General features: G+C 65.9%; 56 protein-coding genes and 2 pseudogenes (1 of these 58 cut by a window edge). 37 read left to right on the forward strand and 21 right to left on the reverse strand.

What is annotated here, in order from left to right; all coding sequences use genetic code 11:
- From EYB42_RS09565 to EYB42_RS09620, 14 genes and pseudogenes are all read left to right on the forward strand, one after another.
- Positions 1-103: pseudogene (locus EYB42_RS09565) on the forward strand (IS5/IS1182 family transposase); the annotation flags it as partial.
- Positions 104-171: 68 nt separating this feature from the next.
- Positions 172-483, forward strand: coding sequence for a glycosyltransferase family 2 protein (locus EYB42_RS17780; protein WP_346763304.1), 312 nt, complete (start codon positions 172-174; stop codon positions 481-483).
- Between the two features lie 38 nt (positions 484-521).
- The gene (locus tag EYB42_RS17785; protein WP_346763305.1) at positions 522-923 is read left to right on the forward strand and encodes a hypothetical protein; all 402 of its coding nucleotides are present in this window, start codon (positions 522-524) and stop codon (positions 921-923) included.
- Positions 920-1,219, forward strand: a complete 300-nt coding sequence (locus tag EYB42_RS09575; protein WP_135449883.1) for a lipid-A-disaccharide synthase N-terminal domain-containing protein — start codon at positions 920-922, stop codon at positions 1,217-1,219. Before EYB42_RS17785 ends, EYB42_RS09575 begins: the two co-directional genes overlap by 4 nt.
- A gap of 28 nt (positions 1,220-1,247) precedes the next feature.
- Complete coding sequence (locus EYB42_RS09580; protein WP_167850978.1) at positions 1,248-1,955, forward strand: phosphatase PAP2 family protein; 708 nt, start codon at positions 1,248-1,250, stop codon at positions 1,953-1,955.
- 157 nt (positions 1,956-2,112) lie between these two features.
- Entirely contained in the window at positions 2,113-3,540 is a 1,428-nt protein-coding gene (locus EYB42_RS09585) for an ArnT family glycosyltransferase (RefSeq protein ID WP_135449885.1), read from the forward strand.
- A 48-nt stretch (positions 3,541-3,588) separates the two neighbouring features.
- Positions 3,589-3,744: pseudogene (locus EYB42_RS17855) on the forward strand (DUF3883 domain-containing protein); the annotation flags it as partial.
- 184 nt (positions 3,745-3,928) lie between these two features.
- Entirely contained in the window at positions 3,929-5,017 is a 1,089-nt protein-coding gene (locus EYB42_RS09590) for a transporter substrate-binding protein (RefSeq protein WP_135449886.1), read from the forward strand.
- A complete protein-coding gene (locus EYB42_RS09595; protein WP_135449887.1) occupies positions 5,014-5,616 on the forward strand; it encodes an ANTAR domain-containing response regulator in 603 nt (200 codons plus the stop codon). Before EYB42_RS09590 ends, EYB42_RS09595 begins: the two co-directional genes overlap by 4 nt.
- Entirely contained in the window at positions 5,594-6,475 is an 882-nt protein-coding gene (locus EYB42_RS09600; RefSeq protein ID WP_135449888.1) for an ABC transporter permease, read from the forward strand. The genes EYB42_RS09595 and EYB42_RS09600 overlap by 23 nt, the downstream gene beginning before the upstream one ends.
- Positions 6,475-7,395, forward strand: coding sequence for an ABC transporter permease (locus EYB42_RS09605; RefSeq protein ID WP_135449889.1), 921 nt, complete (start codon positions 6,475-6,477; stop codon positions 7,393-7,395). Before EYB42_RS09600 ends, EYB42_RS09605 begins: the two co-directional genes overlap by 1 nt.
- A gap of 23 nt (positions 7,396-7,418) precedes the next feature.
- On the forward strand, positions 7,419-9,032 hold the full coding sequence (locus EYB42_RS09610) for an ABC transporter substrate-binding protein (protein WP_135449890.1): 1,614 nt from the start codon (positions 7,419-7,421) through the stop codon (positions 9,030-9,032).
- Positions 9,032-9,991 (forward strand): acetamidase/formamidase family protein, encoded by a 960-nt coding sequence (locus EYB42_RS09615; protein ID WP_135449891.1) that lies wholly within the window; start codon positions 9,032-9,034, stop codon positions 9,989-9,991. The genes EYB42_RS09610 and EYB42_RS09615 overlap by 1 nt, the downstream gene beginning before the upstream one ends.
- The gene (locus EYB42_RS09620) at positions 9,988-11,799 is read left to right on the forward strand and encodes a dipeptide ABC transporter ATP-binding protein (protein ID WP_135449892.1); all 1,812 of its coding nucleotides are present in this window, start codon (positions 9,988-9,990) and stop codon (positions 11,797-11,799) included. Before EYB42_RS09615 ends, EYB42_RS09620 begins: the two co-directional genes overlap by 4 nt.
- A 230-nt stretch (positions 11,800-12,029) precedes the next feature.
- Here the strand turns inward: EYB42_RS09620 and EYB42_RS09625 are convergent, their stop codons facing one another.
- The 3 genes from EYB42_RS09625 to EYB42_RS09635 all read right to left on the reverse strand — a co-directional run bounded on the left by EYB42_RS09625 (position 12,030) and on the right by EYB42_RS09635 (position 13,962).
- The gene (locus EYB42_RS09625; RefSeq protein ID WP_167850979.1) at positions 12,030-13,076 is read right to left on the reverse strand and encodes a YeeE/YedE family protein; all 1,047 of its coding nucleotides are present in this window, start codon (positions 13,074-13,076) and stop codon (positions 12,030-12,032) included.
- 19 nt (positions 13,077-13,095) lie between these two features.
- Entirely contained in the window at positions 13,096-13,404 is a 309-nt protein-coding gene (locus EYB42_RS09630) for an ArsR/SmtB family transcription factor (RefSeq protein ID WP_371685747.1), read from the reverse strand.
- Between the two features lie 183 nt (positions 13,405-13,587).
- Entirely contained in the window at positions 13,588-13,962 is a 375-nt protein-coding gene (locus EYB42_RS09635; RefSeq protein WP_135449893.1) for a thioredoxin domain-containing protein, read from the reverse strand.
- Positions 13,963-14,046: 84 nt separating this feature from the next.
- Here EYB42_RS09635 and EYB42_RS09640 point away from each other — a divergent pair, with 84 nt between their 5' ends.
- The 13 genes from EYB42_RS09640 to EYB42_RS09700 all read left to right on the forward strand — a co-directional run bounded on the left by EYB42_RS09640 (position 14,047) and on the right by EYB42_RS09700 (position 25,499).
- Entirely contained in the window at positions 14,047-14,784 is a 738-nt protein-coding gene (locus EYB42_RS09640) for a cytochrome c biogenesis CcdA family protein (protein WP_135449894.1), read from the forward strand.
- 11 nt (positions 14,785-14,795) lie between these two features.
- Positions 14,796-15,353 carry a SoxW family protein gene (locus tag EYB42_RS09645; protein ID WP_205909971.1) on the forward strand — a complete coding sequence of 186 codons (558 nt, stop codon included), beginning with the start codon at positions 14,796-14,798 and terminating at the stop codon, positions 15,351-15,353.
- Between the two features lie 113 nt (positions 15,354-15,466).
- Positions 15,467-15,940, forward strand: a complete 474-nt coding sequence (soxX, locus tag EYB42_RS09650; RefSeq protein ID WP_135449895.1) for a sulfur oxidation c-type cytochrome SoxX — start codon at positions 15,467-15,469, stop codon at positions 15,938-15,940.
- A 35-nt stretch (positions 15,941-15,975) separates the two neighbouring features.
- The gene (gene soxY, locus EYB42_RS09655) at positions 15,976-16,395 is read left to right on the forward strand and encodes a thiosulfate oxidation carrier protein SoxY (protein ID WP_240784070.1); all 420 of its coding nucleotides are present in this window, start codon (positions 15,976-15,978) and stop codon (positions 16,393-16,395) included.
- 21 nt (positions 16,396-16,416) lie between these two features.
- Entirely contained in the window at positions 16,417-16,746 is a 330-nt protein-coding gene (gene soxZ, locus EYB42_RS09660; protein ID WP_135449897.1) for a thiosulfate oxidation carrier complex protein SoxZ, read from the forward strand.
- 27 nt (positions 16,747-16,773) lie between these two features.
- Entirely contained in the window at positions 16,774-17,631 is an 858-nt protein-coding gene (soxA, locus tag EYB42_RS09665; protein WP_135449898.1) for a sulfur oxidation c-type cytochrome SoxA, read from the forward strand.
- 127 nt (positions 17,632-17,758) lie between these two features.
- Positions 17,759-19,450 carry a thiosulfohydrolase SoxB gene (soxB, locus tag EYB42_RS09670; protein ID WP_135449899.1) on the forward strand — a complete coding sequence of 564 codons (1,692 nt, stop codon included), beginning with the start codon at positions 17,759-17,761 and terminating at the stop codon, positions 19,448-19,450.
- A 17-nt stretch (positions 19,451-19,467) separates the two neighbouring features.
- Entirely contained in the window at positions 19,468-20,730 is a 1,263-nt protein-coding gene (gene soxC, locus EYB42_RS09675) for a sulfite dehydrogenase (RefSeq protein WP_135449900.1), read from the forward strand.
- Positions 20,714-22,033, forward strand: coding sequence for a c-type cytochrome (locus tag EYB42_RS09680; RefSeq protein WP_135449901.1), 1,320 nt, complete (start codon positions 20,714-20,716; stop codon positions 22,031-22,033). The genes soxC and EYB42_RS09680 overlap by 17 nt, the downstream gene beginning before the upstream one ends.
- A 2-nt stretch (positions 22,034-22,035) precedes the next feature.
- The gene (locus EYB42_RS09685) at positions 22,036-22,740 is read left to right on the forward strand and encodes a c-type cytochrome (protein WP_135449902.1); all 705 of its coding nucleotides are present in this window, start codon (positions 22,036-22,038) and stop codon (positions 22,738-22,740) included.
- 61 nt (positions 22,741-22,801) lie between these two features.
- Positions 22,802-24,064 carry an NAD(P)/FAD-dependent oxidoreductase gene (locus EYB42_RS09690; RefSeq protein ID WP_135449903.1) on the forward strand — a complete coding sequence of 421 codons (1,263 nt, stop codon included), beginning with the start codon at positions 22,802-22,804 and terminating at the stop codon, positions 24,062-24,064.
- A 61-nt stretch (positions 24,065-24,125) separates the two neighbouring features.
- The gene (locus EYB42_RS09695; protein WP_135449904.1) at positions 24,126-25,037 is read left to right on the forward strand and encodes an MBL fold metallo-hydrolase; all 912 of its coding nucleotides are present in this window, start codon (positions 24,126-24,128) and stop codon (positions 25,035-25,037) included.
- A gap of 27 nt (positions 25,038-25,064) precedes the next feature.
- On the forward strand, positions 25,065-25,499 hold the full coding sequence (locus EYB42_RS09700; protein ID WP_135449905.1) for a DUF302 domain-containing protein: 435 nt from the start codon (positions 25,065-25,067) through the stop codon (positions 25,497-25,499).
- An 86-nt stretch (positions 25,500-25,585) separates the two neighbouring features.
- Here the strand turns inward: EYB42_RS09700 and EYB42_RS09705 are convergent, their stop codons facing one another.
- A complete protein-coding gene (locus EYB42_RS09705; RefSeq protein WP_135449906.1) occupies positions 25,586-26,650 on the reverse strand; it encodes a YeeE/YedE family protein in 1,065 nt (354 codons plus the stop codon).
- A gap of 185 nt (positions 26,651-26,835) precedes the next feature.
- On the opposite strand from EYB42_RS09705, the gene EYB42_RS09710 reads away from it, so the two are divergent.
- The 3 genes from EYB42_RS09710 (at position 26,836) to EYB42_RS09720 (ending at position 29,820) form a co-directional block, all read left to right on the forward strand.
- Positions 26,836-27,489: a DUF1007 family protein gene (locus EYB42_RS09710; protein WP_167850980.1), complete on the forward strand. Its 654-nt coding sequence runs from the start codon at positions 26,836-26,838 to the stop codon at positions 27,487-27,489.
- Positions 27,474-28,397 (forward strand): nickel/cobalt transporter, encoded by a 924-nt coding sequence (locus EYB42_RS09715; RefSeq protein ID WP_135449908.1) that lies wholly within the window; start codon positions 27,474-27,476, stop codon positions 28,395-28,397. The genes EYB42_RS09710 and EYB42_RS09715 overlap by 16 nt, the downstream gene beginning before the upstream one ends.
- Before the next feature lie 61 nt (positions 28,398-28,458).
- Positions 28,459-29,820: an MATE family efflux transporter gene (locus EYB42_RS09720; RefSeq protein WP_135449909.1), complete on the forward strand. Its 1,362-nt coding sequence runs from the start codon at positions 28,459-28,461 to the stop codon at positions 29,818-29,820.
- Here the strand turns inward: EYB42_RS09720 and EYB42_RS09725 are convergent.
- The 3 genes from EYB42_RS09725 to EYB42_RS09735 form a co-directional block, all read right to left on the reverse strand.
- Entirely contained in the window at positions 29,817-31,844 is a 2,028-nt protein-coding gene (locus EYB42_RS09725) for a capsular polysaccharide biosynthesis protein (protein ID WP_240784072.1), read from the reverse strand. The genes EYB42_RS09720 and EYB42_RS09725 overlap by 4 nt on opposite strands.
- A gap of 6 nt (positions 31,845-31,850) precedes the next feature.
- Positions 31,851-32,993: a polysaccharide biosynthesis/export family protein gene (locus EYB42_RS09730; protein WP_240784073.1), complete on the reverse strand. Its 1,143-nt coding sequence runs from the start codon at positions 32,991-32,993 to the stop codon at positions 31,851-31,853.
- Positions 32,994-33,077: 84 nt separating this feature from the next.
- Entirely contained in the window at positions 33,078-34,355 is a 1,278-nt protein-coding gene (locus EYB42_RS09735) for a capsule biosynthesis protein (protein ID WP_135449910.1), read from the reverse strand.
- Positions 34,356-34,499: 144 nt separating this feature from the next.
- On the opposite strand from EYB42_RS09735, the gene EYB42_RS09740 reads away from it, so the two are divergent.
- Complete coding sequence (locus EYB42_RS09740) at positions 34,500-35,096, forward strand: riboflavin synthase (protein WP_135449911.1); 597 nt, start codon at positions 34,500-34,502, stop codon at positions 35,094-35,096.
- 173 nt (positions 35,097-35,269) lie between these two features.
- Here EYB42_RS09740 and EYB42_RS09745 read toward each other — a convergent pair whose 3' ends face one another.
- The 5 genes from EYB42_RS09745 to EYB42_RS09765 form a co-directional block, all read right to left on the reverse strand.
- Positions 35,270-35,779 carry a CarD family transcriptional regulator gene (locus EYB42_RS09745; protein ID WP_135449912.1) on the reverse strand — a complete coding sequence of 170 codons (510 nt, stop codon included), beginning with the start codon at positions 35,777-35,779 and terminating at the stop codon, positions 35,270-35,272.
- A gap of 288 nt (positions 35,780-36,067) precedes the next feature.
- On the reverse strand, positions 36,068-36,406 hold the full coding sequence (gene fdxA, locus EYB42_RS09750; protein WP_135449913.1) for a ferredoxin FdxA: 339 nt from the start codon (positions 36,404-36,406) through the stop codon (positions 36,068-36,070).
- 56 nt (positions 36,407-36,462) lie between these two features.
- Positions 36,463-36,768 carry an RNA-binding S4 domain-containing protein gene (locus EYB42_RS09755; protein ID WP_135449914.1) on the reverse strand — a complete coding sequence of 102 codons (306 nt, stop codon included), beginning with the start codon at positions 36,766-36,768 and terminating at the stop codon, positions 36,463-36,465.
- Positions 36,769-39,600: a helicase-related protein gene (locus tag EYB42_RS09760; protein WP_135449915.1), complete on the reverse strand. Its 2,832-nt coding sequence runs from the start codon at positions 39,598-39,600 to the stop codon at positions 36,769-36,771.
- Positions 39,601-39,603: 3 nt separating this feature from the next.
- On the reverse strand, positions 39,604-40,080 hold the full coding sequence (locus EYB42_RS09765) for a tetratricopeptide repeat protein (RefSeq protein WP_167850981.1): 477 nt from the start codon (positions 40,078-40,080) through the stop codon (positions 39,604-39,606).
- Positions 40,081-40,232: 152 nt separating this feature from the next.
- Here EYB42_RS09765 and EYB42_RS09770 point away from each other — a divergent pair, with 152 nt between their 5' ends.
- Positions 40,233-40,520, forward strand: a complete 288-nt coding sequence (locus EYB42_RS09770; RefSeq protein WP_135449917.1) for an SCP2 sterol-binding domain-containing protein — start codon at positions 40,233-40,235, stop codon at positions 40,518-40,520.
- Complete coding sequence (locus EYB42_RS09775; RefSeq protein WP_205909972.1) at positions 40,517-41,449, forward strand: alpha/beta fold hydrolase; 933 nt, start codon at positions 40,517-40,519, stop codon at positions 41,447-41,449. The genes EYB42_RS09770 and EYB42_RS09775 overlap by 4 nt, the downstream gene beginning before the upstream one ends.
- An 86-nt stretch (positions 41,450-41,535) precedes the next feature.
- Here the strand turns inward: EYB42_RS09775 and EYB42_RS09780 are convergent, their stop codons facing one another.
- From EYB42_RS09780 to cobS, 5 genes are all read right to left on the reverse strand, one after another.
- Positions 41,536-42,306: an ion transporter gene (locus EYB42_RS09780; protein WP_135449918.1), complete on the reverse strand. Its 771-nt coding sequence runs from the start codon at positions 42,304-42,306 to the stop codon at positions 41,536-41,538.
- An 86-nt stretch (positions 42,307-42,392) separates the two neighbouring features.
- On the reverse strand, positions 42,393-42,851 hold the full coding sequence (nusB, locus tag EYB42_RS09785; protein WP_240784074.1) for a transcription antitermination factor NusB: 459 nt from the start codon (positions 42,849-42,851) through the stop codon (positions 42,393-42,395).
- Positions 42,848-43,348 (reverse strand): 6,7-dimethyl-8-ribityllumazine synthase, encoded by a 501-nt coding sequence (locus EYB42_RS09790; RefSeq protein ID WP_135449919.1) that lies wholly within the window; start codon positions 43,346-43,348, stop codon positions 42,848-42,850. The genes nusB and EYB42_RS09790 overlap by 4 nt, the downstream gene beginning before the upstream one ends.
- A gap of 3 nt (positions 43,349-43,351) precedes the next feature.
- Positions 43,352-44,434: a 3,4-dihydroxy-2-butanone-4-phosphate synthase gene (gene ribB, locus EYB42_RS09795; protein ID WP_135449920.1), complete on the reverse strand. Its 1,083-nt coding sequence runs from the start codon at positions 44,432-44,434 to the stop codon at positions 43,352-43,354.
- A 70-nt stretch (positions 44,435-44,504) separates the two neighbouring features.
- Positions 44,505-45,254, reverse strand: coding sequence for an adenosylcobinamide-GDP ribazoletransferase (cobS, locus tag EYB42_RS09800; protein WP_240784084.1), 750 nt, complete (start codon positions 45,252-45,254; stop codon positions 44,505-44,507).
- Positions 45,255-45,335: 81 nt separating this feature from the next.
- Here cobS and cobT point away from each other — a divergent pair, with 81 nt between their 5' ends.
- On the forward strand, positions 45,336-46,349 hold the full coding sequence (gene cobT, locus EYB42_RS09805) for a nicotinate-nucleotide--dimethylbenzimidazole phosphoribosyltransferase (protein WP_135449922.1): 1,014 nt from the start codon (positions 45,336-45,338) through the stop codon (positions 46,347-46,349).
- A 78-nt stretch (positions 46,350-46,427) separates the two neighbouring features.
- On the opposite strand, the gene EYB42_RS09810 is transcribed toward cobT, so the two are convergent.
- On the reverse strand, positions 46,428-49,508 hold the full coding sequence (locus tag EYB42_RS09810) for a hypothetical protein (RefSeq protein WP_135449923.1): 3,081 nt from the start codon (positions 49,506-49,508) through the stop codon (positions 46,428-46,430).
- Positions 49,509-49,670: 162 nt separating this feature from the next.
- Here EYB42_RS09810 and EYB42_RS09815 point away from each other — a divergent pair, with 162 nt between their 5' ends.
- From EYB42_RS09815 to EYB42_RS09825, 3 genes are all read left to right on the forward strand, one after another.
- Complete coding sequence (locus EYB42_RS09815; protein WP_135449924.1) at positions 49,671-50,366, forward strand: SIMPL domain-containing protein; 696 nt, start codon at positions 49,671-49,673, stop codon at positions 50,364-50,366.
- 129 nt (positions 50,367-50,495) lie between these two features.
- Positions 50,496-51,620 (forward strand): hypothetical protein, encoded by a 1,125-nt coding sequence (locus EYB42_RS09820; RefSeq protein WP_135449925.1) that lies wholly within the window; start codon positions 50,496-50,498, stop codon positions 51,618-51,620.
- Positions 51,620-52,378 carry a hypothetical protein gene (locus EYB42_RS09825; protein ID WP_135449926.1) on the forward strand — a complete coding sequence of 253 codons (759 nt, stop codon included), beginning with the start codon at positions 51,620-51,622 and terminating at the stop codon, positions 52,376-52,378. Before EYB42_RS09820 ends, EYB42_RS09825 begins: the two co-directional genes overlap by 1 nt.
- 17 nt (positions 52,379-52,395) lie before the next feature.
- On the opposite strand, the gene EYB42_RS09830 is transcribed toward EYB42_RS09825, so the two are convergent.
- The 3 genes from EYB42_RS09830 to EYB42_RS09840 form a co-directional block, all read right to left on the reverse strand.
- Positions 52,396-53,685: an O-acetylhomoserine aminocarboxypropyltransferase/cysteine synthase family protein gene (locus tag EYB42_RS09830; RefSeq protein WP_135449927.1), complete on the reverse strand. Its 1,290-nt coding sequence runs from the start codon at positions 53,683-53,685 to the stop codon at positions 52,396-52,398.
- A gap of 167 nt (positions 53,686-53,852) precedes the next feature.
- Positions 53,853-54,818, reverse strand: coding sequence for a class II fructose-bisphosphatase (glpX, locus tag EYB42_RS09835; protein ID WP_135449928.1), 966 nt, complete (start codon positions 54,816-54,818; stop codon positions 53,853-53,855).
- A gap of 78 nt (positions 54,819-54,896) precedes the next feature.
- Positions 54,897-55,783: the 3' portion of a hypothetical protein gene (locus tag EYB42_RS09840; RefSeq protein WP_135449929.1), read on the reverse strand. 214 nt of this gene lie beyond the right edge of the window; 887 of the gene's 1,101 nt are visible here — the last part of the coding sequence; its start codon lies beyond the right edge, outside the window; its stop codon occupies positions 54,897-54,899.

A 55,783-nucleotide genomic window follows, 5' to 3' on the forward strand; every position in this document is an offset into this window, starting at 1 on the left:
TCGGCTGAAAGACTGGCGCAGGGTTGCCACCCGCTATGACCGCTGCCCAAAGGTCTTCCTCTCAGCCGTCGCACTCGCCGCAACCGTCATGTTCTGGCTATGAATGGAGAACGAGTCCTGACCCTAGACAGGGCACCAGTCTTACATGTCGCGGCCGGGCTCGCAGTCATCATGAAAACGTCGATCGTCGTGCCGTGCCGGAACGAGGCCAGCAACATCGTGCCGCTGATCGACGGGATCGTCGAAAGCATGCAGGGCATCGGCCCTTTCGAGATCATCGTGGTTGACGATGCCTCCGATGACGGGATGGCCCTGCTGCTCGACAAGGCGCTGCCGGAACGGCCGATGCTGCGCGTTCTGCGGCACGACCGGCAAGGGGGGCAGTCGGCGGCGATTCATTCGGGGGGTGTCGCTGCGCGTGGCCGGCTGATCTGTACGCTGGACGGCGACGGGCAGAACCGCCGGAAGAGCTGCCCCATCTGATCGCCCCGTTCCTGGACGCTGGTTCGGAAGGCCTGGGGTTGGTCGCGGGCCAGCGCGTCGGGCGCAAGGACGGATTCGGTCGCCGCCTGGCCTCACGCCTTGCAAATGGGCTGCGGTCGCGTGTCCTGCGGGATGGTACACGCGATACCGGCTGCGGGCTGAAATGCTTTCGGCGCGAGGCATTCCTTGCGCTGCCCTATTTCGATCACATGCACCGCTATCTGCCGGCGCTGTTCGCCCGCGACGGCTGGCAGATCGTGCACGTGGATGTGGGGCACCGCGCACGCCTGGGCGGGCGGTCGCACTATTCGAACCTTCAGCGTGCCGTCGTAGGCATCTTTGACCTGATGGGCGTCGCCTGGCTGATACGCCGGCGCAAGAAGGCCAGGGCCATTGAAATCGGGCGGATCCAGACACCTGAAGCGGAGCGGCAGACATGACGTGGCTGATGGCAACCCTTCACGTCAACAGCGGGACCGAGCTTGCCTGGGTGATCTTCGGTCTGTGCGCCCAGCTGATGTTCACTGTCCGCTTTCTGGTGCAGTGGATTGCGTCGGAGAGCGCACGATCCTCGGTAATGCCGGTGGCTTTCTGGTATTTCGCGCTGACCGGCGGTGTGATGCTGCTGGCCTACGCCATCTATCGCAAGGATCCGGTCTTCGTGCTGGGGCAGACGCTTGGCGTGGTGATCTATTCCCGCAATCTCTGGCTGATCCATGCAAATCGGAAGGCATGACGCTTTCCCTCGCGAATGCGGGCGGCGGTTGGCGGCTCTGGCCGTCCTGACGGCAGGCCTTGCAATCGCATTCCGGCTTTGGCCGTGGCCAGATCTGCTGATCTCGGCGCTTTTTCACGACCCGGCGAAAGGTTTCGCGTTTGCCGGGCGGGTGGTCTGGGATGGTGTGCTTCTGGCCAACAAGGCGGCCTCTGTCACCTTGGTAGCCGTTGGGCTGGTGATGGTACCGGTCGGTCTCTGGCGGCGCAGGGCCGAAGGCAGTTCAGCCGCGCGCTACTGGGGCATGGTCCTCCTGCTTTACCTGATCGGACCCGGCCTTCTGGTGAACGGCTTGCTCAAGCATGTCTTCGGGCGCGCGCGCCCCGAGCAGATCGTGGACTTCGGCGGGCAAGCCCCATTCACCGCGGACTGGGAAATCTCGGGCTACTGTCGGTCGGCCTGTTCCTTTGTCTCGGCCGAAATGGCGGCCGGAACCGCGCTGACGACGGCACTGGCGATCGGTGCGCTCTGGTTCGACGGTAGGCCTGCCGCCGGCCGCTTCAGGGGGCTGGCGCTTCTGTCGCTGGGACTTCTGCTGCTTACGGCGGTGCAGCGCATCGGCAGCGGTCGGCACTTTTTGTCGGATCTGGTATTCGCCGCGCTTCCGACGACGATGCTCGCCTTCGGTCTGGCTTGTCTGCTCTGGCCGCGCACGGCAAGATCATGCACGGTCCAGCCAAGGTTGAACGCACCCTGACGCCTCGCAATTCCGGCCTGCGCGGCCGGCCCAATCTGTCCAGCCGCGCCGTCGGAGGGCTGGCGTTGACGCTGGCTGTCGCCTTCGCTGTCGCCTTGCCGCTGATGCGTCCCGTCCTGCCAGTGGATGAGACGCGCTATCTTTCGGTCGCTGGGAGATGCACCGGGACGGATCCTACATCGTCCCGCATCTGAACGGCGAGATCTATGCCCACAAGCCGCCGCTGCTGTTCTGGCTGATCAATCTGGTCTGGTCCCTGACCGGTGTCAGCGAGGTTGCCGCGCGGCTGGTCGCTCCTGCCTTCGGCGTAGTCTCGGTAGCGCTGACCTGGAGGCTGGGGGACCGCCTGTTCCCTGAAAGGCCCGAACTCGGCGCGATGGCGGCCCTGATCCTGGCCTCGACCGGGCTCTTTGCGCTCTACGGGTCGCTGACGATGTTCGACACCATGCTGACCACGGCCACACTGCTGGGGGTTCTGGCGCTGCTGTCGATGGATACGGGCGGAGGCCGCCTTGCCACGCTGGGCCTTGCTGGGGCGCTTGCCTTCGGCGTGCTGGCGAAGGGCCCGGTCATTCTGGTCCACCTCATGCCGCTAGCCCTGACACGCCCGCTGTGGAGGATGGCAGAGGATCCTGGGCCTCCGGTATCCTGGTATGCGCGCGTGGCTGCAGCCATCGGCGCAGCGGCGGTGATCCTTGCGGTCTGGCTGGTACCCGCGCTTTGGCTTGGTGGGCCGGAGTACAGGGCCGAGGTGCTCTGGCGGCAGAGCGCGGGGCGGATGGTAAATGCGTTCGATCATGCGCGGCCGGTCTGGTTCTTTGTCGCGGTCCTTCCGATCGTGCTCTGGCCCTGGGCGTGGCGACCATCCGCCCTGCGCGGATTGGCATCCGCAACGTTGCGCAGCGACCGGCGCGCGCGCTTCCTCGCGATCTGGGGCCTGTCCACGCTGGTCTTGTTCTCGCTGATTTCGGGCAAGCAGGTGCATTACCTGCTGCCGGCGCTGCCGGCGGCTGCACTGGCGCTGGCCGCCGCGCCCCCGCCGCGACACGCATGGACGGCGGTTGTCGCGTGCCTGGCCGTCGTAGCCCCGGTTCTGGCCTGGTCGGCACTGCTTGCGGCCGGCCGGGCAAGGATTGACGGCGTGGCGGTCGAGACGCTGGGATTGGACACAGTGGCCCTGGCTGCCGCCATCGCGGGGGCCGGCCTGTTGGCCATCGCTTTCGCGGGACGCCATCTGCCTGCCCTGGCCTGGGTGCTTGTCGCCCCGGTGGCGCTCATAGTAGCACATGTCGGGCTGCGCCCCGCTCTCTTCGAGCATTTCGATACCGGACGGTTTGAGGCCGAACTCGGGCGGGCACCGGCGGCCGGTGTGGCGATCCACGGCTATCCCTATCAGGGAGAATTCGGTTTCACGGCGCGCCTGACATCTGCCGTCGAAGTGCTACCCAACGATGAAGTGGACCCCTGGGTTGCCAGCCACCCCGGTGGCCTCATCCTGACCACCGGCGAGCGATCCTTCCCGGTTCCAGCGATCGGCGAGGCCTGGCTGGCTGGCAAACGGCTCCTCCTGTACCGCCTACCCTGAACGGCAAGACATCTGCAGCTGATCGCTCGATCAAGCTACCTAAGCCAGCCCCAGGAGCTGGAGCAGATGTTGCTTGCCGCCCGCGAGTTCGACGTGGCCGGGCGGAACGAGCGTAACCGGGCTTTGGGGCGCGCGGGCGCGGAGCGCGTGCCGGCCCATGAGCGGGTGACCTTGCGGAGGGCGGGCAGGTCACCTGTAGCCCAAGTTCTGGGCAAAACGGATCACTTGCTGGTTTTCGAGGGCGAAGATGCACGATGGGCCTTGACCGCAGATCCGGCTGGCATATCGTCGCAGGCGAACATCGTCATGACGACACTAGGCACTCGGGCCTCGCGCGCAGACCGTCCTTGCGGCTGCGACGGGGCCTTTCGGCTTTTCGGGGGGTCGGTTGAAGCGGCGGATCGAACTGGGGCTTCTTTTCTCGCGCTCCGGCAGCTACTCGCTGATCGCGGAAGCCTGCCGATCCGGCGCGCTGGGCGCGATCGCCAAGATCAACGCGGATCCCGCACTGGATGTCAGCTTCGTGCCGGTCGAGCGCGACCCGGCAGGCAATATCGATGCCTACGGCCCGCTTTGCGAAGAGATCCTGCGGGACACCGGGGCGCGGCATGTGGTGGGCTGCATCACCAGCTGGAGCCGCAAGGAAGTGATCCCGACGGTCGAGAAGTTCGGTGGCACGCTATGGTATGCGGTGCCATACGAGGGGTTCGAGGCCTCTGATCATGTGGTCTACACCCATGCCTGCCCAAACCAGCACCTGCTGCCCCTGCTCGACTGGGTGATGCCTGCGCATGGGCGTCGGGCATGGCTGGCGGGGTCGAACTACATCTGGGGCTGGGAGATGAACCGCCTTGCGCGTGAACGCGTGACCGCGGCGGGCGGCGAGGTTCTGGGCGAACGCTATCTGCCCATCGGCTCGCGCGAGGTCGGACGGATGATCGACGAGCTGCGCTATGCCCGCCCCGACTTCATCCTGAACTCGCTGATCGGACCGTCGTCCTACGAATTCATGGCGGCCTACCGGGCGCTCGGGCAGGAGGATCCGGCCTTCCGTCCCGACCGCTGCCCGGTTCTGTCCTGCAACATGACCGAATGTGAACTGCCGGCGCTGGGGCCGGCGGCCGAGGGCCTAGTCGCGGCGGGCCCCTATTTCCGCGGGGTGCCGGGTTGGCCGGGCGAAGGCAACTTCGGTTCCTCGCACGAGGCCGCGGCCTATTCCGCGGTGATGGAGCTGGCGCGTCTCCTGAACGGGCGGTCGGGGGCCGAAAACTGGCCCTTGTCCCGGCTTCTGGCAGGCGAGCGGAGCCGCGGGATCGTCGATCCCGATACGCATCACACCGTTCTGCCGGTGATCATCGCACGGGTCGAGGGCGGCGCCTTCCGCGTGCTGAAAAGGATGGAGGCCGTGCCGGGCGATCCCTACCTGACGCGCAGCCGGCAGGCGCCGGTGGCGCCGGTCCTGAAGGTGGTGTCATGAAGCGCCGGCCGATCCGCATTCCCAACCTTGGCGGCGCGCAGGCGATCATCCTGCACCGCCCCCATGCCACGGTGCAGGCCCTGACCCGACAGCTGACGGCCATCGGGTTGCAGGTCACGCAGTCCTGGCCGGACCTGGGGCCCGAGGCGCTGGCGGCGGATTACATCTTCTTCGACGCCGACATGGGCAATGACGGCATGTTCCCCTGGGAGCCGGGCCAGCCGCCGATCCCGATGATCGCGCTCATCGGCTCCGAGGCGCCGGGCCGGATCGAATGGTCGCTGAAGGCGGGGGCGCACGCGCAGCTTCTGAAGCCCGTGGGCGACAGCGGGGCCTATTCGGCGCTTCTGATCGCGCGCGACGCCTTCGACGCGCAGAAGGCCCTGTCGGCCGAGATCGCCGATCTGCGGCGCAGGCTGGAGGAGCGGCAGACGGTGGTCCGCGCGGTGACGCTTCTCGCCGCGCGGGGCAAGTCCGACGCCGAGGCCTATGTGCAACTCCGCCGGATGGCGATGGCCTGGCGGATCAGCTTCGAGGACGCGGCCGCGCGGATCGTTGCGGCGCAGGGGGGGCCGGATGACCGATCTGAGCGCGGCTGAACCGGTTCCCCAGGGCGCCCTTGCCCGGCTGATGCGGCGCAAGCTGGCGGTTCTGGGGCTGGTCATCATCGCCGTCGTGGTCGCGGGCGCGGTCCTTGCGCCCTGGATCGCCCCCTTCGACCCCAACGACCAGATGTTCGACGGCCTGACCCTGGAGGGCGCGCCGATGCCGCCGGGTGGCAAGTTCCTGATGGGCACCGACCTTCTGGGCCGCGACCTTTTCAGCCGGCTGCTTTACGGCGCACAGACCTCGCTGGTGATCGGCGTGGTGGCCAACGGGCTGGCACTGGTGATCGGAACGCTGGTCGGGATCACCGCCGGTTTCTTCCGCGGCTGGATCGGCGGCATCCTGATGCGCTTCACCGACCTGATGATGGCCTTCCCGGCGCTTCTTCTGGCGATCTGCCTGGCTGCGATCTTCCAGCCTTCGCTCTGGATCGTGGCGATGGTCATCGCGCTGGTGAACTGGGTGCAGACCGCACGGGTGATCTATACCGAGACCTCGTCGCTGGCCACGCGCGACTTCATCGCGGCCGAGCGGACGCTGGGGGCCAGCACCAGCCGCATCCTCTTCCGCCACATCCTGCCGCACCTTCTGCCCACGATCATCGTCTGGGGCACGCTGGGGATCTCGACCACCGTCCTTCTGGAGGCGACCCTGTCATTCCTCGGCATCGGTGTGCAGCCGCCGACCCCCAGCTGGGGCAACATCATCTTCGAGAACCAGACCTACTTCCAGTCCGCGCCCTGGCTGGTGTTCATCCCCGGTGCCGCAATCATTCTTCTGGCACTGGCCTTCAATCTGGTGGGCGACGCGCTGCGCGACGTGCTGGACCCCACGCAACGGGGACGCGACTGATGGCCGCCTATCTGATCCGCCGTCTGATCCAGGCTGCCCTGATCCTGCTGGGCGTAAGTTTCGTAACCTTCCTTCTGCTGTATGTCCTGCCCGCCGACCCGGTGCGCCAGATCGCCGGACGTTCGGCCACGGCAGAAACGGTCGAAAACATCCGCCAGCAGCTTGGCCTCGACAAGCCCTTTTTCGTGCAATACGCCCGCTACCTCGGCGCGCTGCTTCAGGGCGACATGGGGCGCAGCTATCTGCAGAAGACGGAAGTCGCCGAGCTGATCCTGTCACGTCTGCCGGCGACGCTGCTTCTGATGCTGGGAGCCATCATCTGCGAGCTGATACTGGGCTTGACAATGGGCATCGTTGCCGCGCTATGGCGCGGCAGGGCGCTGGACCAGACGCTCATGGTGACTTCTTTCGTCAACGTCTCGGCCCCGCAGTTCGTGGTCAGCCTGCTCTTGCTTTATGTGTTTGCGGTCAAGCTGGGCTGGTTCCCGATCGGTGGCTACGGCACCTTCGCCCATCTGGTGCTGCCGGCAGTGACCCTGGGGATACTGGGGTCAGGCTGGTACAGCCGCATGATGCGGTCCTCGATGATCGACGTCTTGCGCGCCGACTACATTCGCACGGCGCGTGCCAAGGGACTGACGCGGGCGCGGATTGTCCTGCGCCATGCCTTGCCGAACGCGATCCTGCCGGTGATCGCGATGATCGGCATCGACATCGGTATATTCATGGGCGGGATCGTGGTGGTGGAGTCGGTTTTCGGCTGGCCCGGCATCGGGCAACTGGCCTGGCAGGCGATCCAGCGCGTGGACATCCCGATCATCATGGGCGTCACGCTGGTCTCGGCCTGCGCGATTGTGCTGGGCAACCTGCTGGCCGACCTGATCGCCCCCCTGATCGACCCCCGGATCAAACTTCGCTGAAACCCCAACAGGAGAGAGAGACAATGAAAAGACTGCTCGCCTCGACCGCCGTGATGCTGGCGCTTGTGCTGCCCGCGGCCGCCCAGGACTATATCCCCGATCCGGCCGCCAAGCCCGGCGGAACCATCACCATCACCTACAAGGACGATGTGGCGACGCTCGATCCCGCCATCGGCTACGACTGGCAGAACTGGTCGATGATCAAGTCGCTGTTCGACGGGCTGATGGACTATGTCCCCGGCACCACCACGCTGAGACCGGGCCTCGCCGAAAGCTACGAGATTTCCGAGGACGGCCTCGTCTACACCTTCAAGCTGCGTCCCGGCGTCAAGTTCCACAACGGCCGCGAGATGACGGCGGAGGATGTGAAATACTCGCTGGACCGCGTGACCAACCCGGAAACCCAGTCTCCGGGCGCGGGCTTCTTCGGCGCCATTGCCGGGTTCGAGACTGCCGGGCCGGGTGGCCTGTCGGGGGTCGAGGTGGTGGACCCGCTGACCGTGAAGATCACGCTGTCGCGGCCGGATGCGACCTTTCTGCACGTCATGGCGCTGAACTTCGCCAGTGTGGTGCCGAAAGAAGCAGTTGAGGAAGCCGGCGCTGATTTCGGCAAGAAACCGGTCGGCACAGGGGCTTTCAAGCTGGCGGAATGGACGCTGGGCCAGCGGCTGGTGTTCGAGAAGAACGCCGACTACTGGCGCCCGGGTGTGCCCTTCCTCGACTCCATCGTGTTCGAGGTCGGGCAAGAGCCTGTCGTGGCGCTTCTGCGGTTGCAGAAGGGCGAGGTTGACGTGCCCGGCGATGGCATCCCGCCCGCGAAGTTCACCGAGGTGATGGGCGACCCGGCCCAGGCCGCACGGGTCGTGGTCGGCGGCCAGTTGCACACCGGCTACATCACGCTGAACGTCACCATCCCGCCTTTCGACAAGCTCGAAGTGCGCAAGGCGGTGAACATGGCGATCAACAAGGAGCGGATCACCCAGATCATCAACGGCCGCGCCGTCCCCGCGAACCAGCCACTGCCGCCCTCGATGCCTGGCTATACCGAGGGCTACGCTGGCTATCCTTATGACCCGGAAGGCGCCAAGAAGCTGCTGGCGGATGCGGGCCTCGCCGAGGGGTTCGAAACCGAGCTTTACGTCATGAACACCGACCCGAACCCGCGTATCGCGCAGGCGATCCAGCAGGACCTCGCGGCCATCGGCATCAAGGCCAACATCCAGAACCTCGCCCAGGCCAACGTGATCGAGGCCGGCGGCGCGGGCACCGCCCCGATGATCTGGTCGGGCGGCATGGCCTGGATCGCCGACTTCCCCGATCCGTCCAACTTCTACGGCCCGATCCTCGGCTGCGCTGGCGCGGTCGAGGGCGGCTGGAACTGGTCGAAGTTCTGCGATCCTGCCCTTGATGCCAAGGCGGTCGAGGCCGACAGCATGTTCGATCCGGCCAAATCGGCTGAACGTCTCAAGCTCTGGTCCGACATCTACATGGGCGTGATGGAACAGGCCCCCTGGGTGCCCGTGTTCAACGAGGAACGCTACACGATGAAGTCGGAACGCATGGGCGGCGAGGACGCGCTTTACGTCGATCCGGTCTCGATCCCGGTCAATTACGACTACGTCTGGGTCAAACAGTAATGTGCAAGGCCTGCGACTACACGATCCACGGCGCGCAGCATCATTTCGGCTGGGACAATTCCTTGCCGCCGGCGCTGCGCGTCGCGCCGGGCTCGACCATCGAGTTCCATTGTCATGATTCCTCGGCGGGCCAGCTTGGTCCGTCGTCCACGCTGCAAAGCGTGATCGACCTCGACTTCGGCAAGATCAACCCGGTCTCGGGGCCGATCTGGGTGGATGGGGCCAAACCGGGCGACGTGCTGAAGGTGACGCTGGAGGGCTTCGCCCCGAAGGTGTTCGACGGCAAGGGCTTCGGCTGGACGGCGAACATCCCCGGCTTCGGCCTTCTGGCCGACCAGTTCACCGACCCTGCGCTCTGCCTGTGGTCCTATGACCCGGCCAGCATGGACCCGGCGATGTGGGGCAAATCCGCGCGTGTGCCGTTGAAGCCCTTCTCGGGCACCATCGGCTGCGCGCCTGCCGAGGCCGGGTTGCACTCGGTCGTCCCGCCCCGGCGGGTGGGCGGCAACCTCGACATCCGCGACCTGACGGCGGGCGTGACGCTCTACCTGCCGGTCGAGGTCGAGGGGGCCCTCTTCAGCGTCGGCGACACCCATGCGGCGCAGGGCGATGGCGAGGTCTGCGGCACGGCGATCGAAAGCCCGATGAACGTGGTCCTGACGCTGGACCTGGTGAAGGACCAGCCGCTGAAGTTCCCGCGCTTCACCACGCCGGGGCCGGTGACGCGGCATCTGGACGCCAAGGGCTACGAGGCGACGACGGGCGTCGGGCCGGACCTGATGACGGCGGCCCGCGACGCGGTGTCGGGGATGATCGACCTTCTGACCCGGCAACAGGGCATCTCGGCGGTGGACGCCTACATGCTCTGTTCCGTCTGCGGCGACCTGCGCATCTCGGAAATTGTGGACATGCCGAACTGGGTCGTCAGCTTCTACTTCCCCCGGGTCGTCTTCGAATGACCCTTGCGGAAGCCATGCCACCGACCGGGGCGGTCACCGCCCCGGACATCGTGCTGCGGGTCGAGGGGCTGTGCGTCTCTGCCCGCACCGAAGCGGGGTTGAAACCCTTGGTGCAGGACCTGTCCTTCGACCTGAGGAAGGGCGAGACGCTGGCCATCGCCGGGGAAAGCGGATCGGGCAAGTCGATCACGTCGCTCGCCATCATGGGCCTTCTGCCGCAACCCGCCGTCCGCGTAACCGGCGGCAGCATCCGCTTTGGCGGGCAGGACCTGACCCGTCTGTCCGAACCCGCCCTGCGCGCCGTGCGTGGCGACCGGATCGCGATGATCTTCCAGGAACCGATGACGTCGCTTAACCCGGTGATGACCGTGGGGGCGCAGCTGGCCGAGGCGATCCGCGCGCATGAGACGGTGGGCCGGGCCGAGGCGCGCCGCCGCGCGGTCGAGGCCCTGCGCGCGGTGCGCCTGTCCGAACCCGAACGGCGGATGACGCAATACCCGCACGAACTTTCCGGCGGCATGCGTCAACGGGTGATGATAGCCATGGCGCTGGCGCTCCGCCCCGAGGTGCTGATTGCCGACGAACCCACCACAGCACTGGACGTGACCGTGCAGCGCGAGGTGCTGGACCTCCTCCGCGACCTGCAGCGCGATCTGGGCACGGCGATCATCCTGATCACCCACGACATGGGCGTGGTGGCCGAGATGGCCGACCGGGTCATCGTCATGCGCCAGGGCCGCCAGGTAGAGACCGCCGCCACAGCCGATCTTTTCGTGCGTCCGCAGGCGGACTATACCCGCGCGCTGCTAGCCGCCGTGCCGCGGATGGGGCAGGGGGCGCCACGTCCGCCCGTGACCTCGGAACCGATCGCGCGGCTCAGCGATGTCATCGTCCGTTATCCGCTGCGTGGCGGGCTGCTGGGACGGGTGACGCAGAACGTGCATGCCGTCGAACATGTCAGCTTCGACATCCGCAAGGGCGAGACCTTTGCGCTGGTCGGCGAGTCCGGCTGCGGCAAGTCCACCATCGCGAAGGCTCTGGTCGGCCTGACCCCGCATCAGGGTCGGATCGAGATCGCCGGCCAGGCGATGGAGGGGCTGGACAAGGCAGGTCTGAAGGCCATGCGGCGGCGGGTGCAGATGGTGTTCCAGGACCCGATGGCCGCGCTGAACCCGCGGATGCGGGTGGGCGAGCTGATCGCCGAGCCGCTGTTGATCCACGGCATCGGCGACGCGGCGCAGCGGCGCGATCGGGCCGCCGACCTGATGACCCGCGTCGGGCTGGAGACAGCCCAGCTTGACCGCTACCCGCACGAATTTTCCGGCGGCCAGCGCCAGCGCATCTGCATCGCCCGCGCTCTGGCGTTGCAACCGGACCTCATCATCGCGGACGAAAGCGTCAGCGCGCTCGATGTTTCTGTGCAGGCGCGCGTGCTGGAACTGCTCAAGGCTTTGCAGGCCGATTTCGGCATCTCCTACCTGTTCATCAGCCACGACATGGCTGTGGTCGACAACATCTCGGACCGGGTGGCAGTGATGTATCTGGGCCAGATCGTCGAGATGGGGACGCATCACCAGGTATTCGGCAATCCCCAGCATCCCTATACCCGCCGCCTGATCGACGCGGTGCCGGTTCCTGATCCTGCGCACCGGCGCAAGCCGAGTCCGCGCCTTTCCGCCGAAACCCCAAGCCCGCTGCACCTTCCAGGCCGTGAACCGCCGCGCGTCGTCCTGAAGGACATCGGCGGGGGGCATCTGGTCGGCGATCTGGCACAGGCTGAGGACAGGAACACGATTGCGCGCCTTTAATGACGCCTTTCTACACTGTTGCACCGATCGGCTGACCGAAAATCCGCGCATCGCTGGTTGATGCCGGCTTCGGCACCAATTCCGGCTGTTCCACGCCTCCGCTGCGTGCTGGTTCGGCTCCGTGACAGTTCGTGCTTTCGCATGTTGCGAGGGTGGGGTACCGGCCCTTTGCCGCCGAAAAGGGCGGGGAAGCGATGACCGTGGGGCAGGGGGCCTGGGCGGCCTTCGGGCTATTGCGGCTGGTATCCCGCAATCAGCTGGCGCAGTCCGACCATTGCACCTGCAGCGATTGCGGCCAAGGTCACCGGACCCGACCACGCCAAGGTGGCAAAGCCGGTCACGCCCTGACCGACAGAGCAGCCCATCGCAACGACCCCGCCGATACCCATCAGGGCCGCGCCTCCCACCTGGCGGCCAAGTTCGCGCGGGTCTTCGCAGGCTTCCCAGCGAAAAAGGCCACGCAGCATCGAGCCGATCAGCGATCCTGCCATCACGCCCACGACCGAGCCGACCGAGAAGTTGATCCCCCCCGCGGTCGAAGTCATCAGGAAGATCAGCGTCCGGCCTACGGGCGCGGTGTAGGACGGACCCTCGACTGCCACCTCGCCCAGGCTTTCGGCGGCCAGCCACGAGGTTGCAATGAAGCACCAGGCTACCGCCAGCCCTGCGGCGACGCCCCAGGCAATCTGGCGCGGGGACTGGCGCAGTCCGGTATGCGAAAGTCCCCAGATCAGGAATGCGCCGGCGATTGCCACGATCACGACAGCGGGTGGAAGCCCCAGCTGGCCGAGATCATGGATGATCCCCTGCGGTTCCGTTGCATCCGGTTGGGGAAACAGCATTACCCGCAGCGGCGCAAGCGGGCCGGACAGGGCAACGAAGCCGAAGATACCCATCACCACCACCACGACCAGCGACCGCAGGTCGCCGCCGCCGAACCTGACCAGGGCGCCGAAGCCGCAGTTGCCCGCCAGCGCCATGCCATAGCCGAACACCAGCCCGCCGATGATGGAGCCGAGCGCATTCCACTCGATGGCGTGATAGAAGGTGGCCTGAAGATCGACGAGACCCGCCATCGCGCCGAACTGCGTCGTCAGGATGGCGACGGCCAGCACCACCCCCCACAGCCGCAGACGGGTCTGGTCGCGGCCATAGACGGCCGATTCCAGCGCTCCGAGGGTGCAGAAATCGCCCAGCCGCGCGGCAAGGCCCAGCACGATCCCGCCGACAAGCCCGACAAGCGCCGCCAGCAATCCGATCGGGACCAAATCCAGCATCCGTGCCTCCCTCTGCCTCTCAGTCGCGTCCTGGTCCGAACAGTCGAGCGAGGACTTCAAGCACCTCGGCAACCCTTGGGTCGAGGAGCGAATAGAAGATCGCCTGCCCCTCGCGCCGGGCGCTGACCAGACCTTCCAGTCGCAGTCGTGCCAGTTGTTGACTGACGATAGCCTGACGCGCGGACAGAAGGTTTTCAAGTTCGGTGACGCTTTTCGGCCCGGTGCGCAGATGGCACAGGATCGTGAGCCGCCCGTCATGCCCCATGGCCTTCAGAAGCGTCGCGGCCTTTTCGGCGCGGTCGATCAGCCCGGTGAGGTCGGGGACCACCGGGGCGGAAGCGGCGAGGTCCGAAGCCGCGTCCACCTGCCATCTGCCCGGTTGAAGATCGTCATCCGCCACAGCGTCTGCCCTGGTGCCTTTCCCGACCCGTTCATGCGCGCTGCCTGGCCAAACGGCAACCCGTCTTGCGCGCCACAACCGCAATTCCCTGGGCAGCGCGGCATCCCTGCCTCAGTCGGCCGCGGACCCTGCGATCAACCCGGCCAGAAGCGGCCAGAAGAAGTCTGCACCCGGATAGCCTTCGATGCGTCCCGCCTCGATACCGTCCTCGACCAGGACGAAGGTCGGCGTGAAGACCGGCGGCGCAACCAGCGAAAGGCCATCCGGCAGGGGTTCGCGCAGTTGCAGGCGCATGAGCGGTGCTGCCTTGCCCTCGTCCGTCAGCGGATATTGGGGCGCGATCTCTGCATTCCATTGCGCGCAATAGATGCAGCCCGCCTGCTCGAACATCAGAAGCTGAAGTTCGCCCGCCGAGGCCGCGCCCGCCGAGGCCGCGCCCGCCGAGACCGCGAGAAGGGCAGATGCCAGAAGGGCGGGGACAGCCACGTTGACAGCCTCATAGAAACATAGAACTATTGTAATCTACGTTTGCCTCTCCGGCAAGGCAGCACTTCCCCGGGAGGAGGGGCGATGCTCGACATATCATTCGGTGGCGCGGCGCTTGCGGGGCTTCTGTCCTTCCTGTCGCCCTGCATCCTGCCGATGGTGCCCTTCTACCTGTCCTACATGGCAGGTCTTTCGGTGAAGGAACTGCGCGACGGCGGAACGGTGGCGCCCGGCGCACGGGTGCGGCTTGTGGTGCAGGCATTGGCCTTTGCCATAGGGGTCACGACGATCTTTGTCCTGCTCGGGCTGGGCGCGACTGCACTGGGCCGCAGCTTCGCCCAATGGAAGGAGCCCCTGTCTTATGTTGCCGCTGCAGTGCTGATCCTGTTCGGCTTCCACTTTCTGGGCATCTTCCGTATCGGCTTTCTCTATCGTGAGGCGCGGGTCGAATCGACCGCCAATCCGCGCACGCTGGCTGGCTCGTATGTGATGGGCCTGGCCTTCGGCTTCGGCTGGACGCCCTGCGTCGGCCCGGCGCTTGCCGCGATCCTGATGGTCGCCAGCGGCATGGGCGACCTGTGGCGAGGGGGCGCGCTGCTGCTGGTCTATGGCCTGTCGATGACGCTGCCCTTCGTGCTGGCCGCTTTCTTCGCCGGGCCGTTCCTGGCATGGGTTGCCCGGCACCGTGCCCTGATGGGGCATGTCGAAAAGGCGATGGGCATCATGCTGATCATCTTCGGCATCCTGATCGCCACCAACACCGTGAACCTGATCGCCGACTGGATGATCCGGCATTTCGACTGGTCCGCGACCCTGATCTGAAAGGAGCCACCATGCTGCGCCGTCTTGCCCTTGCCGCCGGCCTTGCCCTGTCCAGCCCGGCACTTGCCGTCGAACTGGGGGATGACGGGCTGCACAAGCCCACCTGGCTGCGCGAGACCTTCAAGGATCTGCGCGAGGATCTGGCCGAGGCCAACGCCGAGGACAAGCGGCTGATGCTGATCTACGAACAGCGCGGCTGCATCTACTGCACCGAAATGCACGAGAAGGTGTTTACCGACCCCGCGATCGAGAAGCTGATCCGCGACCACTATTTCGTCGTGCAGCTGAACCTGTTCGGCGACGTCGAAGTGACCGATTTCGACGGCACGACGCTTTCGGAAAAGCAGATGGCGTTGCGCTGGGGGGTGATGTTCACGCCGACCCTGATCTTCCTGCCTGAGGAAGTGCCCCAAGGCGTGTCGGCGCCGGATGCCGCCGTGGCGATGATGCCGGGATCCTTCGGGAAGGGAATGACCGAAGCGTTGCTGATCTGGGTGCGCGACCATGGTTACGATTCGGGCGAGAACTTCCAGAAATTCGTTGCGGAACGCATGGCTACGGGGAACTGATCATTCCGGGGAAACCTGAAAACATATGTATATAGGCTTCCTGCTATATTTCGCTTGCCCGAATCCTGATCTCCCAGCATAGTGGTATACGGAGGAATACTGGGAGGATGAGGATGAAACGCCAGCTCTGTCTGGTGGCGGCGGTCACCCTGTCGCATGCAACACCAGCCTTGCCCGAGGTCGCGCCGACCGAGGTCGTCTTCGTCGATGGCCGGATCGAAACGTCCCTGTCCGGCACGCCCGGCGACCCGGCGAACGGCATCAAGGTGATGACCACGAACGTGCTTGGCAACTGCGTGGCCTGCCACACGATCTCGGCTCTGCCGGACGTGCAGTTCCCGGGCAATATCGCTCCGCCGCTTGACGGCGTGGCCGACCGCTGGAGCGAAGCCGAACTGCGCGGGATCGTCGCAAACGCCAAGATGACCTTCGAGGGCAGCTTCATGCCTGCATTCTACAAGACCGAAGGCTTCATCCGCCCCGGCAACGGCTATACCGGCAAAGCACCCGAGGGTGACCTTCCGCCGATCCTGACGGCCCAGCAGATCGAGGATGTGGTGGCCTTCCTTCTCACGCTCAAGGAATGACGGGCGCGACGCCCCAGACAGACAGGAGAAACCCCGTGACACTCAACAGACGCAAGGCACTTTCCCTTGGCCTCGGCGGCATCGCCTTTGCCTCCATCCCAGGCCTTTCTGCCGCAGCGACCATTGAAGAGCTGACGAACGCCTTCACCGGTGGTGTTGCGCCCGGAACGGGCGGCATCACCCTGACCACCCCCGAGATCGCCGAGAACGGCAATACGGTTCCGGTGTCGGTCGATGCGCCTGGCGCGGTGGCGATCATGCTGCTGGCCTCGGGCAACCCCGAGCCTGCCGTTGCCACCTTCACCTTCGGCCCGGCCGCCGGCCGGCAGTTCGCCGCAACCCGGATCCGCCTGGCAAAGACCCAGGACGTCATCGCAATAGCCAAGATGGCGGATGGTTCCGTCGTGCAGACCCAGGCCACCGTGAAAGTCACAATCGGCGGCTGCGGCGGCTGAAGTCAGAGACAGGAGAATACCATGGTCGAAGAAGTCAAACCCCGGGTCAAGACCCCCAAGACCGCCGCCGTCGGCGAGGTCGTGACGATCAAGGCCCTGATCTCGCACAGCATGGAGTCCGGGCAGCGCAAGGGCCCGGACGGCAACCTGATCCCGCGCAAGATCATCAACCGTTTCACCTGCGACCTGAACGGGGTGAACGTGATCGATGTCGCCATCGAGCCGGCAGTGTCCACCAACCCTTATTTCGAATTCGATGCCAGGGTCGATGCGGCGGGCGAATTCAAGTTCACCTGGTACGATGATGACGGCTCGGTCTACGAGGACGTGAAGCCGATAGAGATCGGCTAGCGGTCGGGCAATAGGGAGGAGAAAGCCATGCACCGCAAAGCCATGCTGTTCGCGGCCTTCGGGCTTGCCTTCGCCGGCGCCGCTTCGGCCGATCCGGTCGAGGACACGCTGGTGATCGATACCGAGGATGGCCCCATCGAGATGGTGACCAAAGCCCCGGCGCCCGACCATCTGAAGGACGTGATGGACTGGGTATATTCCGGCTGGCACTACCGCGAGGACGAGACGCGCGATCTGGAACGCGATGATTTCGACAATCCGGGAATGGTTTATGTCGATCGGGGGCTTGACCTGTGGAATTCGGCGATCGGCAAGAACGGCGAAAGCTGCGCCGGCTGCCACCAGGGGCCCGAGTCGATGGCAGGCCTGCGCGCCGTCACCCCGCGGGTCGATGAAAAGACCGGCGTGCTGATGACGGTCGAAAACTACATCGACAAGTGTGTGACCGAACGCATGGGTCTGGAGTCCTGGAACTGGACGGGCAGCGAGATGAAGGACATGTTGGCGCTGATCTCGATGCAGTCGCGCGGCATGCCGGTGAATGTCGCCATCGACGGCCCCGCAGCCCCCTACTGGGAAAAGGGAAAGGAGATCTACTACACCCGTTTCGGGCAGCTGGAGATGTCCTGTGCGAACTGCCATGAGGACAATCAGGGTCGCTACATTCGCGCCGACCACCTGAGCCAGGGCCAGATCAACGGCTTCCCGGTCTACCGGCTGAAGGACGCGGGCATCCTGTCGGCGCAGCAGCGCTTTGTCGGTTGCGTGCGCGACACGAGGGCCGAAACCTTCAAGCCCAACTCGGACGAGTTCAAGGCACTCGAACTGTATGTCGCGTCGCGCGGCAACGGTCTTTCGGTCGAAGGCGTCTCGGTGCGCCACTAGACCCGGGGCGTGCGGCCGCCAACCTCCCTGGCGGCCGCCGCCTGGAAACGAACCGACGACCGGGACGACCAGGCCCCCGCGCACTTGCGGGTTCCGTTCTGGTATCCCTGACGACAAGGAGAACGGGATGATTACCCGGCGCGAGTTTCTTCAGGCATCCCTCGCCGCCTCGGCGATCTACGGGTCGTCGGGCTTCGGCAACTGGTCGCGGCTGGCCGCCCAGCAGGCGCTTAGCCAGGACCAGCTTCTGCAGTTCGACGATTTCGGCAACCTGACGCTGATCCACATCACCGACATCCACGCCCAGCTCAAGCCGGTCTGGTTCCGCGAGCCGGAATGGAACATCGGCGTGGGCGAGGCCAAGGGCCAGCCGCCGCATGTGGTGGGCAAGGCCTTCCTCGACATGTTCGGCATCCTGCCCGGCAGTCCCGAGGCCTATGCGCTCACTTACGAGGACTTCGCCGCGCTCGGCCGCGCCTATGGCCGGATGGGCGGCATGGACCGGGTGGCGACCGTGGTCAAGGCGATCCGCGCCGCGCGGCCCGACAGCCTGCTTCTGGATGGCGGCGACACCTGGCACGGTTCGATGACCAGCTACCTGACCAAGGGGCAGGATGTGGTCAACGTGATGAACGCGCTGGGCGTCGAGGCGATGACCAGCCACTGGGAATGGACCTTCGGCACCGCCCGGGTGCAGGAGATCGTGGAAAGCCTGCCCTTCCCCTTCCTCGGTGCGAACATCTTCGATGCCGAATGGGACGAACCCGCCTTCGAGCCCTACCGGATCTTCGACAAGGCGGGCCTGCGCGTCGCGGTGATCGGACAGGCCTTCCCCTACATGCCGATTGCCAACCCGCGCTGGATGTTCCCCGAATACAGCTTCGGCATCCGCGAGGAACGGATGCAGCAGGTGGTGGACGAGGCCCGCGCCGAGGGCGTGGATCTGGTCGTCGTCCTGTCGCACAACGGCTTCGACGTGGACAGGAAGATGGCGTCCCGCGTCCAGGGCATCGACGTGATCCTGACCGGCCACACCCACGACGCGATCCCCGAACCCGTGCTGATGGGCCAGACGATCCTGATCGCCTCCGGCAGCCACGGCAAGTTCGTCTCCCGCGTCGATCTGGACGTGCGGGACGGCAAGATGATGGGCTTCCGCCACAAGCTGATCCCGATCTTCTCGGATGTCATCACCCCCGACCCGGAGATGGCCGCCCTGATCGAGACCGAGCGCGCGCCCTTCAAGGCCGATCTGGAAGAGGTCGTCGGCCAGACCGAAAGCCTGCTTTACCGGCGCGGCAATTTCCAGGGCACCTGGGACGACCTGATCTGCAACGCCGTCCGGGCCGAGCGCGACGTGCAGATCGCGCTGTCGCCCGGCGTGCGCTGGGGCGCCTCGCTTCTGCCGGGCGATGCGATCACCCGCGAGGACATCCACAACGTCACCAGCATGACCTACGGCCAGGTCTACCGGACCGAGATGACGGGCGAAATGCTCAAGACCGTGCTCGAGGACGTGGCCGACAACATCTTCAACCCCGATCCCTACTATCAGCAGGGTGGCGACATGGTGCGCGTGGGCGGCATGGGCTTTGCCTGCGACGTGTCGAAACCCATCGGCGAACGGATCAGCGACATGGTGCTGCTGGACACGGGCGAGGCCATCGACCCCGCCAAGTCCTACACCGTGGGCGGCTGGGCCAGCGTCAACGAGGGCACCGAAGGGCCGCAGATCTGGGACGTGGTGGAATCGCATATCCGCAAGCTGGGCACCGTCCGGCTTGAGCCCAACCCCTCGGTCTCCGTGACCGGAATCTGAACAGGAGCGTTCGCCAGATGACCGACGAACCCGTAACCAGCCGCCGCGCCTTCCTCGCCGGCACCGCCGCCGCCGGGGCGGGGCTTGTGGCCACCGCCGCCACCGCCCAGACCGCGCCCGACCCGCTGATCACCGAGGTCCAGCCCTGGGCCTCGGCCTTCGGCGATCCGGTGGACGCCACGCCCTATGGCATGCCGATCCGGTTTGAAAGCCATGTGGTGCGGCGCAACGTGGAATGGCTGACCGAAAGCCCGGTCAGTTCGATCAACTTCACGCCGATCCATGCGCTGGAAGGCACGATCACGCCGCAGGGCTGCGCCTTCGAGCGCCACCATTCCGGCGCGATCGAGCTGTCGAAGCAGGACTACCGGCTGATGATCAACGGGCTGGTGGAACGTGAACTGGTTTTCACCTGGGACGACCTGATGCGCTTTCCGCGCCACATCGCCATCGCCTTCTGCGAATGCGCGGCGAACGGCGGCATGGAATGGGGGGGCGCGCAGCTTGAAGGCTGCCAGTTCACCCAGGGCATGATCCACAACATGGAATACACCGGGGTGATGCTGCGCGACCTTCTTGCCGAGGCGGGCGTCAAGCCCGAGGGCAAGTGGGTCTATGTCGAAGGCGCCGACGCCTCGTCCAACGGCCGCTCGATCCCGATGGAAAAGGCGCTGGACGACGTGATGGTCGCCTTTTTCGCCAATGGCGAGGCGCTGCGCAAGGAACACGGCTATCCCGTCCGGCTGGTGGTGCCCGGCTGGGAAGGCAACATGTGGGTCAAGTGGCTGCGCCGGATCGGGGTCTATGACCAGGCGGTGGAAAGCCGCGAGGAGACCTCGAAATACACCGACCTGATGCCGGACGGCCGGGCGCGGAAATGGACCTGGGTGATGGATGCGAAATCGGTCATCACCTCGCCCTCGCCGCAGGCGCCGATCCGGCATGGCAAGGGGCCGCTGGTCATCACCGGGCTGGCCTGGTCGGGGCATGGCAAGATCGCACGGGTCGATGTCTCGGTGGACGGCGGCAATACCTGGGTGCCGGCCCGCATCTCGGGCGAGGTGCGGCCCAAGGCACTGACGCGCTTCCACTACGACATGAACTGGGACGGGCAGGAGATGTTCATCATGTCCCGCGCCATCGACGAGACGGGCTATGTCCAGCCCACCAAGCAGGCCCTGCGCGAGATCCGCGGCCTGAACAATGTCTATCACAACAATGGCATCCAGGTCTGGTGGGTGCGCGCCGACGGAGAGGTCGAGAATGTCGAAATCGCCTGAGTTCCCGACAATCCTTCTGGTCACCGGCTGGGCCACGGCCGCGACCGTCGCCGCTTTCGTATTCGCCTCGACCGGCCCAAAGGTGCAAGAGGCCGCCCCGGCCCCAGCACCAGCCGTGACAGCAACCCCCGCACCTGAACCGGCAGCAGCGCCCGCCGCAGAACCGGCGCCGACCCAGGTGGCCGAGGCCGCTCCCCCCTCACCGGTGGAGGCCGCGGAACCGGCCCCTGCGGCTGTGACCCCGGCCCTGGCCAACCCGCTTGGTCTTGGCCGTCCGGCCCTTCCCGAAGAGGTTGAGGCATGGGATGTGGCCGTTCTGCCTGATGGCACTGGTCTGCCTGTGGGGTCGGGCGATGTGGAAACGGGCGACGCGATCTTCGGTGAACACTGTGCCGCCTGCCACGGCGACTTTGCCGAAGGGCTGGACGCCTGGCCGGTGCTGGCCGGCGGTGCGGGCAGCCTCAGGGATCCGCGTCCTGTCAAGACGATCGGCAGCTACTGGCCTTATCTGTCCACCGTCTTCGATTACGTCCACCGCTCGATGCCTTTCGGCAACGCACAGACGCTTTCGGTTGACGACACCTACGCGATCACGGCGTTCCTTCTCTACTCGAACGGCATCGTCGAGGATGACTTCGTGCTGTCGAACGAGAACTTCACCTCGATCGTGATGCCCAATGCCGAGGGCTTCTATGTGGACGATCGGGCAACCACGGAATACCCGCTGTTCTCGGCCGAACCTTGCATGGAAAACTGCCGCGAAAGCGCGCCCCAGGTCACCAAGCGCGCTGTGGAACTGAACGTGACGCCGACAGATCCGGACGGCAAGCCTGCCGGAACCCTGCCGGTGATCACCGTGGCTTCGACCGGCGAGGCCGCCGCACCGGCCGCCGAGGCGACAGCAGGGATGACGGAGGCTCCGGTCGAGACGGCCGAGGCGGCGGCGACGGAGGTCGACGCAGAGCCCGCGCCGGCTGGCGCCGACCCGGCCCTGATTGCCGCAGGAGAGACGGTGTTCAAGAAATGCGCCGCCTGCCACAAGGTTGGCGAGGGCGCAAAGAACGGGGTCGGTCCGGCGCTGAACGGTATCGTCGGTGCCGGAATGGGGCAGGTCGAAGGGTTCAAGTATTCCGACGGGCTGGCCTCGATGGGCGCGGAAGGCAGAGTGTGGGATGCCGAAGCACTGCACGCCTTCCTGGAAGACCCCAGGGGCTTTGTGAAGGGCACCAAGATGTCCTTCGCCGGTCTGAAGAAGGCCGAGGAGCGTGACGCCGTCATCGCGTATCTGGCCACGTTCGAGTAGCCATGAACTGCCGTCTTGCCCTTGTCGCCCTGTGCCTCGTCCTCGGCCCCGTGCCGGGGACAGCCGAGCAGATCGGCGATGCCGAACAGGGGGCCACGATCTTCGCCAGTCAGTGCAAGGCATGCCATCAGATCGGCGAAGGCGCGAAGAACCGGGTCGGGCCGCAGCTCAACCGGATCTTCGGCCGCCGCGCTGGCAGTGTGCCGGAGTTCAACTATTCCAAATCCATGGAGCGGATGGGTTCTGACGGGCTGACCTGGACGCTGACCACGCTGGACGCCTATATCGCCAATCCCAAGGCGCTGGTTTCCGGCACGAGGATGAACTATCGCGGCCTGCCCGACCCGGCGGAACGCGCTGCCTTGCTGGCTTTCCTGCGCGAGTGGTCCGACCGGCCGCAGGACATTCCGGAATCGGAACCGACGGCCCTGAAGACCGATCCTGACCTTTCGCCCGAGATACTGGCCATCAAGGGCGACCCCGACTACGGCGAATATCTCGCGTCGGAATGCCAGACCTGCCACCAGGCCGACGGGTCCGACCAGGGCATCCCGTCGATCACCGGCTGGCCAGCCGAGGATTTCGTGGTCGCCATGCATGCCTACAAGCAGAAACTGCGCCCGCATCCCGTCATGCAGATGATGGCGGGCCGCCTGAACGAAGAGGAGATCGCGGCGCTTGCTGCCTATTTCGCGACACTCGAATGAAAATGAAGAAGCACGGGAAAGCCGGGCCAGGACGACGCAACCCACTGGGAGGAGGAACCCAATGCTGAACAGACGCCACTTCATCGGAACCGGTATTGTCGCCGGCACCCTTCTTACTGCCCCAAGCGTCTGGGGCCAGGCCAAGCCCAAGGTTGTGGTGATCGGCGGCGGCGCCGGGGGGGCGACGGCTGCGCGCTATCTGGCGAAGGATAGCGGCGGCGCGATCGAGGTGACGCTGGTCGAGGCCAATCCGATCTACACCACCTGCTTCTTCTCCAACCTCTATCTCGGCGGCTTCCGCGACTTCGAAAGCCTGCAGCACAACTACGACAAGCTGGCCGGGGGGGGCGTGACAGTCATCAACGATACGGCGACCGGCGTCGATGCGGCTGCCAGGACAGTGACGTTGGCCGCCGGGCAGGTGTTGCCCTATGACCGGCTGGTGCTGTCGCCCGGGATCGACTTCCGCGATGGGTCGGTGCCTGGCTGGTCGCTGGAGCAGCACGCCGAGATCATGCCGCACGCCTACAAGGCCGGCCCGCAGACCCAGCTTCTGAAAAAGATGGTCGAAGAGATGCCGGAAGGCAGTGTCTTCGCCATGATCGCGCCGCCGAATCCCTACCGTTGCCCGCCCGGTCCCTACGAACGGATCAGCATGGTCGCCCATGTGCTGAAACAGAAGAACCCGACGGCCAAGATCTTGGTCGCAGACCCGAAGGACAAGTTTTCGAAACAGGCGCTGTTCGAGGAAGGTTGGCAGAAGCACTATCCCGGAATGGTCGAATGGATCGGGTCGGAATTCGGCGGCGGCAATGTCGAGGTGCGGCCCGAGGCGATGGAAGTGGTGATCGACGGCGAGGTGACGAAGGTCGCCTGCTGCAACGTGATTCCGGGCCAGATGGCCGGCAAGATCGCTGCCATTGCCGGGGTGACCGATGACAAGGGCTGGGCGCCTGTCGATCCCTTCAGCATGAAATCGAAGGCCGACCCGAACATCTGGGTTCTGGGCGATGCCTCTGCCCAGGGCGACATGCCGAAATCGGGTTTCTCGGCCAACAGCCAGGCCAAGGTGGCGGCGATGATGATTCGGGGCGAGCTGACCGGATCAAAGACCTTCCCCGCCCGATATTCCAATACCTGCTGGTCGCTTCTGGATACCGACGATGGGGTGAAGATCGGCGCGTCCTACGAGCCGACCGAAGAGAAGATTGCCAGCGTCGAAAGCTTCGTCTCGCAAACCGGCGAGGATGCGGCACTGCGCAAGGCGACATACGAGGAATCGCTCGGCTGGTATGCCGGGATTACGGCCGACATGTTCGGCTGACCTTTCCTCCCGACCTGCGGGCCCTCCGTTCGGGGGGCCTGCTCTTTGCAAGGATCTGCCCATGCTGACACGCCGCCACCTGCTGACTGCCACCGCCGCCGCACTGGCCGCACCGTTCGCCCCGCGCCGGGTCTGGGCGGCCAGCACGCTAGAGCTGGGGGATCTGCGGATCGACACCCTGTCCGACGGCAACCTGGTGCTGCCCGGCGACTTCATCCTGGGCGGCATGCCGCAAGAAGAGATGCAGGCCATCGTCAGCAAATACGGCCTGCCGACCGACCAGCTTACCCCGCCCTGCAACGTGACACTGCTGCGTGACGGGACGAACACGGTGCTGTTCGACGTGGGATCGGGGCCCGACTTCCAGCCCTCTGCCGGCAAGCTGATGGAGGCGTTCGATGTTTTGGGTCTGGGCGTCGAGGACATCACCCATGTCCTGCTCACCCATGGTCACCCGGATCATCTCTGGGGCCTTCTGGACGAATTCGATGAACCCGTGTTCCCGAATGCCGAATACATGATCGGTCAGGCAGAATTCGACTATTGGATGGATCCTGAAACCGTGACCACCATCGGCGAGGCGCGGGCGACCTTTGCCGTTGGCGCATCGCGCCGGCTGGGCGCGATTGCCGAGACGGTCCGGCTGTTGTCCGACGGGGAAGAACCGCTTCCGGGCATCGCCGCGCGACTGACCCCCGGACATACACCTGGCCATATGGCCTATGAGATCGCCGGCTCGACCCCGGTCATGGTGCTGGGCGACTGCATCGGCAACCACCACGTCGCCTTCGAGCGGCCGGACTGGGCCAGCGGTTCGGACCAGGACGGCGCGCGTGCCGCCGCGACGCGGGTCGGGCTGCTCGATCGGCTGGCGGCAGAGGGCCACGCGATCATCGGCTACCACCTGCCCGAGGGCGGCATCGGCCGTGTCGAGCGGGCGGAAAAAGGCTATCGTTACATCGCCGGGGTCTGATCCCGGCCCGTGCAGAGAGGTGCCGCCATGACCAGACTTGCCGCAACTGTCCTTACCCTTGCCCTTGGCGCGCAGGCCGCGCTGGCGCAGCAGGCGACGACCTATCCCTTCGACGGCAGTTTCGAGGATGCCACCTTTGCCGTGGAATCGGCCATCGTGGACCGGGGACTGGTGATCGACTATCGCAGCCATGTGGGCCAGATGCTGAACCGCACCGGCGCCGATGTTGGCAGCGAGGTGAAGATCTACGACAATGCCGACGTGTTCCTTTTCTGCTCGGCCGTCCTTTCGCGTAGGGTGATGGAGGCAGACCCGATGAACATCGCGCATTGCCCCTATGGCATCTTCGTCACCGACCACGAGGGGCAGGTCGCCATCGGCTACCGTCATCTGCCAGAGGGGCCGATGCAGGAGGTCCAGGCCCTGCTGGACGAGATTGCCAGGGAAGCAAGCGGACAGTAGCGCCCGCGCGCTCGGTCATCGTCTGTCAGTCATTGTCTGACAGCCCGGGCGGAACCGGCCCGCCGTCGGTTCCATGCGTTGCGATCTCAGGCGATGGCCCGCCGGACGGACGGCTGATCAACCAGCCAGTCCGTCACCCCCGCCCCGATCCACATGCACAGAAGGGCCAGCCAGGCCGTTGCCACGAAGATCGACCCGCCGGTAACGCCCGCCCCGATTGCACAGCCACCGGCCAGCATGGCCCCGAACCCCATCAGGGCGGCCCCGGTCATCGACCGGCGCATCTGTCCCTCGCCCTCGAACCCCTGGAAGCGGAATTCCCCCTTCAGCGTCGCAGAGAGGAATGCCCCAAGGAAGACGCCCGGAACCAGGCCGATGTTGAAATCCAGCACAGGGTTTTCGGTCAGGAAGAACATCAGCGTATCAGCCGATGGCCCTGAGAACGTTGCCGATGTCACCGGCATCGGCTCGAAGGCCACTTGGGCCAGGCTGTAGGTCAGAACCCAGCCCAAGGCGACAGAGAAGCCTACACCCGAAGCAAAGGCCACCGCGGCGAAACCAACCTTGTTCCGGCGCACCAGAACGAAGGCCAGGGCGGCAATGGCCACCCCCAGCATAATGCCCGCAATCTTCGGCAGTCCCAGGGCGGCAAGAAGATCGACATTTGCTCCGCCGGGCGTGATCCACTGTCCCGCAAGCCAGGCGCGCATCGGCGACAGCAGGCCGTGCAGCGACATCTGGGCCACCACCGCGAAGATCAGGCCCGAGACGACGGCCCTTAGGTTTCCCGTTGCCGCCAGAACCAGCAGCCGACCGGAACATCCTCGCGCCAGCACCATGCCCGCGCCGAACATCAGCCCGCCCAGGATTGCGCCTGACCAAGACCCGGCAACAGCCATCATGCGCGCCTCGCTTGACCGGAAAAGGCCCAGCAGCTCTGCCCCCTGGACCCAGATCACCGCCGTGGAAAAGGCCAGAAGCCAGACCGCGACCTTTGGGCCAAGCAGTCCCCGGGAAAACTCGACCGTCGCGGCGCGCAGGCAGAATGCGGAACGCTGCGCCGCCACACCGAACACCGCCCCGGTCAAAAGGCCGAGCAAGGCTGCCAACGTGCCTTCTTCGACGTGATCCAGAAGCCAGACCAGATCCATGTCCACCTCCATCCTGTCTTCACCTAGAGCTTTCCGAAAATCGCGCCTTGATCCAGGTCATCCTGCAACCCGGTCCGGCGGTGTGGCCCATGCCTTATCATGCAGCCGCTTGCCACCGGCAGGGCCTTGCCGGAATCGTCGCTTCCTTCTTGGCGCGCGGGGCCGTGACCCCTAGATTGCCGCCCATGTGGCGAAGACTTCTTCTTGGCGGGGTGGTCCTGGCGGTTGGCGGGCCGGTGGTCGCTCATCCGCATGTCTGGATCGATACCAGGATCGAGGTGATCCTGAACGACCGGAACGAGGCGACGGGGCTGCGCATCGGCTGGACCTATGACGAACTCTATTCTCTTTCCGTCGTGGGGGACATGGGGCTCGATCCCGACTGGGACGGCAACCTCACGCCCGAAGAAACGGCGCGCCTGTCCGGCTTCGACATGAACTGGGATCCGGACTTTCCGGGCGACACCTACGCCTTGCTCGGCGAGACGCCGCTTGAACTCTCCCGACCGCAGGACTGGACGGCAGGCTACGCGGACGGAAAAATTACCACGACCCATCTGCGCACCTTTGCCGAGCCGGTCCCCCTGGACACTCTGCCGCTGGTCGTGCAGGCCTATGATCCGGGCTATTACGTCGCTTATGCCATCCCCTTTCCGCCCGTGGTCTCCGGCGGGCTAGGCTGCACCGCGCGAACCTTCGTTCCTGACTTGGACGAGGCGCAGCAACAGCTGCTGGCCGCGCTGTCGGAATATGCGCCCGATGTGGACCTGCAGGCAGAGTTTCCAGCCGTGGGCGCCAAGTTTGCCGAAGAAGTGCGGGTAACATGCACCGCGCCGTGATGCTTGCGGGCCTCGGGCTGGTGCTTGTCATCGGTACCTTGTGGCTGACAGGGGCACTTGCGGGGATCGAGGCCGCGCTTTCGGCGGCGCAGCGGGCGGTTCAGGATCGTCTGGCCGGGGCGATCCGGGCCTTGCGGGCCGGCGAGGCAGGGGCGCTTGCGGCCTTCTGGGCGATCTGTTTTGCCTATGGCGCCCTGCATGCGGCAGGGCCCGGGCATGGCAAGCTGGTGATCGGCGGCTATGGCGTGGCGCGCCGGGTGCCGGTCTGGCGGCTGGCGGGGCTGGCGCTTGCCTCAAGCCTTGCGCAGGCGGCGGTGGCGGTCGGGCTGGTCCATTTGCTGGTGGCAGTCCTTGGCCTGGCGCGGGGCGAGGTGGACGAAACGGCCGAGCATTTGGTCACACCCATGGGCCATGCAATGATTGCGGGCCTGGGCCTTTGGCTGATGTGGCGCGGGATGCAGGGCTTGCGCGCCGCGGCCCGGAACAGACCGCACGATGATGATGTTCATCCCGGTTTCGGCGACGGACGCCACGATCATCACCACGGGTCGCACTGCGATCATGCCCACGGCCCCACGCTGGAACAGGCCCGGAAGGTCACCGGTTTCCGCGATGGCCTTGCGCTAGTTGCGGGCATAGCGATGCGGCCCTGTTCCGGTGCGCTTCTGGTGCTGATCCTGACCTGGCAACTTGGGATCCCGATGGCGGGAATTGCAGGGGCCTTCGTCATGGGGCTGGGCACGGCCTCGGTCACCGTGGGGGTGGCGCTGCTGGCTGTCTGGGCGCGCGAGGGGGTGCTGGCCGCGCTGCCGGGGCAGGGCGTGGCGCGGGTCATGCCGGTGCTGGAACTGGGGATCGGCGCGCTGATCGCCGCTGCTGCGCTGGGTCTGCTGATACAGTCTCCCTGACGCCGCGCTGCGGCGGAAACCCTACCTTGTGAACCCAGCGCGGCCCGCGTAAGCGGAAGCCATGACACCGCAGATATCCACATCCACCCACGCGAGGGAGACCCTTGCGCTGGGCCTTCCCCTTGCCGGGTCGTCCTTGGCGCAGATGGCGCTGCATGTGACCGATGTGGTGATGATGGGTTGGTACGGCGTAGTGCCTCTGGCCGCGGTGGTCTTGGGGGCGTCGAGCTTCTTCATCGTCTTCGTTCTGGGGTCGGGCTTCGCCAAGGCTGTCATGCCGATGGTTGCCTCGGCCTTGGCCCAGGGTGACGAGACCCAGGTACGACGCGACACGCGGATGGGGTTGTGGCTGTCGATCGCCTACGGACTTGCGGTCTTTCCGATATTCTGGGCAGCGGGGCCGATCCTGCTGGCGCTTGGCCAGAAGCCGGAGGTTGCAGCCATTGCCGAGGGCTACCTTTTCCTGGCAGGTTTTGGCATGGCGCCCGCACTATGCGTCACAGTTCTGCAAAGCTACCTGTCGGCGCTGGGACGGACACAGGTGGTTTTGTGGGTCACATTGGCGGCCGTGGGGCTGAACGTCGCTGTCAATTGGGCGCTGATCTTCGGAAACTGGGGATTTCCCGAACTGGGTGCGAACGGCGCGGCGGTCGCGACGCTGACCGTGCAGGCCGCTTCGCTGCTTGCCCTCGGGCTTTATGCCGGCCTCCTGCCAAGCCTGCGTAGGTTCCATCTGTTCCAGCGCTTCTGGCGGGCGGACTGGCCCGCGCTGCGCCAGGTCTGGCGGCTTGGCGTGCCGATCGGTCTGACCGGGCTGGCCGAGGGCGGTCTGTTCCAGGCCTCGGCGCTGATGATGGGTTGGATCGGGGCAGTCGAACTGGCGGCCCACGGCATCGCACTGGAGGTGGCGGCCCTGACCTTCATGCTGCACGTCGGCCTTTCCAGCGCCGCCACGATCCGTGTCGCCCGCTTTGACGGCCGCGGCGACCGGGCCAACTTGCGAAGGGCAGCGCAGGTGGCGCTGCTGATCTCGCTGGCGGTGGCACTTGCCTCGGTCGCACTGTTCCTGGCCTTCCCCGAGCCGATCATCGCGCTGTTTCTGGACATGGAAAAGCCGGACAGCGCGGCGATCCTTGCCTATGGCTCGGTCCTGCTGATCGTGGCGGCGCTGTTCCAGCTGGCGGACGGCATGCAGGTGATGGCGCTGGGGCTTCTGCGCGGGATCCGGGATACGCGTGTGCCGATGGTCCTGGCCGCAGTCAGCTATTGGCTGATTGGTATCCCTTGCAGCTATGTGCTGGCCTTTCCGCTGGGCATGGGCGGGGTCGGGTTGTGGCTGGGGTTGGTCGTGGGGCTGGTCTGCGCTTCGGTCAGCCTGATGTGGCGGTTCTGGCGGCTGGTGCGCCAGGCGCCGGAGGACTAGCGCCAGAGCGGGGCAAGGCTTGCGAAGCGGCCCTGAAGCCTTGCAAGTAGCCGATGCAGCCGTCCGGGCAAGGGAATGGCACCAGCGGCCAGCCGGTCAAGCACGACCTCTGGCGGGCAGGGGCGGCGGCTGACCGGATCCCAGTAGCGGGGATAGGCGATCAGTGCGGCATGTGCCAGCGTTGCCAGGTCGGTCCTGCCGCGCCGGTCCGGCACCGGGCCGAGGTCGCGGGTCAGGCCCCAGCCGGCATAGAATGGTGTACCAAGACAGGTCACCGGCACGCCCCGGAGCAGCGCCTCGAAGCCCAGAAGCGAGGTCATGGTCCAGACCTCGTGCACCTGTGCCAGCAGCGCGATCGGGTCTGCCACGGGCAGCACCATATCGGCGAGGTTCCGAAGATCGGCTTCGGCAAGCGCCCCCGGCCGCAGACCCGCGACCACATCGGGATGCGGCTTGTAGATCAGGATGGCCCCCGGATTGGCCTGCCGCGCGGCCTTCAGCAGCCCGAGGTTCGTCCGCACCTCGCCCGCGCCAAGCAGGATCGAGGCGTCGTCCTCTACCTGGCCGGGAACGAGGATGCGGTGGCCTGCGGGCAGCGGCGGCAGGGGCGGGGCGGCAAGGTTGTATTTCGAAAGCCCTTCCGCCCGCAGCCGCGCAAGCAGACGTTCGGCCCGGTAGCGTCCGCCGGGGGGCAGCGGCGTCTTGATCAGCTCCTCAAGCCGCGAGGGCCGTGTCGGATCGTAGTAGATCCCGCGGTCGTCGGTGACCAGGCTGAGGGGTGGAACGAGGTTCGCCCCCAGCCCGCGGGATCGCAGGAACCCGTCCTCGACCCGCAGGCAGGCAGCCGTGGGACGGAAGTCGCGGGGTTCCTTGCCAGCCCAGACCAGAAGGCTGCGCCCCGTCATCTGCGCCAGCCTGTCAGCCGCCTGCGGGTCGCTGCGGAAGCGCACCGCCTTGTGGCCGCCGAAGATGGCCTGAATCCGGCCACGCTTCCACAGCCGCATCCCGGTGGCAACATGACCGCGCCGATCCTCGCGGAACGCCCGCACCTCGGCTTCCAGCTGGTCCAGCGCCTCTTCCAGAGGGCACAGCCGGTCTCGGCATGGATCATACCAGAGCGGCGCCACGATCATTGCCCCCGCAAACAGCTGTTCCGCTGTCAAACGGCGGGTGCGGCGGGGCAGGGGGGCTTCGTCCTGTGTCAGGCCCCAGCCGGCATAGAAGGGCTGGCCGAAAACCCTGGGGCGATGGCCATGAAGAATCGCCTCGAAACCCAGCTGGCTGGAAACCGTATAAACGGCGCTAGCCGCCGCCAGCAGCCGATGTGGCGACACTGGCGCGGTCAGCAGCGTCACCCGTCCGCCCGCATCGGCCGACCCGAAATGCCCCCTGCGCAGGCCGGCGGCGGTTTCTGGATGGGTGCGGATCACGATCCTTGCATCGGGGTTTTCGGTCAGGGCAGCAGTCAGCATCCGCCTGAATGTCGCTGCCGAGGCCCCGGAGTGGAGGATCGAGGCATCGCCACGCGTCTGGTCCGCCACCAGGATGAAGCCTGGATCGGGCACTGGCAGATCCGGGTCAAAATTGTTGTATTTCGACAAGCCATGATATCTTATCCGGGCTATCAGAGGCGCTGCACGATCCAGAATGTTCGAATCCTGCAAACCGTTCTGAAGGGTGTGCTCCAGCAGCGACGGGTTCCGGCTGTTGAAGTGTATGCCCAGCGGGTCGAAGATCAGGCCAAGTGGCGGCTCGCCCCTGGCCCGGCCAGGGTGGACCGAGCGCAGGAAGGCATCCTCGACCCTTACCAGCGGCAGGCCGTGACGCCGCGCCAGGATCTCGCCGCGCCATGCCGTCGGGCTGCAGCCCCAGACCAGAACCCCATCACCCGGTCGCGGCAGGCCGAAGCGCAATTCGTGCCCGGCCAGATCCAGAACCCTGTGCAGGCGCCGGTCGCGAAGAAAGGACAGGTTCTGGTGCCAGAGCCGCCGAGGAACCCCGCTCAGCAGCCCCTGCGCGCCCACGGCGGATCAGTTGCTGCGGTCGGCGGTGTTGGCAAGGTTCGTCGCCGCCCCCGTGGTTCCGGTGATCGCGCCGAGCACCTTCTGCCAGCGAACGAAGGGCGCTTCCGTCACATACAGCGTGTCGCCATCGCGGATCTGGAAATCGCGCGCCTCGAACAGACCGGTGGGTTCGGTCAGGTTCAGGACATAGACGATGCGCTGGTCGCCGATCAGGTCGTTTCGGCCCAGCACGGCCCGGGCGATGGCTTCGCTTTCGTCGCGCAGGACAAAGACGCCCTTCGGATCGGCCGCATTGGTTAAAAGGCCCCCGACCATGGCAATCGCCTCCAGCGCGGACAGCGTCTCGGATTCGAAATCGACCTTGCTCTGCCCGCCCGTCGCGCCAAGGGCGATGAAGCTGCGGCTGTCTTCCTCGACCACGATCTTGTCGCCCGGGCGCAGGGCGATGTCGTTGGCCGGATTGGCATAGAGATCCTTCAGCCATACCTTGCCGGAATGGTTCCCCCGGGTAAGCCGGATGATCGCGATGTCGGGGTCGATCGCCACGCCCCCCGACCTTGCCAGCATGGTCGCAAGGGTGCGTGTGGCGGCTTCGATCGGGTAGACACCCGGCCCGGCGGCGCGTCCGGCAACCGACACTGTGGCCCCTGCCCCCGCAGCCCGTGCGACGGTGACCTGTGGGTCCGGCGTCTGGCCTTCAAGTTGGCGCGTGATCGCCTGGCGTACGCCCTCTGGCGTCTGGCCGGCGGCTCGGATGCGCCCGGCATAGGGCAGGAAGATATAGCCCTGGCCATCTACCTGAACTTCGCTCAGCGGGGTGACGCGCTGGCCTGTGTTGCCAAGCAGGGGGTCGTCCTTCACATTCTCGAACACCGTGATGGACAGCACGTCGCCTGCGGCAATCGTATCCGACCCCATGAGACCGGCTTTGCGGAAGGCCTCGCTGAAACCGAAGGTCGGCTGCACCGCCGTCGCGCGCGAGACCTCCGGCGTCACCTCGACGACAAAGGCGTTTCCCTTCTTCTCGACCGATCCGGACAGGATCTCGCTCTTGGTCGGGCCGGAACGGGGCAGACCGCAAGATGCAACGACTGCGAACGCCGAAACCAGCCCCAGCGCCTTGATCGTTGAGGAACGGACTCGATTCACTCTGCCACCTCGCAGGATTCTTCGCTGCCTATGGCTGGAAATCTATTCAAGGCGTGATCCTCCCGCCAGATGGGCCTACGGTTTTCATCGCACAACGCGCAACTGTTGCCGGGGTGCCGCTTTTCCATGCAACAGGGCTTCGTAGGGATCGTCTTGCGCCAGCATCATGTCGACAACTTGCCGCAGCAGCGCCCGCCGGCCCCGGGCGGAATAGTAGCCGCCCACGACTTGCGACGTTTCCAGCAGAAATTGGCGATAGTCGCGGTAGGCGCGTGTGTCGGGGCGGTTCGGGGCGGCAAAGAACTCTGCCAGTGGCTGGTCGGAAACGAATTCGGGCTTGTCATAGACGGCAGCCCCGAAACTGCGCAACGGCACCCCGCGCCAAAGTGCCTGCTGCCCGGCGGTGGAATTCACCGTCACGGCGGATCGTGCGTCATTCAGCAATTCCGCCAGCTTGCCTCCACGCACGAAATGGACCCGGCCACCGATTCCGTGCACGGCGGCAAGACGCCGGATCTCGGGCAACAGCGGTACGCGACCGTCCTCCAGCGGATGGGCCTTGAAGACCAGATGATGATGCCGGGGGGCGCCTGCCGCGAAGCCCCTGATCACCAGATCGATGAAGTCGGTCATGCTGGAAAAGGGCGAATGCGTGCGGAAGCTGGCGTCATGTTCCAGCTGCAGGATCGCGAGGTGATAGGGAAAGCCGCCGCGCCGGATACGGGCTGTCGCTATCCGTCGCTCGAGCCGGTGGAAGGGCATGAGCAGGAAGCGTTTGAGATAAAGCGCGAATTCCTGGCCGACCGTCAGGGCCCGGTGCGGGCGGAAATTGCGGTAGGCGCGGCCGCCCAGTGCGACGAAGCCATGATAGATCGCCCCCCAGAACATGTGTTGGCGCATGTCGCCCCATGTCGCGGGCATGTCGGGCAGGTCGGGATCAACGTTTGAAAGCGCGGCCCGCATCTCGGGCAGCGTCAGATCCATAAGCCGCGAATGTCCGTTCGATCCCCCGCGTTCGTAGGTGATCCAGTAGGGGCGCAGGTAGCCTTCCTCGAACACATGGACGGTCAGGCCCCGCATGCGGGCAATGCGTATCGCCTGGGCATGGACCGGTCTGGTGTCGCCATAAAGCACCAGGTCGGTGATCTGGTGACGGTCGATCAGGCGGGTGCAGGTTTCGGGCCAGGCGGTCTGATCGTCCTTGAAGGGAATGTAGCCTTTGCCAGGCCAGAACACCCTGTCACCAAAGTTGAACCCAACGCGCCAGACCTCTGCCCCTGCGGCGCGAAGGTGCTGGGAAAGGCTGTGGAACCAGGGGCCGTGCGGGCCTTGCAGCAGAAGGAAGCGGCGATTCAGGTTCACGGCGTCCCGGCGGTTAGCGCGATTGTGTGGATCCCTTTCCGCAAGAGCAGCAATCCGGCGCAAGTGCAAGGTTTCTTTGCGGCAAACGGGGCTGGACTTGGGGCATGGCGCAGGCTTAGGTCAGGCAGAAGCGAGGAGACCGGGATGTTCACGGGAATTATCACCGATGTGGGGCGGATCGTCGAGACGAAGGTGACCGGCGACCTGCGGGCGCGGATTGCGACTGGCTATGATGTCGAGGGAATCGACATCGGCGCCTCGATCGCCTGTGACGGGGTTTGCCTGACCGTCGTTGCGCTGGGGGCAGAGCCGGAAGGCTGGTTCGACGTGGAAATCTCGGCCGAAACGGTGTCGAAGACCAATCTTTCGGGCTGGGTGCCGGGCAAGCGGGTGAACCTGGAGCGGGCGCTGAAAGTCGGTGACGAGCTGGGTGGCCACATCGTGTCGGGCCATGTCGATGGGGTGGCCGAGGTGGTGGGCGTTACCCCAGAGGGCGGGTCGCTTCGTGTGCGCCTTCGCGCCCCTGCGGATCTGGCCAGGTTCATCGCGCCAAAAGGATCGGTGGCCCTGAATGGAACCTCGCTGACGGTGAACGAGGTCGAAGGGGCGGAATTCGGCGTGAACCTGATCCCGCACACGCAGGAAGTGACGACCTGGGGCGAGGTCAAGGTCGGGGATCGCGTGAACCTGGAAGTGGACACCATGGCCCGCTATGTGGCGCGCCTGCGCGAGTTCGACTGAGGCCGCCCCCGGGGCTTCGCGCCGACCGTGTCCTGTCGGACAGGCCGGTGTCGAGCTGCCTCATCAAGGGCACCCCGTTGAGACAGAGCGACAGTCCGCTACGCACGATCTGGCTTTCGGCAAACGAAAACGGCGGCCCGCCAAGGCCGCCGTTTTGCAGTGTGGTGAAACGATCAGGCCGCGCGGCCAAGAAGGACGCTGTCCACCTGCTTGGCCGCACCCGCCTCATCCACGCCGGAGACTGCGGCGACTTCGCGGGTAAGCCGTTCCAGGGCGGCCTCGTAAAGCTGACGTTCCGAATAGGACTGTTCGCGCTGGTCATCGGCGCGGTGCAGGTCACGCACGACCTCGGCGATGGACAGCAGGTCGCCCGAATTGATCTTCTGTTCGTACTCCTGCGCGCGGCGCGACCACATGGCGCGCTTGACCTTCGCCTTGCCCTTCAGCGTGTCCAGCGCCTTGGAGACCACATCGGGCGCCGACAGCGGACGCATGCCGATTTCCGCCGCCTTGTGGGTGGGGACGCGCAGCGTCATCTTGTCCTTCTCGAAGGAGATGACGAATAGTTCCAGCTGAATCCCGGCGATCTGCTGTTCCTCGATCGAGATGATCTTGCCCACGCCATGCGCAGGATAGACGACGAAATCGTTGGGACGGAATTCAGGCTTCTTCGGTTTGGTCATTCGGCACATTCCCCAGATCGGAAACCCCTTCCGCAACAAACACCGCGCACCCGGGCACCCCAGCCCTGGTGTGTGGTGTCAGTTTGTCACAAAAGCAGCCGGCCTAGGCACAGTGCTCTAAGCCGTCAGACAGGTTTCCATGCTTGTTTGTAAAGGTTTCATAACACAAACCACGCCCGATTCCAACTGTCGCGGAATCAGGCACCCACAGGCTAACATGCTGCGATTACTGGAATATCTCTCATCTCACCGATTCGTGGTCACATGGGGCCACGAATCGGACTCCGTTCAGCCGCCGGTGCCCGGAGCTTCCGAGAAATATTTCTCTCGTTTGTTCGGTTCGCCGTCTCGTTCTTCGTGACCCGGCAGCGGATCCTTCTTGGTAACGATCACCGGCCACATCTGCGCGTATTTTCGGTTGAAGGCGACCCATTCCTCCATGTCCGGCTCTGTATCCGGGCGGATCGCATCGGCAGGGCATTCCGGTTCGCACACGCCGCAGTCGATGCATTCGTCGGGGTGGATGACGAGCATGTTCTCGCCTTCATAGAAACAGTCTACCGGGCAGACCTCGACGCAGTCGGTGTATTTGCAGGCGATGCAGTTGTCGATGACGACATAAGTCATGGGCCGGCCTCGAAGCGGATCGTTTGCATGGCAGTTAGAGCAGGCGCACAGATCATTCAAGCCGGTCCGGCGTCAAGGTCGATATACAGTGTCTGCGCTTCGCTTGCCGGGCCGCGTCGCAGGCCAAGCGCCACGATGCGGATCACCCGGATGCGCGACCCCTGAGGGAAGGTGAGGGTATCGCCTTCGGTCACGTCGCGCCCGGGACGGGTGACCCGGATGCCGTTCACCCGCACGGCCCCGGCCTCGATCGCCTCGGCGGCCAAGCCGCGCGACCTGAAGAAGCGCGCCTGCCAAAGCCACTTGTCCAGCCGCAGTCTTGCGCTGGCGTCCGGGGTGGGCCTGCCCGAAGGCCCGGCCAATCAGACCTTGCCCTTCAGCGCCAGCAGCGCGGCAAAGGGGTTGTCGGGGTCGATGGGCTTTTCGTTCCGCGGCGGGCGCGCCTCGAAGCTTTTCTGCCGGTCCTCGCGCGGGGGCTTGCCACCCTTGGCTTGCGGGCGGTCACCCTTGGCATGATGCTTCGGACGGTCGCCTTGCGGGCGGTCGCCCTTTGGCCGATCCCCCCGCGGACGGTCGCCTTCCCTGCGTTCGGGTCTGGGGCCGCGTTCGCTGCGCTCGGGGCGCTGGTGGCGGGGCTTCGGTGCCCAGGTGAAGGTGTAGAACACCTCCAGTTCCGGCGCGGCCTCGGGTTCCGGCGCAGGTTCGGGCGCCAGGATAGAGACCTCTTCTGGGATCGGGACGCCGGCGGCTATGGCGGCTGCGGCTTCCTCGGAGATCTCGGGCTCTTTCGGTGTTTCGGCGGCCTTGACCTTCGGGCGTTCACCCCTTTCGCCCTTGTAGCCAAGTCCCGCCATGAGGTCGGCGAACTGCTCGAGGGTCATGCCGGTGATCGACAGCATGTCGGGCGTCGCCTCGAAGCCCGCGCGGCTGTCCTTCTGGCGCAGGATGTCGGCCAGGCGTTCCAGCATGTCGATGCGGATCGCGCGGCTGCCTGCCGGGTGATAGCCGGCCAGCGTGTAATGGCTTTTCGGAACCTCCGCCACGTTCGGAATGGTGACAAGGCCCGGCGGTGGCGATTCGGGGAATTCCTGCAGCCCGTTCCACAATGACCAGAGCACCAGCCGCAGCCGGGTGGGCGCGGGTTTCAAAAGCGCGGGCAGGAAGATGGTGAACTGGCCGAAGCGCACCCCGTGCTTGCGCAGGCTGGCGCGGGCCTCCTGGTCCAGCTCCTTGACCTCGGCCGCGACCTGGTCGCGGGGCAGGACGCCCATAGCCTCGGTCAGGCGGAAGGCGAAGCCGCGGGCAAGGCCGGTCAGGCCCTCGTCGCGGGACATGGCGAGCAGCGGTTCGAACTGGGCGGCAACCTTGCGGTCGATGAAATGCTGCAGGCGACGGCGGACCTTTTCGGCGACCTCGGGGCCGGCTTCTTCGTCAACGAAGGCCTCGACGGCCGGTTTCAGCGGTTCGGCGCCCTTGACCAGCTTGCCCACCGCCGTCGTGCCCCACATGAGGCCCCCCTGTTCGGTGAAGTCCAGCTCGGTATCTGGGGCATTGTAGAAGCGGTCGGCGCGCAGGTGGAATTCCGGCTTCAACGCCTGAATTGCGGCCTGCGCCAGCGTGCGCGCTGCATCCGCTGTGGCGCTTGCATCCTGCCGGAAGCGAAAACCTTCCAGACGGCCCGCGTATTCGCCTTCGACCGTCACTTCGCCCTTGTCGTTCACCTCGGCCACGAGGATCTCCTTCTGCTTCAACCGGCGAAGGAGGACACTCGTCCGCCGGTCGACAAATCGTTGGGTCAGCGCCGCATGCAGGGCATCCGACAGGCGGTCTTCTACAGCGCGGGTTTCCTCGCGCCAATGGGTTTCGTCTTCGACCCAGTTTTTCCGCTGGGTGACGTAGGTCCACGTGCGGATATGGGCCAGCCGGCGCGACAGGGTCTCGATGTCGCCTTCTGTCTTGTCGATCCGCTGGATCGCCTTGGCCAGCCAATCCGACGGAATCCGGCCACCGCCAAGCCCGCGGCCGACCAGAAACTCGAATATCCGCGCAAGCAGCGTCGTGTGCTCGGCGCCGGAAGAGGAGCGGAAGTCGGGAATCCGGCAAACATCCCACAGAAGCCGCACGCGCTTGGGCTCGGTCAGCCTGTCCTGCACCTCGGGCAGTGCCGCCAGCGCCTTCAGCGCCAGAAGATCGTCGGCATCCCGCGCGCGGGTCAGCCATTCGTTCGAGGTGGGCTCCTCCAGGCTGCGGATCAGCCGCTCGGCACTGCCGAAGTCGAGCGATTCGTTGCGCCAGTGCAGTTTCCTGACCGGGGCAAAGCGGTGGGTCTCGATCGCCTCGACCAGATCTTCGTCGAACGGCCGCGCCTCGCCGGTGACGCCGAAGGTGCCGTCCTCGGTGTGCCGACCGGCGCGGCCGGCGATCTGGGCCAGTTCCTGCGGGTAAAGCGGGCGCATCCGGCGGCCGTCGAACTTCGACGTGGCGGCAAAGGCCGCGTGCTTGATGTCGAGGTTCAGCCCCATGCCGATGGCGTCGGTGGCAACCAGATAATCCACGTCGCCGTTCTGGTACATCGCCACCTGAGCGTTGCGTGTGCGCGGGGACAGCGCCCCCATCACCACAGCGCAACCGCCCTTCTGGCGCCGGATCAGCTCTGCGATGGCATAGACGTTCTCGACGGAAAAGCCGACGATGGCCGACCGCGCGGGCATCCGGCTGATCTTCTTCGACCCCGCATAGCGCAGGGTGGACATCCGTTCGCGCTTCAGGAACGTCACGTGCGGCACGAGGCCCGCAATAGCCCCCCGCATGGTGTCTGAACCGAGGAAAAGCGTCTCGTTCAGCCCCCGCGCGCGCAGAAGCCGGTCGGTGAAGACATGGCCGCGTTCGGGGTCGGCGCAAAGCTGGATCTCGTCCACTGCGACAAAATCGGCGCCGATGTCCAATGGCATCGCCTCGGTGGTGCATACCCAGTATTGCGTGCGGTCGGGCACGATACGTTCCTCGCCCGTGACCAGCGCCACCACCGAGGGGCCGACGCGGGCGACGATGCGATCATAGACCTCGCGTGCCAGCAGTCGCAGCGGCAGGCCGATGACACCGGTGCGGTGCGCCAGCATCCGTTCGATCGCGTGATGGGTCTTCCCGGTGTTCGTCGGCCCGAGGACCGCCGTCACCCGCCGCGGGGCGTCCATGGATCAAAGCTCCTGGCCCGTCTGCTGGGCTTCCAGCCGTTTAACGCCTTCTGCCGCGCCCGCAAGATGCGGATGGATGGCCAGGGCGGCCCTGTAGGCTGCAAGCGCCCGTTCGGGTTGTCCCGTTTCTTCCAGAATGGTCGCAAGCCCCGACAGCGCCCCGAAATGCCGGGGGTTCAGCGCAAGGGTCCGGGCGATGTCGTAGAGGGCGGGTCCGAATTCGCCGGCCTGGTAGAAGGCCGTCGCCCGCGCATTCCAGCCTTCGGCAAAGCCGGGATCATGGTCGATGATTGCGGTGAAGTGTTCGATCGCCTGGGTGGTGTCGCCCATCGCCAGCGCGTCGCGGCCGCGCTGCAGCAGAAGGTCAAGCGCCGCCGAGCCCGATTTCGACCATTCGATGCGGATTTCCTTCTCGATCCGGCCCGCTGCCGCACCGTCGGCCGATTGAAGCCGGGCGAGCAGATCGTCCAGCCTCGACATGTCCTGCGACGCTGCAGGGGTGCAGGACAGGAAAAGCGGCACAAGTGCCGCAACGATACGATTGAGAAGTCTTGCCCGGACACCCATAACGGGAAGGTAATCGATCCGCGCCAGATTGCCAGTGGCGTCGGGGTCACGAAGGAGAGACTTGCATGAGCGAAATGATCGACGCGGCGGTGAAGGCCCTTTCCGCCAGGCTTGGGGGCCGGTTTGACGGGGTGGCAAAATTCGTGATCCCTGGCGAAGGTGCCATCATGCTGGACGCCAACGGCGTGCGCGCCGGAGATGAGGAGGCCGATGTGACCCTTACGGCTGATGCAGAGGTCTTCCGTTCGATTCTCGAAGGCAGCACCAATCCGACCATGGCCTTCATGACCGGCAAGCTGAAGGTCGATGGCAGCATGGGCATGGCGATGAAGCTTGGTTCGGTGCTGGGGTGACGCCCGCACCTTTTCATGCCGCGCTGGCCGAGGGACCACCCGGGCCCTCGGTCGTCTGGCTTATGTCGGGGGCCGTGCGCATCCGCGTGGCCTGGTGGAAGGCGGGCGACAAGGGAACGGTGCTATTGCTTCCAGGAAGGACCGAATGCATCGAGAAATACGGTCGCGCTGCGGGCGATCTGGTCGCGCGGGGCTTTTCCGTCATCACGCTTGACTGGCGCGGACAGGGTCTTGCCGACCGGGCGCTGCCCGACCGTATGGTGGGCCATGTCGACGACTTTGCCGAATATCAGCAGGATCTGGATGCGATGTTCGCCCAGGCCCGGGCTGCGGCCTTGCCCGAGCCCTACTACATGCTTTCCCATTCGATGGGGGGCTGCATTGGCCTGCGCGGGCTGATTCGGGGGCTTCCGGTCAAGGCTGCCGTCTTTTCGGCGCCGATGTGGGGCATCGCCATGGCCGCCTGGCTGCGCCCCATGGCTTCGGTCGTGGCGGCGGTGGCACGGCCGCTTGGTCTGGCACATCGCTATGCTCCGACCACGGGGGGTGAGTGCTACCTGTTGCAGGTGCCCTTCGAGGGCAATGTCCTGACCACTGACCGCGAAATGTGGAACTACATGCGCCGCCAGGTTGCCGAGGTGCACGATCTGGCGCTGGGCGGGCCATCGCTTGCGTGGCTGGGGGCGGCGCTGCGGGAATGCTCTGCGCTTGCCGCGCTGCCCGCGCCGAAAACGCCGGCGATCTGCGCGCTTGGCACGGCCGAGAAGGTGGTGGACGTGGCCCCGGTGCATGTGCGGATGGCCGGATGGCCGAACGGACAGCTGGACCTTTACCCGGGGGCGGAACACGAAATAATGATGGAAGGCCCCGCAACCCGCGCCCGGTTTTTCGATCGTGCCGCCGCTCTGTTTCAGGCGCACCGCGAATAGGGACGCGGCTGATCGCTCTTGTTGCAACGGTCTTTGCAGGGGCGCAGCAAAGAGCGATCGAAGAAATGCGACGGCGGTGCCGGGATCTACCTTGCGTCGAGCTTGCGCTCGATCTCGGCCAGCCGCGCCAGCACCTTTTCCTCGAAGGCATGGGTTTCCTCGCGCGTTTCTTCCGACGCGGCTTCCTGCATCGAATTCACGATCAGACCGACGATCAGGTTCATCACTGCGAAGGTGGTCATCAGGATGAAGGGCACGAAGAAGGCCCAGGCATGAGGATAGACCTCCATCACCGGCCGCACGATCCCCATCGACCAGGACTCCAGCGTCATGATCTGGAACAGCGAATAGGCGCTGGCGCCCAGGCTGCCGAACCAGTCGGGGAAGCTGGCGGCGAAAAGCTTGGTCGCGATCACCGCAGCGATGTAGTAGATCAGAAGGATCAGCAGGAACACCGACCCCATCCCCGGCAGTGCGCGGCCAAGGCCATTGACCACGCGCCGCAACGAAGGAACAGCCGAGACCACCCGCAAAACCCGCAGGATGCGCAGGGCCCGCAGCACGGAAAAGCCGGCCCCCGCCGGCGCCAGCGATATGCCGACAATCACGAAGTCGAAAAGGTTCCAGCCAGAGCGGAAGAACCGCAGCCCCTGGGCGTAAAGCCGCGCGGCGAGTTCCGCCACGAAGATCGCAAGGCAGGCCTGATCGAGCCGGACCAGAAGCAGGCCCGCGCGGTCCATCGCGGGCGGAAATGTCTCCAGCCCCAGGACGACGGCGTTCACCAGGATGACCCCGATGAGGAAACGGGTGACGTCGGGGCGGTCTAGAAACTGTCCGACAGCTGCGCGTGTGAACATCTGGGCCTTCCGGTCTGAAGTCTTGTCGCGCCGCATATGGAGTGCCCCTCGTGCGCCGTCCAGACCCCGCCCGACAGAGTCGTGGTTCAAAACGCGTCGGGCCTGGCCTCGCGCGCCATGTGGTCCAGCACGGCGTTCACGAACTTCGGCTCCCTGCCATCGGGGAAGAAGGCCTTGGCCACATCCACATATTCGGTAATCGCCACCTTGGGCGGGGTTGCCATGTCCACCAATTCCGCCCCTGCGGCGCGGAACAGCGCGCGCAGGACCGGGTCGATGCGGTCGATCGGCCAGGTCGCCACCAGGGCGCGGTCGGTCATCTGGTCGATCTTCGCTTGCCAGTTGACCGCCGATCCGACGACGGCGCGGAAATGATCCACGTCACCTTCGGCAAATTCGCCTTCCTCGTAGGTCGCGCCGAAACGATGCGTTTCGAACTCGCGCGTCACCGCCTCGACCGTCTGGCCGGAGGCTTCCATCTGGAACAGCGCCTGCACGGCATAAAGCCGGGCTGCGGATTTCATCTGGCGCTTGTCAGTCTTCATGCGCGAAAGCCGATCCCCTTGGTCTTCCCGGCCCATTTGCGCGAAAGGGCGATCAGGTGCAAGGCCGCGGCGGCAGCACCGCCGCCCTTGTTCTGGCCGAAAGGGTCGGCACGCACTTCGGCCTGGGCACGGTTTTCCACCGTCAGGATCCCGTTGCCGATGCAGGCGCCCTGCAAGCCCAGAAGGCTGAGCGCACGGCTGCTGTCATTGCAGACCGTATCGTAATGCGTGGTCTCACCCCGGATCACGCAGCCAAGCGCGACATATCCGTCGTATTCAGCCAGCCGTTCTGCCATGGCGATGGCAGAAGGGATCTCAAGCGCGCCGGGCACCTCGACCTGATCGACCTCGGCCCCGCATTTTTCGGCGATGGCGCGGGCTCCCGTGACCAGGTTGTCGGCGATGTCCTTGTAATAGGGCGCCACGACGATCAAGAGCTTCACGGGCTTGTCGAAGGCAGGAAGCGGCAGGGTGTAATGGGTTTCGGCGGTGGCCATGGGCTATTCCTTGATCGGGCGGGTGCCCGCGATGGTCAGGTCATAGCCTTCCAGCCCGATCAGCTTCGGCGCCTTGGAATTGGTAACCAGGGTGATCTTCCGCAGCCCCAGCGAGGAAAGGATCTGCGCTCCGATCCCGTACTGCCGCAGCGTCTGGGGCGAATGTTCCCCTTCTTCGACCATCTTCATCGTCGTGTCGCGCAACAGGACAACTGCGCCGCGCCCCTCGGCCGCGATGATGCGCATTGCCGCGGGCAGGTCGCTGCCCTCGCCCAGGCCCAGCACGTCCTCAAGCGGGTTCAGCGCGTGGACGCGCACCAGCACGGGGTCGGGTGTGCTCAGATCGCCCTTGCTGAGCACCACATGGTCGGCGCCCTGCAATTCGTCGGTGAAGATGCGCATCAGCCAGTCGCCGCCGTGGATCGAACTGACCGACCGGACCGAACGTTCCTTGACCAGATTGTCGTGCTTGCGGCGGTAGGCGATCAAGTCGCTGATCGTGCCGATCTTCAGTCCGTGCTTCTGGCCGAACTGGATCAGGTCCGGCAGGCGCGCCATCGTGCCGTCGTCGTTCATCACCTCGCAGATCACGCCAGAGGGGTTCAGCCCCGCGAGCCGTGCCACGTCCACTGCGGCCTCGGTATGGCCCGCGCGCACCAGAACCCCGCCATCCCGTGCACGCAACGGGAAGATGTGGCCGGGGCTGGCGATGTCGGCCGGCCCCTTGGTCGGGTCGATTGCCACGCTGACCGTGCGCGCCCGGTCGGCGGCCGAGATGCCGGTGGCAATACCTTCCACCGCCTCGATCGATATGGTGAAGGCCGAGGAATGCCGGCTGGAATTCTTGCGGTCCATCAGCTCTAGGCCCAGCTGATCGACACGTTCGGAGGTCAGAGCCAGGCAGATCAGCCCGCGGCCATGTGTGGCCATGAAATTTATCGCCGACGGCGTGCACATCTGCGCCGGGATCACCAGGTCGCCCTCGTTTTCGCGGTCCTCGTGATCGACCAGGATGAACATGCGCCCGTTGCGGGCGTCCTCGATGATGTCCTCGATCGAGGAGATGGCGTCGGAGTATCTGGACATGGGCGGTGCCTCACAAGCTGGTTCTGCCCATCTATCGTGGCCCGGGCGCAAAGGCCAGAGGGTGCCCGGCTCAGATCCGTGCAGCCAGGACGGTCAGGCAGGCGGCTTCGGCCAGTTGCTGCGCGGCGCCAAGGATGTCGCCGGTCTGGCCGCCAATACGCGCCCTGGCGGAAAGCGCGAGCCAGAGACAGACCGCAGCAGCAGCGGCCAACATCGGCAGAGCGGAAAGCCCGGCAAGGATGAAGGCAATGCCCCCGCCCACGGCCAACCCTATCAGCGCCCCGCCCCAGGAGGGGCGACCCGTCGCATGGCTGAGGCCCTGGCCGCGCGCATTGGGCAAACCCGCCATGATCGCCGCCATCGGCACTCGGCTCAGCGCGCCAACAGCTACCAGCGCGGACCAATGCTGCCCGTGCAGAAAAATCGCCGTCAGGGCCGACCAGCGGGCGAGGGTCACCAGCACAACCGCCAGCACACCGTAGCTGCCGACGCGGCTGTCCTTCATGATTTCCAGCCGCCGTTCGCGTGTCCAGCCGCCGAAAAGACCGTCGGCCGTGTCGGACAGGCCGTCCTCGTGCAATCCCCCGGTCAGCATAGCAGCGAAGGCAAGGACCATCGCCGCCGTTACCCCCGGCGTTACCCCCAGCCACATTGCCGCGTCCGCCAGTGCGGCCGCCAGCGCCCCCAGAACTGCACCGACAAGCGGCCAAGCCCAGGCGGACCGCGCCCCTGTGCCCCGGTGGTCTGGAAGCGGAAGGCGGGAGAGAAGGGCGAAGCCCGACAGAAGATCGGGCAGCAGACGTGCCGGAATGTCGCGAATGCTGGACAATTGGGCCCTTCCCGGCTGGCAATCACAGGGGCCATGGGGTAGCCCCATCCGCATCCTGGATCAACTGCCGAGATGACGATGACCTTCCAGACCCTTGCCGAACTGCGTGCCCTTCTGTCCGATCTGCCGATGCCCGATCCGGCGGCCATCGCAGCGGCCGAGGCGCGGAACGGACAGTTGACCAAGCCGCCGGGGGCGCTGGGTCGACTGGAGAAGCTTGCGGTGTGGATGGCAGGCTGGCAGGGGACCGAAAAACCCCGTGCTGACCGGCCGCAGATCGCGATATTTGCCGGAAATCATGGTGTTGCCGCCAAGGGTGTTTCCGCCTTTCCGGCCGAAGTCACCGTGCAGATGGTGGCCAACTTCACCCACGGTGGTGCAGCGATCAACCAGCTGGCCAAGGCTTTCGGGGCAAGGCTGGACGTCCATGCGCTTGACCTGGACCACCCGACCGCCGATTTCACCGAAGGTCCGGCGATGACCGAGGCAGAGGTCGTCGCTGCCCTGCGCAAGGGGTTCGAGGCGGTCGATCCGCAGGCCGATCTTTTCGTTGCTGGCGAGATGGGCATCGGCAACACCACCTCTGCCGCCGCAATCGCCACCGCTCTTTACGGCGGTACTGGCTGGGCTGGTCGCGGCACCGGGGTCGATGATGCGGGCCTGCGCCGGAAGGAGGCTGCCATAGCAGCAGGGGTGGAGCGGAACCGCGCGCTTCTGGGCGATCCGCTTCAGGTGCTGCGTGCCCTGGGAGGGCGGGAAATCGCGGCGATGGCCGGGGCGATCCTTGGTGCGCGCATGGCGCGGGTGCCGGTGATCCTGGACGGATTCATCGCCTGCGCGGCCGCGGCGGTTCTGGACCGGGCCGCGCCTGGGGCGCTCGACCATTGCATCGCCGGCCATCAGAGTGCAGAGGGCGCCCATGCCCGCCTGCTGGAAAAGCTGGGAAAGGAGCCGTTGCTGGCGCTCGGTTTGCGGCTGGGCGAAGGTTCCGGCGCGGCGCTGGCGATCGGTGTGGTCAAGGGGGCGGTTGCCTGCCATTCCGGCATGGCGACCTTTGCCGAGGCGGGCGTGGCTGGGGGGGGATGAGGACGCGCACGTCGGTGACTTCGTCACTCCTCGCCCGGCGTCCGAAGGATGGCGCCGCGAGGCGGCGAGGCCGCCTGTTCAGGTCTTGGGCATCTTCAGCGAAAGAAGCTTGCCGCCTTTCTGGTAGCGCACCTCGGTTTCAGTGATCGCCATGATCGTGCCACCATCAATCTTGTCGCCCACCTTCACCTTCTTGTAGCGCCCGTTCGACTGCCGGATCAGAGCTGTGCGGCGTGAGTCGGTGCCGTATGTCCCGATCAGGTTGAGTTTCGAAAGGTTGATTGCCTTGGTGTAGGTGGCCTGCTTTGCAACATTGGCCTTGGTTGGAATCTTCGGGGCAGCGACCGCGATTTCGGGTTCGTCGACCTCCTCAAGTTCTTCGGGTTTCAGGGCGGGGGCGGGGGCTGCTGCCGCTGTAACGATGACCTCGGGTTCCGGCTGCAGTTGGGGCTCGCGGACGGCAGCTGCCACTGCGGCTTCGACTGCCCGGCTCAGGTCGCGGGGGCGGTCTTGCGGGCGCTTCGAGATCGCAACGATAGACGGGTTCTCTGCCTCCATCGCGGCAGCGGCGGCAAGCCGCGCTTCGGCTTGGGCTGCCAAAGAGGCGGCCTGAGCACCAAGATCGACCTCTGCCTCAGCTTCCTCTGGGCGGGCGGCAGAGGCAGCGGCCAGCACGGCATCAGGGCGGGGCAGGGGGCGCGTGCTTGCGAAGTCGCTTGCCGATTCGGTGACAAGCGCGGCGCCGTCGTCTGTCGCCGGCACAAGCCCCTCTGGCCGCGCGCGCGGGCGGAACCCGGCCAGTGACGGGTCGGAAGGCGCCGGTTCGACCGCCGGCTCTTCGACCGTTGCGACCAGCGACGCATCGGCTGGCGAAGTCGTGTCCTGCCCTTCGGTCGCAGCCACGGGTTCCGCAGCTGCGGCGGCAGCCGCCAGGGCAGCGGCAGCCGCGGCCTCGCTGCGGGGCGGCGGCACGCGCGGCGGCTTTCCGGCGATCAGCATCACGCCGTCGGGGCTGAGAATGCCTTCGGGCGTCGGTTTCAGCAGGCCGTCCGGGCCGAACTGGTAGACGGTGCCGAAGGCGGGTGGCGGCATGGGGCGGTCGGGCGCCGCGTCTGCCGTGACCGCCGGTGCCGGAAGCGCCAGCGCATCCAGGGCCGGGGGCGGCGCGTCCATGGCGGAAAGGAAGATCTCGTCCTGGTCTTCGGCGGGGGCCTGCGCGGCCGTAAGGTCGGTCGCGACTGCCGTGGTCGGTGCGGGTTCCGGCGTGGTCGGTGCGGGTTCCGGGGCCGGCGCCGGTGCGGCCGCTGGGGCCACAGTGTCCGGTTCCGGCTCTGCGGCTGCCAGCGCTGCCTGTGCAGGTGAGGGGGCGACATCGGTTGCGACGGTGTCCTCAGGCAGATCGGCACCGGGGGCATCGGCCGGTTGCCCGTCCCCTGCAATGTTCACCGGCAGGGCTTCGGTCGCCGGTCCTGCGGTTGCAGCCGTGAGATTGGTCTGAGGATCGGTGCCGGTCAGGGAGGGGGCAAGCTCTGCCGGATCCTGGAGGTCGGCGAGCATCTCTTCATCAACGCCCGGCGTTGCATCAAGGCTGGCCAGGGCCGGATCACTTTCTGGCGCGTCGTTGCGCGCGAGGTAGAAGGACGACCACGCTGCTACAAGGGCGAGGAAGATCAGAAGCAGCGCCACCAGCACCATGAACACTACGCCCGACCGGCTCTTGGGCGGAGCGGCAGTGCCGAAGGTGCCGCCCGGTCGGGCAGGCGACTTGACCGTGGTCGGGCCAGACGTGGTGGCGATGGCTGCGGCATCGGGCATGCCGGCCTTCCCTTTCGGCCTCGCCCGCGTGCCCGGGATCGTGGGCGAGGTAACAGGTGCCGAAAGCCCCTTGATGCCAGCCGGCCTGGGGATCGGTTGGCCTAGCCTTGCGCCCGGCGCTGGCGGGCGAGCGGTTCCGGTTTCGTTGCGCGTGGCGGCGCCCACCGGTGCGGCTGCGCCGCTGCCACCCGCGCGGCGACTGGCGAAAGCCACCATCGCCACCGTGGACGATGCAGGGGGGATGTCGTCTTCCACGGGTTCTGCCCGGCCCGGTGCCGGCTTCAGGCCGGCCGGCATGGGTGGGATATCGTCGGCTTCCGGGAAGGCGGAGGTATCCGTCACATGGGCAAAGGGTGCCTCTTCCATCTCGGGCTGCGAGACGGGCGCGTCCGTTGCCGGGGGGATGGTGTCAGGCGTCGCAGTGCCGGTGGGCGGTTCTTCTCGCTCCAGTTCCCGCAGCAGAGACTCGGGCAGGGCGTCGTCATCGGCGGCTTCGGCGCCCTTGTCCACAGCATCCGGTGCCGGGCCGGCCTTTTCGGAAACTGCGGCTTCGGTCGCAGGCGGGCTCGCCGGGTGCGGTGTCGGAACCTCTGGCAAGTCGGCGTTCAGCGCCTCTTCCAGGCCCGGAAGCGGTTCTTCGTCAGGGTCCGCAGCGGTGGCGGCAACGGCGGGCGTGGCGGGTGGCTCTGCCAGCGTTTCCGGCGGCGTCTGTGACGCCGGTTCGGGCTCTTCCTCCGGGGGGGAGGCATCTGCCACGGGTTCCTTTACAGGCACCTCGCGTGAGGCAGAGAGCAGGTCGCGTTGCAGAATCGTTACCGGCTCTCGATCCCGATCGACGCTTTCGCCGGGGGGAAGAACGGTGTCGGCGGCGACGGTCTGGCCGAACCAGGGCTCGCCGACAAACTTGCCCTCTTCGGGGATCGCGACGAAGGAAACCGGATTCAGCCGATGCTGGACGGCGAAGGCCTCGGCCTCTTCAAGCGTTTCGCGTGCGACGACGGCGACCTTGACGGTTGCCCCCTTGCCCGACCAGTCGAAGACCAGATCCTCGACCGCATAGGGGGTGCGCCCTTCCAGCGCCGCGGCGATCTGGCGGCGCTTGTCGTTGCGGCTGGGGCCAGGGGCCTCGATCTCGGTGTAAAGGATCTGGCTGTTCGGGAGGATGATCTTTGTCGCAAAGCCGATCGGCGACAGGCCAAGCGCGGTGCGGCGCAGATAATCCAGCGCGTCAGCCATGTCGGGGGCGTCGAAGGCGACTTCGCCGATGGAAAGCCAGCCCTTCGGCGTCCGATGCAGCAGCGCTATGGCGTCGCGGGTCAGGTCAAGTGCGAATGTCGGTTTCATGGGGCCGGGTCTAACACGGAAAATCTGCGTGCGGGAACGTGTTCCGCCGCGTTGCCGCACAACTACAGCAGCTTTTTGCCGAAAGAAAGGAAAACGGCCAAGGATCCGCTTGCGGCCTGCGTCACAACTCCGAAATCTAGCGCCAGTCAAAGGAGTAGACCGATGCGCCTTGTTCAAGCCATGATCCTGTCCGCCGCCCTGGCCCTGCCCCTGTCTGGCCCGGGGGCTGCCGAGGAGGCAAAGGCCCCCAGGATCGTCGTGACGGCAACCGGGACGGTCGAGGTGGCCCCGGACATGGCCACGCTGACCATCGGCGTCACCACCCAGGGCGACACGGCCGCCGCCGCGCTTGCCGCCAACAGCGCCTCGGTCGAGGCAGTCATGGCCCGTCTGGCCGCCACCGGTGTCGAGGCGCGCGACATGCAGACGTCGAACCTGTCACTTTATCCCAACTGGTCGGGTACTGAAGGCATGGCGCCCACCATCGCGAATTATGTCGCCTCGAACCAGGTGACGATCCGAATCCGCAAGCTTGATGCGCTTGGGGCGATCCTGGACGCCGCGGTTGCCGACGGCGCCAACACGTTGAACGGTCTGGCCTTCGGGCTGGCCGATCCCGACCCGCTGCTGGACGAAGCCCGCAAGAAGGCCGTGGCCGCGGCGCGCGCGCGGGCCGAGCTTCTGGCTGCCGCAGCCGGGGTGACGCTGGGCCCCATCGTCCAGATCAGCGAGGGCGGCAGCTGGAGCGAGCCCGCGCCCATGTATCGCGCAGAGGTGGCGGCCGCACCGGTGCCGGTCGCCGGGGGAGAGGTTGGTCTATCCGCGACGGTGACCATCCAGTACGAAATCTCCCGGTAATCGCCGGCCCAAGCGGCGAAATTCGCAACAGTTCCGCCGTTTGGGCCTTATTTTGCCCAAGTCTGCAAGCAGTGATCCTGCAGGCAACGACAGTGGCAAGGCAGGGGAATGGTGCGCGCGGCGTTCAGAATGCTGGTTTTCGGCGCCATCCTTCTGGCGGCCCTGGCCTTTGTCGTCCTGCACCCGCGCATGTTCGAGGCCATCCTGGCTGACTCGGCGATCACCTTTCTGGAAGGGCTGACCGGGCCGGGCGCGGCCGGCGCGCCGCGCAACGCCGGTCAGTCGCCGGCCGATTACCTAGAGGACGGCGCAGAGGGACTGCTGGCGCAGGGGCCGATCGCCGCAGGGCCGGGCAACAGCCCCGTCTTCATCCGCGATGCCGTGACCGGCTACTCCGTGCGCCTGGCAACGGGTGTCCCGGCAGAAATCACAACGATCCGCCCCATTCTGGGGTGTCGCCTGACCCCCCCTCAACCCGGCAGCATCGTCGGCCATGTGGTCGCCGGCAGCAGCGGCGTTGCCACGGCTCTGGCAACCTACAACGATACGCATCTTGCAGCCGAAGTGCAGGTCTTCGTGGACCATTACCGCAGGACCGGCATGTCAGATCCCGCGCAGGCCTCCGCCCCGGCCTACGAGGCTTATGATGTGGCCGTTACCGAGACGCGAGCCCCGGTATATCTGGTGCTGGAAAGCGGGACCGGCAACCGGTTGTGGAACATCCACCTCGCCGAAGGCGCGCGGATCGAACGGGTTGTGCTGCTGGGTGCGGATCAGGCCGGGGTTGCCAATCTTGATCCGGTCGTGCCGGTCGAGGTTCTGCTGAACGGCGGCCTGCGCGCGTGCGACATCGAGCCGGCCTATGTGCTGAATCCGGGGCACCGCCTCTATCAGGATCTCGCCAGCGGCTCGTCCACGGCGGCCGAGGCAGACCAGCGGGTTGCCGCGCAACTGGATGCGGCCATGCGGTACGACACATGGTTTCATGACAGTTTCGGCGTGAAGGCGGGCGAAAGCCGGATCGGTTATGCGGCAGGCACGATCTCGATCATCGGTCCGGTGCCGGGTGCGGGCGAACCCAAGGCGGTTTCCGCCCCGATCCTTGGCGCCAAGGTGCGAATGACCCGCGACATCTATCTGGAAATCGCAGGCCAGGTGCCGGAGGGCGAGGATTTTGCCTCGCGCGTCCGCGCCATCGCCACCGCCTTTGCCTTCGGTGATCTGACCAATCTTCGACAGGGGGCACGGTTCTGATGCTGCGCCTGCTGATCTCGACCGGGCTGCTGCTCATGGCCGCAGGATTTGGCGCTGCCGGCTGGCAGTTCTGGCAAGGGATCGACCCCGGCAATCCCGGCATGGCCACAGAACGCGCCAATAGCGCCGATACAGGGCAGCCCTGGCTGATCTCTGCCACGGGCACCCCGGTTTCCCGGCTGGAAGCCGAAGCATACCTGGCGCAAGAGCGTCTGGTGCCGGCGCGACGCGCGACTCTGACCCTGAAGGCCAACCTGGCCGCCCTGCTTTCCCAAGGCGAGAAGCTTCCGGAGGAGCCCTATCTTCAGGTTCTGGCCGACATCCGTGCCCCGGTGCTTGCCCGGCCCCTTTGTGCCGTACTGACCGAACGTATCGCCGCAGACTGCGCCGTCGATTCCGCCCGGGTGGTCGAGGGCAGCGTCGATGCTTTGCAGGGAACGGCGGCATTTCGCATCGAACTTGTCTACCGTCTCAAGCCCCAGGATCAGGAGATGCCGGATCCTGCCAGCCATGTCCTGAATCAGCGCGCTGTCGAGCTGGAGATTGCCGACAACGCTGCGGGGGCGGCCGAAGCAGCCCTTGGCAACGCGATCGACGTTGCTACGATTGCCTGCAACAATGCCGGCAAGTTCTGTCGGCTGCTGCGGATCGACCTTGATCTTCTGGCGGCATCGGGGCGCGCACATATCGCCTGGCTGGCCCCGATGCCAGCGGGGATGTCGGTTGCCCCGCTGCTCGGCCCCCTGGTCGGACACTGAGCGGCGGGAAGGGGGCCTCAGGCCGTTGCCTTTGCCAGGGCCTGATCCAGATCGGCAATGATGTCGCGCACGTCCTCGATCCCGATCGAGACCCGCACCACATCCGGCGCCGCGCCGGCCTTGACCTGCGCCTCGGGCGTCAGCTGGCGGTGCGTCGTCGAGGCCGAATGGATGATCAGGCTGCGCGTGTCGCCCAGGTTCGCGACATGGCTGAACAGCTTCACATTGTCGATCAGCCTGACGCAGGCCTCATAGCCGCCCTTCACGCTGAAGGTGAACAGCGCGCCCGGCCCCTTTGGCGTGATCTTCTGCGCCAGGTGATAGTAGGGCGAGGACTTCAGCCCCGGCCAGGTGACCGTACCGATCCGCGGATCCTGTTCCAGCCATTCGGCGACGATCTTCGCGTTCTCGACATGGCGCTGCATTCGCAGGGCCAGCGTCTCGATTCCCATCAGCGTGTAATGTGCCCCCTGCGGATTCATGGTCATGCCGAGGTCGCGCAGCCCGATGGCGATGGAGTGGAAGGTGAAGGCCATGTTGCCGAGCGTCGGGTGGAAGACGAGGCCGTGGTAGGCCGGCTCGGGCTGCGAGAGCGAGGGGAACTTGTCGTCCTTTGACCAGTCGAACTTGCCAGAATCCACGACGATCCCGCCGGTGACCGTGCCGTTGCCGGTCAGATACTTGGTGGCCGAATGGACGACGAGCGTCGCGCCATGTTCGATCGGGCGGCACAGGTAGGGGCTGGCGGTGGTGTTGTCCACGATCAGCGGGATATGGGCCTGGTTCGCCACCCGAGCGATGGCGGGCAGGTCGCTGATCGCGCCGCCGGGGTTGCAGATCGTTTCGCAGAAAAGCGCGCGGGTATCGGCGTCGATCGCAGCTTCGATCGCCTTGGGGTCATCGAAATCGACGAATTTCGCCGACCAGCCGAACTTGCGGATCGTGTTGGAGAACTGCTGGATCGTGCCGCCGTACAGCTTGGTTGACGCCACGATGTTGCGCCCCGGCTGCATCAGCGGGAACAGTGCCATGATCTGCGCGGCATGGCCCGACGAGCAGGCAATGGCACCCGCCCCGCCTTCTAGCGCCGCAACGCGGTTGGCCAGCGCCGAAACTGTCGGGTTGGTCAGGCGCGAATAGATGTATCCCACTTCCTGAAGGTTGAAGAGTTTGGCCGCGTGGTCCGCATCGCGGAAGACGTAGGCCGTGGTCTGATAGATCGGCACCTGCCGCGCGCCGGTCGCGGGGTCGGGCTCTGCCCCGGCGTGAATGGCAAGGGTTTCAAAGCCAAGGGGTCTTTCGGTCATGGGTCATCCCTCCGTGTTCGGACGGCAGGGTAGGGGAGGATGCGGGGTCTGGCAACGGGGCACGCCGGCGCGAGGTACCCCGCCGAATGTTCCTGCCACGGGCCGCCTTCGGCCTTGCCGCGACGGGCCGAAGGGTGTCCATGCAGGTGCGGCGAAGGCCGTTCGGCTCAGCGCACCGGGCTGCGATAGGTCATTCGGCGGACCGAGCCGGTCTTGGATCGCATCAGGATCGTCTCCAGCGTCACCCAGCCGGGTTCGCGCTTGATGCCCGCCAGCAACGAGCCATTCGTCACCCCCGTTGCGGCGAAGATCACGTCGGATTTCACCAGATCGTCGCGGGTATAGACGCGGTCCAGGTTGGTGATTCCGGCCTTGCGGGCGCGGGCGCGTTCGTCGTCGTTGCGGAACAATAGCTTGCCGTAGAACTGCCCGCCCATGCATTTCAGCGCTGCGCCCGCAAGCACCCCTTCCGGTGCTCCGCCCGAGCCCATGTACATGTCAATGCCGGTGATTTCGGGTTCGGCGCAGTGCATGACGCCCGCCACATCGCCATCGGTGATCAGCCGGATCGCTGCGCCGGTGGATCGGACCTCGGCGATCAGATCCTCGTGCCGGGGGCGGTCGAGGATGCAGACGGTGATATCCTCGGTCGAGCAGCCCTTGGCGGCGGCAAGGGCCGAGACCCGTTCGGAGGGCGACATGGCGAGCGTCACGGTGCCGGGCTTCAGGCCGGGGCCGATGGCGAGCTTGTCCATGTAGACATCGGGGGCGTGCAGAAGCGTGCCGCGCGGCGCCATGGCGATGACGGTCAGCGCGTTCGGCATGTCCTTGGCGGTGAGGGTCGTGCCTTCCAGCGGGTCCAGCGCGATATCCACCGCCGGGCCGTTGCCGGTGCCGACCTCTTCGCCGATGTAAAGCATCGGGGCCTCGTCGCGCTCGCCCTCGCCGATGACGACGACACCCTTGATGTCCAGAAGGTTCAGCTGGTCGCGCATCGCGTTGACGGCGGCCTGGTCGGCGGCCTTCTCGTCGCCGCGGCCGATGAAGCGCGCTGAGGCGAGAGCGGCGGCTTCCGACACCCGGGCGAGGCCCAGCGATAGAAGCCGGTCCTGGAATTGCGATTTCTCTGACATGCTTGCCCCCTCCGGCCTTGTTCCGTCTGCTCTAGCGGCGGGTGGATCGGGCGGCAAGGATGGTGGCGCTAACGGACGTCAGGGGCCGAGGGAAATCTGGTCGCGGCGCTTTAGAACCCCTGCGTAGCAGGCGTCCAGGGCTTCGGAAGTGGCACGGTCGGCGGCGGCGGCGCGGTCATGGCGCGGGCGGATCAGGGTGAGGAGGCCGCGGTCAGAGGCGGCGAATTCGGCCGGGTTGAGCGCATCGGAAAAGGGTTGCAGAACGGTGAAGCCAGGATCGGGCAGGCCGGGGAAGGCAAGCATTGCGGCTTCGCAGGTGGCAAGGCTGCCGGGGCAGTGCGCCTGGCAAAGGTCGGTGACGGGGCGAAGCTCGGTCCGGCCTTGCAAGGCGTCACGAGCACGGGTTGCGGTGGCGGCGGGGGTGGGAATGTCGTCCACGGAGTAACCGAACCAGACCGCGCGGACGGCGCGGGCGTCCTCGATCCGCGCTTCGGTATCGGCGGCGGACAGGCCGGTGCCGGCAAGCGGGCTGCCAATGATGTCGAAAATCCGGGGCTCGGTTTCCAGAAGTTGCACATAGGCCATCCAGGCGGCCAGTCGGTCTTCCCGCATGAGCGACAGCAGCAAACCCGCCTCCAGCAACGGCGACCCGTCCTGGTAGACCGCCGCGGTCAGCCGTGAGGTCAGGGCGAAAGCTCCGAGCATGGCTGGAGAGTCGTCGGACAGAAGCTGCGGTGGCAGATCGCCGAAAGCGCCAGTCATGTTGACCCAGGCTCGGAGGAGGACGGCCGCCTTTTCTGGTTCCCCCGCGGCCAGAAGGCCCGCGGCGCGGTCGGGCAGGTCCTCGGGGGTGTCGGTCCGGCCGAGGTCCCAAAGCGCGGTGGCGCCATGCGCTTCAGCTGCCGCATCCTGGGCCTTGACGCCGCCGACCTGGCGCTGGGCGTTCTTCTCCTTGAGGTTGCCTT

It is taken from the genome of Tabrizicola caldifontis, from assembly GCF_004762095.1.
In the GTDB taxonomy this organism is placed as follows: domain Bacteria; phylum Pseudomonadota; class Alphaproteobacteria; order Rhodobacterales; family Rhodobacteraceae; genus Tabrizicola; species Tabrizicola caldifontis.

Excerpts from the sequence above, each read along its gene's own strand:
- EYB42_RS09825 (WP_135449926.1), top strand. The coding sequence starts at position 51,620 with ATGCTGCGCCTGCTGATCTCGACCGGGCTGCTGCTCATGGCCGCAGGA.
- EYB42_RS09695 (WP_135449904.1), top strand. The coding sequence starts at position 24,126 with ATGCTGACACGCCGCCACCTGCTGACTGCCACCGCCGCCGCACTGGCC.
- fdxA (WP_135449913.1), bottom strand. The coding sequence starts at position 36,406 with ATGACTTATGTCGTCATCGACAACTGCATCGCCTGCAAATACACCGAC.
- EYB42_RS09830 (WP_135449927.1), bottom strand. The coding sequence starts at position 53,685 with ATGACCGAAAGACCCCTTGGCTTTGAAACCCTTGCCATTCACGCCGGG.
- soxX (WP_135449895.1), top strand. The coding sequence starts at position 15,467 with ATGAAACGCCAGCTCTGTCTGGTGGCGGCGGTCACCCTGTCGCATGCA.
- nusB (WP_240784074.1), bottom strand. The coding sequence starts at position 42,851 with ATGAAGACTGACAAGCGCCAGATGAAATCCGCAGCCCGGCTTTATGCC.
- EYB42_RS09745 (WP_135449912.1), bottom strand. The coding sequence starts at position 35,779 with ATGACCAAACCGAAGAAGCCTGAATTCCGTCCCAACGATTTCGTCGTC.
- EYB42_RS09615 (WP_135449891.1), top strand. The coding sequence starts at position 9,032 with ATGTGCAAGGCCTGCGACTACACGATCCACGGCGCGCAGCATCATTTC.
- EYB42_RS09760 (WP_135449915.1), bottom strand. The coding sequence starts at position 39,600 with ATGGACGCCCCGCGGCGGGTGACGGCGGTCCTCGGGCCGACGAACACC.
- soxB (WP_135449899.1), top strand. The coding sequence starts at position 17,759 with ATGATTACCCGGCGCGAGTTTCTTCAGGCATCCCTCGCCGCCTCGGCG.
- EYB42_RS09595 (WP_135449887.1), top strand. The coding sequence starts at position 5,014 with ATGAAGCGCCGGCCGATCCGCATTCCCAACCTTGGCGGCGCGCAGGCG.
- EYB42_RS09815 (WP_135449924.1), top strand. The coding sequence starts at position 49,671 with ATGCGCCTTGTTCAAGCCATGATCCTGTCCGCCGCCCTGGCCCTGCCC.
- EYB42_RS09765 (WP_167850981.1), bottom strand. The coding sequence starts at position 40,080 with ATGTCGAGGCTGGACGATCTGCTCGCCCGGCTTCAATCGGCCGACGGT.
- EYB42_RS09690 (WP_135449903.1), top strand. The coding sequence starts at position 22,802 with ATGCTGAACAGACGCCACTTCATCGGAACCGGTATTGTCGCCGGCACC.
- EYB42_RS09810 (WP_135449923.1), bottom strand. The coding sequence starts at position 49,508 with ATGAAACCGACATTCGCACTTGACCTGACCCGCGACGCCATAGCGCTG.
- EYB42_RS09710 (WP_167850980.1), top strand. The coding sequence starts at position 26,836 with ATGTGGCGAAGACTTCTTCTTGGCGGGGTGGTCCTGGCGGTTGGCGGG.
- soxZ (WP_135449897.1), top strand. The coding sequence starts at position 16,417 with ATGGTCGAAGAAGTCAAACCCCGGGTCAAGACCCCCAAGACCGCCGCC.
- cobT (WP_135449922.1), top strand. The coding sequence starts at position 45,336 with ATGACGATGACCTTCCAGACCCTTGCCGAACTGCGTGCCCTTCTGTCC.
- EYB42_RS09715 (WP_135449908.1), top strand. The coding sequence starts at position 27,474 with ATGCACCGCGCCGTGATGCTTGCGGGCCTCGGGCTGGTGCTTGTCATC.
- EYB42_RS09640 (WP_135449894.1), top strand. The coding sequence starts at position 14,047 with ATGCTCGACATATCATTCGGTGGCGCGGCGCTTGCGGGGCTTCTGTCC.
- EYB42_RS09770 (WP_135449917.1), top strand. The coding sequence starts at position 40,233 with ATGAGCGAAATGATCGACGCGGCGGTGAAGGCCCTTTCCGCCAGGCTT.
- EYB42_RS09720 (WP_135449909.1), top strand. The coding sequence starts at position 28,459 with ATGACACCGCAGATATCCACATCCACCCACGCGAGGGAGACCCTTGCG.
- EYB42_RS09625 (WP_167850979.1), bottom strand. The coding sequence starts at position 13,076 with ATGCTGGATTTGGTCCCGATCGGATTGCTGGCGGCGCTTGTCGGGCTT.
- EYB42_RS09680 (WP_135449901.1), top strand. The coding sequence starts at position 20,714 with ATGTCGAAATCGCCTGAGTTCCCGACAATCCTTCTGGTCACCGGCTGG.
- EYB42_RS09700 (WP_135449905.1), top strand. The coding sequence starts at position 25,065 with ATGACCAGACTTGCCGCAACTGTCCTTACCCTTGCCCTTGGCGCGCAG.
- EYB42_RS09605 (WP_135449889.1), top strand. The coding sequence starts at position 6,475 with ATGGCCGCCTATCTGATCCGCCGTCTGATCCAGGCTGCCCTGATCCTG.
- ribB (WP_135449920.1), bottom strand. The coding sequence starts at position 44,434 with ATGTCCAGATACTCCGACGCCATCTCCTCGATCGAGGACATCATCGAG.
- EYB42_RS09585 (WP_135449885.1), top strand. The coding sequence starts at position 2,113 with ATGCACCGGGACGGATCCTACATCGTCCCGCATCTGAACGGCGAGATC.
- EYB42_RS09575 (WP_135449883.1), top strand. The coding sequence starts at position 920 with ATGACGTGGCTGATGGCAACCCTTCACGTCAACAGCGGGACCGAGCTT.
- EYB42_RS17780 (WP_346763304.1), top strand. The coding sequence starts at position 172 with ATGAAAACGTCGATCGTCGTGCCGTGCCGGAACGAGGCCAGCAACATC.
- soxA (WP_135449898.1), top strand. The coding sequence starts at position 16,774 with ATGCACCGCAAAGCCATGCTGTTCGCGGCCTTCGGGCTTGCCTTCGCC.
- EYB42_RS09600 (WP_135449888.1), top strand. The coding sequence starts at position 5,594 with ATGACCGATCTGAGCGCGGCTGAACCGGTTCCCCAGGGCGCCCTTGCC.
- EYB42_RS09685 (WP_135449902.1), top strand. The coding sequence starts at position 22,036 with ATGAACTGCCGTCTTGCCCTTGTCGCCCTGTGCCTCGTCCTCGGCCCC.
- glpX (WP_135449928.1), bottom strand. The coding sequence starts at position 54,818 with ATGTCAGAGAAATCGCAATTCCAGGACCGGCTTCTATCGCTGGGCCTC.
- EYB42_RS09620 (WP_135449892.1), top strand. The coding sequence starts at position 9,988 with ATGACCCTTGCGGAAGCCATGCCACCGACCGGGGCGGTCACCGCCCCG.
- EYB42_RS09705 (WP_135449906.1), bottom strand. The coding sequence starts at position 26,650 with ATGGATCTGGTCTGGCTTCTGGATCACGTCGAAGAAGGCACGTTGGCA.
- soxC (WP_135449900.1), top strand. The coding sequence starts at position 19,468 with ATGACCGACGAACCCGTAACCAGCCGCCGCGCCTTCCTCGCCGGCACC.
- EYB42_RS09780 (WP_135449918.1), bottom strand. The coding sequence starts at position 42,306 with ATGTTCACACGCGCAGCTGTCGGACAGTTTCTAGACCGCCCCGACGTC.
- EYB42_RS09790 (WP_135449919.1), bottom strand. The coding sequence starts at position 43,348 with ATGGCCACCGCCGAAACCCATTACACCCTGCCGCTTCCTGCCTTCGAC.
- EYB42_RS09740 (WP_135449911.1), top strand. The coding sequence starts at position 34,500 with ATGTTCACGGGAATTATCACCGATGTGGGGCGGATCGTCGAGACGAAG.
- EYB42_RS09645 (WP_205909971.1), top strand. The coding sequence starts at position 14,796 with ATGCTGCGCCGTCTTGCCCTTGCCGCCGGCCTTGCCCTGTCCAGCCCG.
- EYB42_RS09820 (WP_135449925.1), top strand. The coding sequence starts at position 50,496 with ATGCTGGTTTTCGGCGCCATCCTTCTGGCGGCCCTGGCCTTTGTCGTC.
- EYB42_RS09610 (WP_135449890.1), top strand. The coding sequence starts at position 7,419 with ATGAAAAGACTGCTCGCCTCGACCGCCGTGATGCTGGCGCTTGTGCTG.